A 57,487-nucleotide genomic window follows, 5' to 3' on the forward strand; every position below is an offset into this window, starting at 1 on the left:
GAGCGCGCCGACCCGCTGGCCAAGACCGCGCATCCGGATTGCAAGCCGTTTGGCGACCAGGTTGGCGCGCTTGGCCTGACCGCGGCGATCGACCAGCCCGTACCGGGCGCTCGACATGAGCGTCGCATACCCGAGGTTGTCCTCGACCGAAGCACCGAGCACCAGGCCAACCGCCTTGCGATCCTCGGGAACGAGGCCCACGCCAGCGGCGATCGCCGCCCCGATACGCCCCTTTGGTAGTGGTTTGCCTTGGACGGTGACCGTTCCGGTGTCGTAGGGATCGGCGCCTGCGATCGCTCGCACCACCTCGGTGCGACCCGCGCCGACGAGGCCGGCGATGCCCAGGACCTCTCCGGCGCGCACCTCGAAGGAGACATCCGTGAAAGTGCCCTTCCGGGTCAGGCCCTGGACGCTGAGCAGGGGCTCCTGGGGTGGGGTGGCGCGACGGGGGAACTGCTCGTCGATGCTCCGTCCCACCATCAGGCGGACGAGCTCCGGCTCAGGGGTCGTGGCGGGAACCTCGGCGACGAACTTGCCGTCACGGATGACGGTCACGCTGTCACCGATCGAGGCAATCTCGTCAAGGTGATGCGAGATGAACACCATCCCGACACCCTCCGAACGGAGCTGGCTGATCAGGCCGAAAAGGTGCTCGATCTCGTGCTTGGTGAGCGAGGCCGTCGGCTCGTCGAGGATGAGCAAGCGGGCCTTGAGACTGAGCGCTTTGGCGATCTCGACGAGCTGTTGTCGCGCGATGCCGAGCGCGCCGGCCGGCATGTGCGGATCGACGTGCAGCCCGACCGTCGTCAGCGCCTCGGTCGCGAGGCGGTACATCTCGCGCTTGTCGACGAGGCCGAATCGCTGGGGCAGCCGGCCCATCAGGATGTTCTCCGCGACGCTCAGGCTTGAGACGAGCTGCAGCTCCTGGTGGATCGTGGCGATGCCGAGTGCCTCCGACGCCTTTGTGTCCGGGATCCGGGTGGGGTGGCCGTCGACAATGATCTGACCGCTGCTCGGCTCATGAACGCCTGCCGCCATGTTGATGAGCGTGGACTTGCCGGCTCCGTTCTCGCCCAGGAGGACCTGGATCCTGCCCCTGTGGACGTTGACGGTGACGTCGTCCACGACGGTGATCGGACCGAAGCGTTTAGTCACGTGATCCAAGGTGAGAATCGGCTGGTCACTCATCCGTGGTCCTGCCTTTTCGGTGTGAGACGCACGTGCGCCCCGGGACCGTTCGATGGCTTCGATAGGCAGCTAACGCGCGGTGTCGCCTTGCGTTCATGGCTTCACCTCGGCAGACCTTCTCTTGGCAACGATGCTGGTCGGAAGCCTCCACTCGAGTGCGTCATCGTGTGACGCGCTCTCCTTCTGTGTTCACTCAAATCTGAGACGTGCGGATCTGAGTCGCTAGGGACGAAGGTCACGGGGAACGCGGATGACCATGGTGCCCTCTGACCACTCGTCAGCGCGCAAGCCCGACCGAGGCTCGGCGTAGCCCAAAGTGGGCGCTAAGAAGCGGCACTCACCTTGCTCCGAACGAGCGGAACGCGGCAGACGAGTGCGATTGCGACCAGCGAGGCTGACGGACTCGTCATCATGGTTCGGTGACTTCGTCCAGCGACGCATCGACCATCGCCCAAGCTGTCACCGCCTTCTTCCCCGATCACGAGGTCGCCGGTCTCCGACTTCCCCCGCGCTGGTTCGGCCGGCCATTCGACAACTGGCACCAGATGTCGCAAGCGGCGACCGACGGGGACCGAGTCATGATTCGTCTGGACAGCACCCAGATTCTGACCCTGGACGCTCAGGACGCGTCGCTTGACGGGCGCATGCTCCGAATTGTCGGGCGCGGAGGGTCATGGAGCTGGACCGAGTACGGCGGGGATGTCCGACACGAAGAGGTGTTGGGTTCCGGATGTGTCGAGTTCTCCGCACCGTTCCACCACTGAATCAAAGTGCGCTCATCCGCGGACCGCACTGGGTCGTGGTGTCAACGGAGCTGACTTCCGCGAATCCGGCGTCGACCAAATGATCGTCGAGGCGTTGCCTGTCGAATCCGTGATGTCCCTCGAGGTCGACCTTCTCGGCGTGGAAGGCGCCGTCGGGATCCTCGTTCAAGGTCCGCGATGGCCAGCCGACCCACCGTTGACCAGGAGCCCCGCCACGGACCTCAGCCAAGGCCTGGACCGCCGGGAAGGCGGCAATGTCGCCAGCCTCCCGGGGGTCCAGGTGTCTCATCAGGGCCGGCCTGATCAGTGGCGGGCCGCCTGGGCGGCGTATGCCGTGTACTTGGCGTAGGCGAAGGCCTCGCCGTGCATGGCGGCGAGGAGATTGACCTGCGTCCGTGTTCCGGGGCAGGCCGGGGTGCTGGCGGTGATCACCACTGGGTCAACCGTTGGCGGCTTCGGAACCTTCACCTTCGGGTTGGTGAGGGACCGCAGAGCAACCGTGAAAGCGGCCGCGTGCGTGCCCTCGTCCCCGGCGATCTCGGTGAACAGTGTCTTCGCGGCGGTGCAGTGATCCTTGGCCGCCTGCTTGGCGAACCCCGGGTACATCGTCGTGTGCTCGTAGGTCTCGCCAGCAATGGCGTCCTTCAGGTTGGCCGCGTTGGTGCCGACCAGCCCGGCGAGCACCGCTTCCCCGGCGAAGTGCTCTTGCAGCTCGACCTGGGCGCTACCGCTGAACAGCTTGGCGACCGCGGTGTGGTGGGTGCGGGCCGCCTGGGCGGCGTATGCCGAGACCTACACCGGAGACGTCCTACCGGCGCTCCTCAAGATGGGCCACGAAGCGGAGTATGTCTCCCGCGAGCTTGAGTGGCTGTCAGAGACCTTGGCCAACTGCCGCGGCAGCGCGTGAAGGGCTGCCGGAAATCGAAGGAGACAGGCGGCATACCCCTGTGCGTCGTGCACGTAGGTATGGCGGGTGGCTGGCGACCGCTTGACCAACTGCTTGACAACGGGTGCGCGTTCTGGCGGACGTGGACGGATATTGGGGGACTGGTTCGTGCTCAGTAGGACGTCCAAGCACGTCCACGGATGGGTCAGGGAATGCTTGACACGGAAGAGGTCACTGGTTCAAACCCAGTATCGCCCACCATCCCTGAACAGCCCCTGACCAGCGGAAACGCAGGTCGGGGGCTGTTCTCATGGCCCGCCGATGTAGGCGAACTTTGACTTCTTCCGTGCTTTGAGTGACTAACTGAGTGACTGCGTCGGTCGCGCCCACTCGGCACGACCGTGCGCGGGAGCTCTTCGGGGTCCGTCGGCGTGCGCGGTGGTGTGAGCCGGGGCGGCGGTAGCCGAGCTCACTCACTGCTGACTTCTTCCGTGACTGCGCGCATTTGAGACGTGGCTGGGTGGGACGAGAGGCGAGCGGCCAGGTAGGGCGCGGTGGCGCTGGCCTCGGCCCGGGCAACCTGTTCCGGAGTACCCGTGGCCACCACCCGACCGCCTTCGTCCCCGCCGCGCGGACCCAGGTCAATGACCCAGTCGGCGCTGATGATCGTGTCGAGATCGTGCTCGACCAGCACCACCGTGTTGCCGGCGTCCACCAAGCGGTGCAGCTGGCGCAACAGCAGAGCTATGTCGGCGGGGTGCAGTCCTGCCGTCGGCTCGTCGAGCAGGTAGAGAGCGTGCCCTCGACGCGCCCGCTGAAGCTCGGTCGCCAGCTTGATCCGTTGGGCCTCCCCACCGCTGAGCTCGGTGGCAGGCTGCCCCAGGCGCAGGTAGCCCAGCCCGACCTCACTCAGCGTGGTCAGGCTGCGCGCGGCCGCCGGCACGTCGGCCAGGAAGTCGGATGCCTCCTCGACCGACAGGGCCAGCACCTCGGCGACGTTCTTGCCGCGGTACTCGATCTCCAGCGTCTCTGGGTTGTAGCGCTCGCCGTGGCAGGCCGGGCACGGTGCATAGGTGCCGGGGAGGAAGAGCAGCTCGACCGTGACGAAGCCCTCCCCCTGGCACGTCTCGCACCGTCCCTCGGCGACGTTGAACGAGAAGCGACCCGCGCCGTACCCACGTTCACGCGCTGCCGGCGTCGCGGCATACACCTTGCGCACGGCGTCGAACAGGCCCGTGTAAGTGGCCAGGTTGGAGCGTGGGGTGCGGCCGATCGGGCGCTGGTCCACGCGCACGAGTCGGTCGAAGGACTCCAGCCCGGTGACGTCGTCGACGTCGATCTCGAGCTCGGTGTCCTCGGCGTCATCGGGGGCCTGCCCGAGGTGACGGCGCGCCAGCTCGGCCAACACCTGGGTGACCAGGGTGGACTTGCCCGAGCCCGAAACCCCAGTCACAGCAGTCATGACGCGCAGCGGCACATCCACGAGAGGTCCTCGAGGTTGTGCCGGCTGACCCCGCGCAGGTGCAGCCACCCGTGGGGCGCGCGCTGGGGGCGAAGTGGTGCCTCCACCCGGCCGAAGAGGTGTGCACCTGTCACGGAGTCCGTCACCTGCTCGAGGCCCTCGACCGGTCCGGAGTACAGCACGCGGCCACCGTCCTCCCCGGCGCCCGGGCCGATGTCGACGACCCAGTCGGCTCGACGCACGATGTCGAGGTCGTGCTCGACGACGAACAGCGAGTTGCCCGAACCTTTGAGCGTCTCCAGGACGTCGAGCAGCGGCGCCGCGTCGGCCGGGTGCAGCCCTGCTGACGGTTCGTCGAGGACGTACACCACCCCGAACAGCCCCGATCGCAGCTGCGTGGCGATGCGCAGGCGCTGCGCCTCGCCCGGCGACAGCGTCGTGGAGCTGCGCCCCAACGAGAGGTAACCCAGCCCGAGGTCGAGCAGGACCCGGATCCGCGCCACCAGATCGCCGCACAGGCGCACCGCCACCTCGGTCGCCTCGCCCGAGTCGGCCATCGACGTCGCAGCGGCCGCCTCCGAAAGCTCGGCCACCGGCCTCAAGAGGGCAACCAGCTCGGTGAACGACAGCGCGTTCACCTCGGCGATGCTGAGGCCGCGGAACGTCACCTCGAGGGAGTCGGGGCGCAGTCCCGTCCCCGCGCAGTCCGGGCACGGGAGGCTGCGGACAAAGCGCATCGCCTTGTCCCGCATCATCTGGCTCTTTGAGGTGGCCAGGACGTGGTGGACGTGCGCCCGGGCGCTCCAGAACAGGCCGTAATAGCCGTGGTCGACGCGGTCACGCTCGGGCTTGATGAACACCTTCGGCTGCTCGTCGGTGAACAGCAGCCACTGCCGGTCCTTCGCCTTGAGGGATCGCCAGGGTGTGTCGACGTCGATGCCGAGGCCGGTCACGATGCTGCGCAGGTTGGCGCCCTGCCACGCGCCCGGCCACGCGGCGATTGCGCCTTCGCGGATGCTCAGGGAGGTGTCAGGCACCATCAGCTCCTCGCTGACGTCGTGCTCCTCACCGAGGCCGTGGCACCGCGGACAGGCGCCTGCCACGGTGTTCGGCGAGAACGCCTCCGCCGCCAGGCGAGGCGCCCCGGCGGGGTAGGTGCCAGCGCGTGAGTAGAGCATCCGGAGGAGGTTCGACAACGTCGTGAGGGTGCCCACGCTGGAGCGTGAGCTCGGGGCGCCGCGGCGCTGCTGCAACGCCACCGCAGGCGGCAGCCCGGTGATCTCCTGCACGTGAGGAGCGCCCATCTGCTGCACCAACCGGCGGGCGTATGGCGCGACCGACTCGAAGTAGCGACGCTGAGCTTCCGCGTAGAGCGTGCCGAACGCCAGCGATGACTTGCCGGACCCCGAGACCCCGGTGAAGGCCACCATCGCGTCACGGGGCAGGTCGACATCGACGTTCTTGAGGTTGTGCTCGCTGGCTCCGCGGACATGGACGAAGTGGTCGGTGGGGTCGTGGGGCACGCCCCCTGTCTAGCCGCTACGTGGCCGCTGCGCACAACCAGTCCGCCGCCGGTTGTCCCAAGGCGGTCGCCCCGCGATCACGTCCGTCACGCCGGCTGCAGGTCGGCAACTTCTGCGGTCGCCCACCGCAATCGCGAGAGGTCGCAGGCTCATCGGCAGCCGGATCAGTGATCGAGGGCACGTCCCACTGGCGGCGAAGTGGACGCCCTCGACGTGTCATCGTGCCGCGATAGATCGGTGGGCAGTGCGGGTGCCGTGCGCCAGCTCGGGCGGCCAGACCGGCCATTGGGGTGAGTGACTAAGTGAGTGACAACCAACGCGTATCTCGGTGTACGTCGGGGGACGCTGGGGGAGTGGTTCGTGCTCAGAAGGACGCTTGGAAGAGGTTCAGCACCCCGGACTCGGGGAGGTCGTAGAGCGCCGTGCGCGGGTCACTCGAGGTGCGTGGCCCGCTCATTGCAGGATCAGCTCCTCGATGCGTGCACTGTCGCGAGGGGGTGTCGCACCAGCTCCCGGTTGGGAACCCCGTACTCGTGGACCAGTGCTGCGATGGAGGCTCCGATGGCCAGCAGCTCCGCGAAGGCCGCGGTCAGCACCGCACCACCGGTCCACCGCTCATGCACCCCGAACAGGCCGACGGTTGCGGAGATGACGAAAGCCGCAAGGGTCGACGCGCCGAAACCGGTCGCGAGGAGAAGCGGGACCCAGTGGGACCACAACAGCAACAGTGCCGTGATCACCACGGCAGCCACCGCATTCACCATGAACGCGGGCCCGATGACGCTGATGGCGCGAAAACCGTCGAACCACAGCCAGAGGTGCACAGCGCCCGAGACGAGTACGCCCGCTGCAGCCAATAGTCGCATTCTCATGACCTTCTCCGTCCTTGTGGTGGCCGCCGGACTCTCCAGGGTCTCCCGGTGAGAGGACGGTCCAACCGGTCACAAGGTTCACCACGGCGAAGGGCAGGTCACCGGCAAGCGGTGACCCGGATTCGGCGATGGCACCCGTGGTGCCCGGGCTAGGGTGAGGGCCGTGTCCCGTGCTGCGCGCGCGTTCTGGATGGTGGGGCCCTCGTCGGGGGAGATGCGCTCCGTGGAGCTGCCTCCGACCGGACCGGGCGAGGTGCTCGTCCGGACGCTGCACACTGCTGTGAGCAGGGGCACCGAGACGCTCGTCTTCCAAGGGCGCGTGCCCACCAGCCAGTATGCCGTCATGCGGGCGCCGTTCCAGGACGGCGACTTCCCATGGCCGGTGAAGTACGGGTACCTGAACGTGGGAACCGTCGAGGAGGGTCCGCGGCACCTGCTGGGGCGAACGGTCTTCTCCCTCTACCCCCACCAGAGCGCGTTCGTCGTGCCCGTCGAGGCGGTCGCCGTGGTACCGGATGACGTCCCTGCGGAGCGCGCGGTGCTCGCCGGCACCGTGGAGACGGCCGTCAACGCGATGTGGGAGGCCGCCCCCCTCGTCGGTGACAGGGTCGCCGTCGTGGGTGCCGGCATGGTCGGCTGCTGCGTCGCCCGCCTGATGGGGCGAATCCCCGGGGCGCAGGTCACGCTGGTCGACGTCGACCCCGGCCGGGCCACGGTGGCCTCCGCCCTGGGCGTGGGGTTCGCCGATGCGGCAGAGGTCGGTGACCTCGTCGGCTCGTGCGACCTCGTCGTGCACACGAGTGCCACGTCCGCGGGGCTCCAGCTCTCCCTCGACCTGCTGGCCACGGAGGGCAGCGTCATCGAGCTCAGCTGGTACGGCACCAACGAGGTCCGGCTGGCCCTCGGCGGCACCTTCCACTCCGGGCGCCTGGCCATCCGCGCCAGCCAGGTGGGCGAGGTGGCCCCGGCTCGGCGCTCGAGGCGGTCGCACGCCGATCGGCTGCGCATCGCCTTGGACCTGCTGCGGGACCCAGCGTTCGACGCGCTCCTGACCGGCCGGTCCGACTTCGAGGAGCTGCCGGCCGTCATGGAGCAGCTGGCCGATGGTCGCCTGCCGGCGATCTGCCACACCATCGCCTACAGCGAGGGGGAGCGATGTTCAGTGTGACCGTGCGAGACCACATGATGGTGGCTCACAGCCTCCGTGGAGAGGTGTTCGGTCCGGCCCAACGGCTTCACGGCGCGACATTCATCGTGGACGCGACCTTCCGCAGCGCGTCGCTCGACGCGGATGGCGTCGTGGTCGACATCGGACGGGCGACAGAGCAGCTGCGCGCCGTCATTGGCGAGCTCACCTACCGCAACCTCGACGACGACCCGGTCTTCGCCGGCGTCAACACGACCACAGAGGCGCTCGCCAAGGTGGTCGCCGACGCCCTCGCGACGCGCGCCAGTGAGGGGGAGCTGGGCCCGGCCGCCGAGCACCTGGCCGGGATCGCGGTCACGTTGCGAGAGTCCCATGTGGCATGGGCGAGCTACGAACGCGACCTGTGACAACGGCGCACGTGGTCGTCCCGGACGCGGTCGACGACCCGACGCGGCCGAGCGGTGGCAACACCTACGATCGGCGGATCTGGACCGGTCTCACCGAGCTCGGGTGGTCGGTGAGACTGCACACCGTCCCAGGTCCCCGGCCAGGCCCGGACACGCAGGCGCCCGCGGCGCTGGCTGAGTCCCTGGAGGGGGTGACCGACGGTTCCATCGTCCTCCTCGACGGACTGGTTGCCTCATGGGCCCCGGAGGTCGTCGTGCGGGCGGCGACCCGGTTGCGGGTGACGGTTCTCGTGCACACACCGCTTGCTGCTCTCCTGGACGAGGACGTCGCCGAGGCCGCTCATCGATCCGAGCTGGCGGTGCTGTCGGCTGCGGCCGCCGTGCTGACGACGAGTGCGTGGACCCGGCGGTGGCTCCTCGACCGCTACGAGCTGGACGCCGGTCGCGTGCACATGGCCCGAGCGGGGACGGACACCGCCGACCTGGCGTCCGGCACCACCACCGGTGGGCAGCTGCTCTGCGTCGCCGCCGTCGTCCCGGGCAAGGGACACGACCAGCTGGTGCAGGCCCTCGCGCAGCTGACCGACCTGCCCTGGCGGTGCACGTTCGTCGGCGCGCTGCACCTCGACCCCCCTTTCGTGCGGCGCGTCATGCGCGAGGCGGAGGAGGCCGGCATCGCGGACCGGCTCCGCCTCACCGGACCTCTGGGGGAGGACGACCTCGACGCGTTGTATGCCGCGGCCGACGCGGTCCTTCTCGCCTCTCGGTTCGAGACGTACGGGCTCGTGGTGACCGAGGCGCTGGCTCGGGGACTGCCCGTCGTGGCGGCGCGCGTGGGCGGTGTGGCGGAAGCCCTTGGCCGGGGGCCGGACGGCACTCGGCCCGGCCTGCTGGTGCCGGCAGGCGATCCCGAGGCATTCGCGGGGGCTGTGCGAAGCTGGCTGTGCGATGCCGAGCTGCGAGCTGCGCTGCGGCGTTCCGCGCACGAGCGACGGCTCCTGCTGGCCCCGTGGTCGGTGACGGCTCGCCGGGTGGCTGACGTCCTCGAGCAGACGGGCGCAGAAGCATGAACCATCGAGCCGCCTGTTCCGTCTTGTCCGGTGCAAACCCCGACACGACAGACAGGGGCCGTCAGTGCACCGGCTGCGCCGCACCGCCACCGCCCCGCGCCGGGGGGCTCACTGGCGCGGCTGGCCTCGAAACCTTGTCGCCGCCGGCGTGCTGGGTGCGCTCGTGTGGCGGCTCGGTACGGGACCGTTCGTCGCGGGTCTGGGACAGATCGATGCCCGGTCCCTGGCAACCTCCCTCGGGGTGGCGCTGGTGACCACCCTGAGCTGTGCATGGCGGTGGACCCTGGTGGCCCGAGGACTGGGCATCACCCTGCCGCTGCGTACCGCCGTCCTTGCCTACTACCGCTCGCAGCTCCTCAACCTCACCACGCCGGGCGGAGTGCTCGGCGACGTGGACCGGGCGGTGCGTCACGGCCGGACGGTCCAGGACCGGCGCCGGTCGGTGCGGTCGGTGGTCTGGGAACGGTTCGCAGGCCAGACAGTGCTGGTGGCCGGAGCCGGCTGTGCCCTGGCCCTGCTGCCCTCACCCGTTCGCCACGGGGTGCGGGAGCTCGAAGCCGTCGTTGCCGGGGCAGCGATGGTCCTCGCGCTCGTGCTGTGGCGGCTGCACCGCAGCCCGCTCGCAGGGCAGGCGCTGGGCCGGGCAGCCGGCTGGTTGCGCACGGTGGGTCCAGCGCGTGCCGAGCTGCGGTCGGTGCTGCTCGCCCGGCATACCGGCTGGCGCATCCTTCTGGCCTCCGTGGTGGCCGCGTGCGGTCACGTCGTGACCTTCCTGGTGGCGGCGCGCACAGCCGGATCGGGAGCGCCACTGTCGACGGTTCTTCCGCTGGCACTGGTGGTCCTGCTTGCCATGGGGCTGCCCAACATTGCAGGGTGGGGACCGCGTGAAGGCATGGCGGCGTGGACGTTCGGTGCCGGGGGCCTGGGGGCCCAGGTCGGCGTCACCACCGCTGTCGTCTACGGCGTCATGGTGTTGGTCGGCGCTCTGCCGGGAGCCCTGCTCCTGGCGGCGGCCGGTCTCGAGCGGTTCAGGGAGGTGGGGCATGGGTGAACGGCCCTACACACTGCTCAGCTGCTGCATGTCCTTGGACGGCTACCTCGACAGCGCCTCCCACGGACGACTGCAACTGTCCAACGCAGCCGACTTCGACCGTGTCGACGGTGAACGAGCCGCCTCCGACGCGATCTTCGTGGGTGCCGCCACCATTCGCTACGACAACCCGCGGCTGCTCGTCCGCTCCACCACGCGACGCGCCGACCGGGTCTCGAAAGGACGCCCGCCCTCACCGGTGAAGGTGACCGTCACACGGGCCGGTGACCTCGACCCGCGAGCCCAGTTCTTCGTCAACGGTGACGGCGAGAAGCTGGTCTACTGCGCCCACGAGGCGCTTGCCCGTACCCGCACCCGGCTCAACGGCGTGGCCACCGTCGTGGACGCCGGCGCACCCGTCGAGCTGCAGCGGGTCAGCGAGGACCTCCACGCCCGGGGCGTGCGTCGGCTGATGGTCGAGGGCGGAGGTGCCGTGCACACCCAGATGCTGACGGCAGGCCTCGCCGACGAGCTGCAGCTCGTGGTGGCGCCCTTCTTCGTCGGGGAGGCGGCTGCCCCGCGGTTCGTCGGCGACGGCGTGTTCCCCTGGTCTGTCGCGCGGCGCGCCACCTTGGCCGAGGTGCGGCAGATCGACGACGTCGCGCTGCTGCGGTATGCCCTGTCACCCCGGTTCGGCGAGCGTTGAGGGGCACGGTGATGCCACGACCGCCCGCAGCCACCATCCGCACCGAGGTGATGGTGCCGCTGCGCTTTCCCGACGGGTTCAGCACCACCGCGCGGGTCTTCACCTTCGAGGGTCTGGCCGACGGTCGCGAGCACGTTGCGCTCGGTCTGGGGGAGCGGGCCAAACCCCTTGCCGACAGAGCCGACACAGCCGACTCCCTGACGCCGGCACTGACGCGTCTGCACAGCGAGTGCCTCACCGGCGACGTCTTCGGCAGCAGCCGCTGCGACTGCGGCCCGCAGCTCCGCGAGGCGGTCACCAGGCTGGCGGCCAGCGGCGGGTTCCTGCTCTACCTGCGCCAGGAGGGTCGCGGCATCGGGCTGTACGCGAAGCTCGACGCCTACGTGCTGCAGGACGACGGCCTCGACACCTACGAAGCCAACGTCGCACTCGGCTACGACGAGGACCAGCGTGACTACACCGTTGCCGCGCAGATGCTCTTCACGCTGGGCCAGTCCACGGTGGCGCTGCTGAGCAACAACCCCGACAAGGCCCGGCAGCTGCGGCGACTGGGGGTGACCGTCAGCGAGATGGTCCCCACGGGCCTGCACCTGTCGGAGGAGAACGCCCACTACCTCGCGACCAAGGTCCGCCGTGGCGCGCACCAGCTCGAGGTGTCAGACCTCATCGGGGGAGAACCAGAAGGTCCTGGTGGTGCACGGTGACCCGGAGCCGCCCGGCAGCCGCGTCGGCCAAACGCCGTTCCGCGTAGGCGGACGCCTGCGCCGCGAGACCCGGAGACCGCTCACACGCAGCGCCGAGCCATCCCGTGAACCACTGCGTCTGCAGCTGGTGTTCATCAGGACCAAGCCGCCATGGGCTTAGCCGGAGCAGGACCTCCAGGCCGGCGCGGTGGAACCAGTCGACGGCGGCGTCCACGGCATCCGGTCCGAGAAGCCTCTGGCCGCCGATGAGGCGGCGGCGCTGATGTCCGTTGAACGCCTCCCTGACCACCTCATCGAAGGGGTCGCACGGCAGGAGGTCCACGTGCCCGGTGACGCTCAGGGTGATCAGCACCGGACATCGGGCAGCCGCGCAGCTCACCACGAGCCGGCTGAGCTCCTCATCGGTCAGCATGTCGAGCAGGGCAGAGGCCGTGATGAGCCCCGCGCGGCGGAGCTCTTCCGGCGCAAGGCGGGTGATGTCGCGCTGGCGTCTCTCCGCCGTGACGGCGCTGCCGTCCGCGGCCGGCCCGAGGGCGCTGGTTGCGGCGACCCTGAGCAGCTCGGCATCGCGGTCGACCATCACCCAGTGCTGTGGGCCAGCCAGCTGCGGGGCCAGCCAGCGTGCCATCGACCCGGTGCCGCACCCGAGGTCGTGCACGACCAGGCCGCGCCCGGGGAGGTGGCTTCGGACCTGCTCGACCAGCTCTGGCGCGCGCGCCGCGGCGTCCGCACGCTCTCGCAACGCGAGCCAGTCCGGGCTGGCCCTTCCGTGTCCGGTGCCCACGCGTCCCCCTCCGGCCACGGACGTCGGGTGAACCGATCGCCGTCCCGTCCCGTCTCCATGGAGTAGGCACCACACTGGCACAGGCCATGCGAAGGGGGGACACCGTGCTGACTGCTCGACGTTTCACGGTGCTGGGGGCGGTTGCCGCAATGGTGCTCGTGACGACGCTGGCGGTGGCGATAGGAATGAGCACCACCGGCTGCCTCGTAGGACTCCTGTGTGGCGTTGTCCTCAACGCGACGCTCGCCGTCGGCCTGAAGAGCGGAGCCGGGTCACACGTGCCAGGGGCCGCCGACCTCATCACGCTCTCTCGAGCAGTGATCGCCTGCGCGCTCGCCGGGCTTGCCACCGAGGCCGTGCTGCACCGGCCGCAGACTGCATGGTTCGTCCCCGTCACCGTGGTGGCCCTTCTGCTCGATGCCGTTGACGGTTGGGTCGCCCGGCGTACCGGAACCTCCTCCGCGTTCGGGGGCCGCTTCGACGGAGAAGTGGACGCGTTCCTCATCCTCGTTCTCAGCGTGCAGGTCACCACCGGCTTCGGGGCGTGGGTCCTGACCGCCGGCCTCATGCGCTACGTGTTCGGGGTCGCCGGATGGGTGGCGCCCTGGATGCGCGCACGGCTGCCGTACCGATACTGGCGCAAGGTCGTCACCGCAGCGCAGGGAGTCGTGTTGACCGCGGCGGCTGCGGACGTGCTGCCGCGCGGGGTCAGCATTGCTGGTCTCGTCCTGGGACTGGCACTGCTGTCGGAGTCCTTCGGGCGGGACGTCGCCTGGTTGCTGCACGAGCGAGCGACCAACCGTCGTTCGAGGGACGCTGCTGTGATGACCGCCGTGATGTCCACCGTGGTGCATCCTGAGCCGCACACCGAGGCGGTGTAGCGGTGCGTGCGGCCTCTGCGGGACCCGTCTCTGCGGAACCCGTCCCCCCGACGGGAGCTCCTGCCCCGGGGACGGTGACCCGTCGCCGTGTGCTGACCATGACCGCCAACGGACTCGCGGTCGTGGTCCTCTGGTCGGCGCTGCTGCTGCGCAACCGGCCCGACGAGCTCACGCCGATGAGCTTGGCGCGCATCCCGATCGAGGGCATCGGGTTGGTTCTGCTCGTCCTGTTCCTGTCGGGGCGCCTGACCCGTGCGCCGTCGGTGGTGGCAGTGGTCGTGGGCGTCCCGCTTGGCGTGCTGACGGTCCTCAAGGTCCTCGAGATCGGCTTCTTCGGGGTGCTCGACCGCCCGTTCAACGTGGTGACCGACCGCGGCCAGCTCCGGTCCGCCGTCAGCTTCCTCGTCGTCTCCTACGGTGCGGTGGTCGGCTCCGCCGTCACGGTCGGAGCCGTTCTCATGGCCGTCGCCCTCCTCGTCGGCCTCCCCCTGGCGGTGGGGCAGGTGGCCCGACTGGTGCAGCGTCGCCCCGCGCCTTCCGTGGTCGTCGTCACCATCCTCGCGATGACGTGGTCGGCTGCGGCCGTGGCGGGAGCCCACGCAGCGCCACGGGAACCGGTCGCCGCGTGGGACACCGTGCAGTTCGCCACCAGGGAGATGAAAGACTCCACACGGGCGCTGGCGGCGCGGCGGAGGTTCGACGCGGCTGTGCGCGCGGACGCCTACCGGGCCCCTGGCTCGGCCGATCTCGCGGGGCTCCGGGGCAAGGACGTGCTGCTCGTCTTCGTCGAGAGCTACGGGCGCGTGGCGGTAACCGGGTCCGCGTCCCAGAAGGTCCAGACCGTGCTGGACGCCGACACCCGGCAGCTGAAGGCTGTGGGGTTCGGGGCCAGGAGCGCCTACCTCACGTCACCGACGTTCGGCGGGGTCAGCTGGCTGGCGCACGCGACCCTGCAGTCCGGGGTGTGGGTCGACAACCAGTCGAGCTACGACCGGCTGCTGTCCGGCCACCGCACCAGCCTCGCCAGCGCGTTCGGCCGCGCGGGCTGGCGGACAGCGGCAGTGCTGCCGTCCGACCGGGCACCGTGGCCCGAAGGGCAGGCCTACTACGGCTTCGACAGGGTGTACGACAGCTCCGACCTCGGCTACGCCGGCCCCTCCTTCGGCTTCTCCTCCATGCCTGACCAGTACGCTCTGCAGGCGTTCCAGCGGATCGAGGCCATGGACACCAGCGCGGCGCCCCTCATGGCGGAGATCGACCTCGCGTCGAGCCACGGGCCGTGGGCGCCCCAGCCGACGATGGTCGGCTGGGACCGGCTCGGGGACGGATCGGTCTTCGACGCCATCCACGCCCGTGCGCAGACGGCCGCGGCCTTGTGGAGCCATCGCGACCGCGTCCCCGCCGCCTACATGACATCCATCGAGTACTCCCTCACCGCGCTGCTGGGGTTCATCGAGAAGTACGGCAACGACAAGCTCGTCGTCATCATGCTCGGTGACCACCAGCCGGCGACCATCGTCAGCGGCTTCGGTGGCAACCGGGACGTACCTGTCAGCGTGCTCGCCCGCGACCCCCAGGTCCTCGCACGCATCTCGGGCTGGGGCTGGCAGGACGGCCTGCGCCCGCACGCCGGCGCTCCGGTCTGGCGGATGGACGCCTTCCGCGACCGGTTCCTGGCCGCCTACAGCGGTCCCAGCGTCCAGGTGGCGGGGGAGGGGAAGTGAGCTCCGGGCTGGCTGCTCGACGGCAGCGCGCACTGCAGCGCGCCCGGCGCGCGGCATACGGATCCGGCGAGTACGTCGGACAGGAGGGCTTCATGCGGGCCAGTGAGATCCTTGATCTTGCCTCGCGGGCCGGGGTCTCGCCCGCTGTCGCGGTCCTGGACCTGTGCTGTGGAGTCGCCGGCCCCGGCCGTCTCATCGCGCGCACTTCGGGCTGCGACTACCTCGGTGTCGACGCCGACCCCCGCGCGATCGAGGTGGCGCGCCAGCGGGCCGGTGGGAACTGCCGCTTCGAGGTTTCTCGAGTCCCGCCCCTGCCGTCGGGCCAGTTCGATGTGGTTCTTCTCCTGGAGACGATGCTGGCGTTCCCCGACAAGGTGGCCCTGATGCGGGCGGTCTCCTCAGCACTTCCGCCTGGAGGCCGCTTCGCCTTCACCATCGAGGCAGGGCACCCCCTCACCACGGCTGAGCGAGCACTCATGCCCGCCGCCGACACCGTCTGGCCCACGCCCTTGGCGGATCTGTGTAGCTGCCTGCAGCAAGCGGGAATGCGAGTCCTGTGGCAGCAGGACTGCACCGAAGCACACCACATCGTGGTCGAGGCGCTGGTGCTCCATCTCGGTGCCGTGGAGAGAGAGTTCGGCGCCGGTGACCCGACCCTGCGCGAACTGCTCACAGCACACCGGATCTGGAGCCACTGGCTTCGCGAACGTCGCGTACGGAAGCTCGCCTTCGTCACGGAGAGGAGGGCCTGACCGCCCGCCGTTGCCGGAGGGCCGATGTTCGACCCATCCGAGTCCCGACTGGGGTCAGCCGCTCGCGTGGACGGTCTTCGCGTGGACGGTCACAGGACCTTGTTGCCGTACATCTCCCCGAGCGGGTCGGCGATCAGCTCCAGCCGTGCCCCGTTGGGGTCGCGGAAGTAGATCGACGTCCCACTTTCCTGCAGGTACTCGACGCCGGCATCGTCGAGCCGACCCCTGAGCCGCTCCCAGGTCCTCGGTTCGACAGAGATGGCGATGTGGTGGAGGCCGCCGAGAACTTCCGCGTAGGGGCCGAGGCCCAGCCCTGGAAAGTCGAAGAACGCCAACAGGTTGCCGTTGCCGATGTCGAAGAAGAAGTGGTTCGAACCCTTGTAGTCGCGGTTCTCGAAGATCTCGGTCAGCGGGAACTCCAGCACCCCCTGGTAGAACCTGATCGTCTCCTCGACGTCGCGGGCGAGCACGGCGAAGTGGTGCAGACCGCGGGCGCTCGAGGCCGGGCGACGGTCCGCCGGCTGGAGGTACAGGTCACGGAGCCGCGCGCGTTCGGCGTCGATCGCGGGGAGGTCGATCTCGGTCATGCGTGCCTCAGATCCTGAAGAAGATGTTCAAGAAGCGGTCCGCGACCGCGCGGTCGCCCCTGATCGTGCCGGCGTTGCTTCGCCCGAACGCCGTGAGCACGAAGCTTCCCGGGTCGAACTCGAGGACCGTCAGCCCGTCGGTCTCCCCGACGGAGTAGGAGAACCCTTCCTCGGTCAACGAGACGTGCGTGTCCCCGGCATTCGGCCCCGACGTGATGCGGATGCCGATGTCACACACGTCGTTCGGGGTGACCGGGTTGGTGGTGTACTGCCACAGGACGAACATGAACGGCGTGAGCAGGTCGGCAGCCTCACCCGACAGCCCGTGTGCCCGGCCCGTGCCCTGCCGGATGTCCCAGGAGTGCACGCCGTAGTCCATCAGCTGGAACGCCGGGTAGAAGAACGAGGGGAGCGGGCCCATGTAGAAGTGCGTGACCAGGAAGTTGGTCCAGTCCTCGTCGGTGAGCCCGTCGAAGGTCTCCATCATCTTGTCGAAGTCGGTGCGGGCCCGCGCCACGAGCTCCGCGCGTGGCGCAGTGCGAAACGCCTGCGCCATCTCGTCGCAGCGCGCCGCCATGCCGGGCAGGCCGTATGCCGGCTCGACCTCCTTGTGCCCCCGTGCCGCGTCGAACGCGACGAAGTACGCCTCCGTGGTGTCCACCAGGTGACCGACGACGTCCCGGACCTGCCAGTGCCCTGCCCCGGTCGGCGCCTCCCAGGCCTCGTCGCTGTCGACCAGGTCGAAGAACTGCTCTGCTTCCTGTCGCACGACCCGAAGGATCGTGGCTTTGCCTTCCGGGGTCATGGCGTTCCACGTGCCCATGCCCGCACCTCCCGACGAAGTGGAGAACCGCGGCGCCGGACCTGGATCCGGTGGAGGCTGCGACCGGGGCAAGGCCGGGACCTGGCGCCGGTGAGCGTGTAGTTGCGCGTTCAACGTCAGGCTAGATCCGGAGGGGGTCACCGTTCCAGTGCCCACAACGGGTCATTTCGGCCACGGGGACACGGCTCAGCCGCTTCAGCTGCCGCACCGGCTTCCCGAGGGGGACGACCGCGGCGACCGCGAACGGCTCGGGGATGCCGAGCAGCCGCTTCAGGGCCGGCTCCTCGGCGACGGCCATGGTGGTGATGGTGCCCCCGAACCCCTCGTTCCGAGCCGCCAGCAGGATGTTCCACACGAAGGGGTAGACCGACGCACCCGCGACGACGCCGACCCGATCGAGGTCCTTGTCCAGGGCAGCCACCCTGCGCAGGTCGACACAGACGACCAGCACGACGGCAGCTCGGCGCAGCGGCTCGGTGACCGACGCCGGAACAGCCGTCTGGGCCACCTGCTGGTCGGTGACACCGCTGGGTGTGTAGGCACTCCACGGGGTCTCCCCGGCCGCTCGTTGCGCGTGGTACCTCCGTGCGCCCGGTTCGGTGACCTCGACCAGCCGTTCCCGCATGGCCGAGTCGCGGACGACGATGACCTGGACGCCTTGGCGGTTGCCTCCACTGGGGGCGAACCGGGCGTTGTCCAGGATCCTGTGGAGCACCTCGTCTGGCAGCGGATCGTCGGTGAACTCCCGCACAGCCGCCGTAGTTCGCATGACCTCGTACAGGTCCATGCGAGGCACCATAGCCCGGAGCGCTGGTAGGCCCTCAGCGGCGGGGCGAACCAGCACAGGTTGCGCCGGGACCGGGCACCACCATGGACTACGGGGCAACCCAGGTCCGCAAGAACCCAACTCGACTAGTCCTTCGGGCCACCGACCCCTAGGTGCCTCGTCGGTGACAACAACCAACGCGGGTCTGGGCGTACGCCAAGGGCGCGACACCCACCAGACCATCGGACAGGGCGACACTGCACCGACCCGAGGCCTTCGTGGGGCAGTTGTCGGGAGGGTCGGTTTCGGTCATGCTGCGCTGATGCCGGAAGACGAGGATTTCAAGCCCGGAGGTCGTCCGTCGGCTGGGACTGCTCAGCATCGTCGGCTACCGCTTGTTCTCCACCGGCGACAACCTCGGTGCGTTGAACCTCTATGGCAGGAGCAGGTCGGCATTCACCGCCGATGACGTCCACGACGGCATGGCTCTCGCTGCCCACGTCGGCGTGGCCATGGCGGGCGCCCAGGAAGTTGAGAACCTGGAGAAGGCTCTCGGGGGCAGAACGGTGATCGGTCAAGCCACCGGCATCCTGATGGAGCGGTTCGACCTGGCACCGGATCGCGCGTTCGGAGTCCTCGCGGTCAGCGGTTGCCGGGGTTGATGCCGTACTGCGCGAGCTTGCGGTAGAGCGTCGCCCTGCTCAGGCCGAGCTCCACGGCCGCCTGCTTCATCGTCATTCTGGGGAGGCCGAGGACGCGGGTGATCTCGTCCCGCTCCAACGACTCGATACGGGTGAGCCGCCGACCGCTGCTCACCAGCCATGACGGAAGGTGGCGCACGTCGACCAGCTCGGTGCGCGTCGCGGCGTCGTGCACGACTGTGAAGAGCTCGGCGACGTTGCCCGGCCAGCCGTAGGAGGTGAGGGCACGTTCGGCAGCCGGGGTGAAGCCGACCTCTCGGAGCCGTGTCTGGTAGGCGGCCAGTCGGGCGAGCGGCAGGACGTCCTCCATCCGTTCCCGCAGCGGCGCGACCGGCAGGACCCTGTCGACCAGCCCGACGAGTGGGGCCGGGATCTCGTCGAGACGGCTGGCCGTCACCGCCCAGGTCAGGGCGGCCCCACGTCCATCCGCGGGAATCGAGCGCACCGTCGCGGCGACCCGGTCGTGCAGCTCCTGCGCCGCCCACGAGGGGAGTGCGTCGACGTTCTCGACGATGACGGCGGTGTGCGCCTTGGTGAGCTCGGGGGTCCACAGCGCGAGCCAGGCGCCGACGTCCTCGGGAGCCGGGACCGCCGCCGAGAGGATGCGGAACCCGGGGCGGGCACGGCGGATGGTCTGCCCGAGAAGGGTGGCTCGTCCGGATCCCGGTTCCCCGGTCGCGGCGACGACGCGGTCTTCTATGAAGGCCGCCGTGGCCCTGGCCGAGGCGTCGGACCACGACGCTGACGATGTCTGGAGGGTGCCAGCGCTCGGTTCGAGGCGTGCGGTCTTGACGCGGAAGACACCTCCGCGTGCCTGGGGTCGAGGGTGCTGACCGGCTGACCGGGCGAGCATGAGGGCCGCGGTGTTGGAGGCAGCCGACTGTGCGAGCGCGAGGAGGAGGTCGGCCGAGCGCTGCGCCCAAGTCGTGATGTTGACGCTGCCCTCGAGCCTCCCGGTCAGGGGGTCGAGCACCGGCACAGCGGCGCACGTGTAAGTGCAAAGGCTGTGGGAGTAGTGCTCCTCCGCCCGCACCAGCGAGGGCGTGCGGTCGGCGAGGGCCATGCCGAGACCGTTCGTGCCGACCTCGCGCTCGGAGAAGGCGAACCCGGGTGCGAGGTGGACGCGGTCGAGCGCGCGAAGCAGCGAGGTGTCCCCGGAGAACCGGTTCAGCACGAGGCCGTCGGCGTCGGTGAGCATGACCGCGACAGGCTCGCTCGCCAGCGTCTGGTGCAGCGTGGTGAGCACCTCGTGCCCGCACTCGAAGAACAGGGAGTCGCTGATGAGGGACCCCGCCCAGACGGGGTCCACGGCCTCCAGGGGGACGCCGTAGTCCTCGGACCGCTGCCACGAGGCGAGCACGCGGCGGGACACCGGACCCTCGGGTCCGGGGTACTCCGCCCCGGCGCGGAGAGGAAGCCTGGCCTCGTCAGAGGCGGTCATCGACCCTCGTCCATCCCCAAGACGGTAAGCGGCGCCCGTCCTCCGGGGGAAGACCTGATGTCTCAAAGTGAGACATCGGTCCCCTGTGGTCCGGCGCCGGCGCTTCCTAGGTTCCTTCTCACTCGACAACGACGTCGACCCCTAGGAGAGACCATGTACACCAAGGACGGCGAGAAGTACTTCATCGTCGATGCGCACATCGCGCTCTGGGACGCCCGGGAGGCGAACCTCCGCAACGTCCACGGGAAGCAGTTCATCGACTGCTTCTACGACTACCACCGCAACCTCTCGCCGGAGAGCGAGGTGTGGTCGTACGACGAGTACCTCTACTACGGCACCGAGCGCCTCATGAAGGACCTCTTCGAGGACGGCTACGTCGACCACGCCATCTTCCAGCCGGCACTCCTCGGCGAGTTCTACAACAACGGCTTCGGGCAGACGGAGGAAGCCTTCGCGCTCGCGCAGACGCATCCCGACAAGCTCACCTACAACCACTGCTTCGACCCCCGCAACGGTGAGCAGGGCCTCGACGACCTCCGGCGCGACCACGAGAAGATGAAGTTCAAGGGCGTCAAGCTCTACACGGCCGAGTGGCACGGCGAGTCCCGCGGGTGGAAGCTGACCGACCCATGGACGTACCGGTACCTCGAGGAGTGCGAGCGCCTCGGCATCACGAACATCCACATCCACAAGGGCCCCACGATCCGTCCGCTCGACCGCGACGCCTTCGACGTCGCCGACATCGACCACGTCGCGACGGACTTCCAGGGGCTCAACTTCGTCGTCGAGCACGTGGGCCTGCCGCGCCTGGAGGACTACTGCTGGATCGCCACCCAGGAGCCCAACGTCTACGGCGGGCTCGCGGTCGCGATGCCGTTCATGCACACCAGGCCGCGGTACTTCGCACAGATCATGGGTGAGCTCCTCTACTGGGTCGGCGAGGACCGCCTCTTCTTCTCCAGCGACTACGCGATCTGGACCCCCAAGTGGCTCGTCGAGGCCTTCGTCGACTTCCAGATCCCCGAGGACATGACGGAGTACGCCCCGCTCACGGTGGAGGCGAAGAAGAAGATCCTCGGCCTCAACGCGGCGAAGATGTACGGCATCGAGGTGCCGGCCGAGCTGCGCCTGCCGGAGGAGGACGCCGCGCCGGCGACGGGTCCGCGGGATCCGGCGGCCGCGGACGTCGCCGACTCCCCGCTGGCGACGGTGTGACGCCGTGGCCGCGGTCCTTCCCGAGCGACGACTCACTGTGACGGAGGACGACGTCCGGCACGCGCTGGATGCCGTCCTGGACCCAGAGCTCGACGAGCCGATCACCCACCTGGGCTTCGTCCACTCCATCGCGATCGAGGGCGCGGACAGCCCAGCTGCGCCAACCACCGTCACGGTGCACCTGCGCCTGCCCACCTCGTTCTGCTCGCCCAACTTCGCCTACCTCATGTGCGCCGACAGCAAGGACGCCCTGGGCGAGGTGCCCGGCGTGGGCCGGGTGGTCGTCGAGCTCGACGACCACCACGACTCCGCACTCATCAACGCCGGTCTGGCCGCCGACGCCGGCTACCTCGGCACCTTCGGGCACGAGGCCGAGCGCGACCTCGACGAGCTCCGGATGACGTTCCGGCGCAAGGCCCACACCGCGGCGATGGAACGGTGCCTGACCGCGCTGTTCCGGGGGAACCCCGACCTCCCCGAGGAGGCCCTCGGAAAGGTGAGGCTCGCGGACCTGCCCACCGGACGGCATACCGAGGCGCTGCTGCGCCGCCGTGCCGTCCTGGGCCTGCCGACCACCCCGGACGCGCCGGTCCTCGTCGACCACGAGGGCCGCGGCTACGAGCCCGTCGAGGTGCCGATGGCGCTGCGTCGAGCCCGGGCGACCCGGATCTCCATCGACGGCAACGCCCACTTCTGCCGCGGCCTGCTGCGGACCCGGTACGAAGGCGCCGGCGCCGCCCAGGCGCCCCGGCTCGACGGGGCCGAACCCGCCGACCACCACCACCTCCTCCCACTCTCCGCCCTCCCCTTCCCCGCCAAGGAGCACCAGTCATGAGCACGATGCGCGCCGTCCAGGTCGTGGGCTACCACGACAACCTCAAGATGGCAGAGGTGCCGACCCCCCAGGTCTCCGAACCCTGGGACGTCGTGGTGAAGATCGGCGGAGCCGGGGTGTGCCGGACCGACCTGCACATCCTCGAGGGGCAGTGGGCCGAGAAGTCGCAGGTCCGGCTGCCCTACACGATCGGGCACGAGAACGCCGGCTGGGTGCACGCCGTCGGCTCGGCCGTTACCAACGTCAAGGTGGGGGACAAGGTGATCCTCCACCCGCTCATCACCTGCGGGCTGTGCCGGGCGTGCCGTTCCGGTGACGACGTCCACTGCGCCAACAGCGCGTTCCCGGGCATCGACACCAACGGCGGGTATGCCGAGTACATCCTGACGTCCGCCCGTTCCGTCGTGCGGATCGACGACTCACTCGAACCCGCGGACGTCGCGGCGCTCGCCGACGCCGGCCTCACGGCATACCACGCGGCCGCGAAGGCGGCCCGCAGGCTCACCCCTCGGGACACGTGCGTGGTCATCGGTGCCGGGGGCCTGGGACACATCGGGATCCAGGTGCTCAAGGCGCTCACCCCGGCGCGGCTCGTCGTCGTCGACCGGAACCCTGCCGCGCTCGAGCTCGCAACCGCCATCGGCGCCCACATCGGCGTGCTGGGTGACGAGCACCAGGTCGACGCGGTGCTCGACCTCACCGAGGGGCTCGGCGCCGAGGTCGTCGTGGACTTCGTCGGTGAGAACGGATCGACGAGCAAGGGCATCGCCATGACGCGCGCCGCCGGGGACTACCACGTCGTCGGGTACGGCGAGAACGTCGACGTCCCCACCATCGACCTCATCTCCAGCGAGAAGAACGTCATCGGGAACCTCGTCGGGTCCTACAACGACCTGCAGGACCTCATGGCGCTCGCCGCGACGGGTGCCGTCACCCTGCACACGCAGAAGTACGCCCTTGACGACTTCCAGCAGGCCATCACCGACCTCGACACCGGCAACGTCCGGGGTCGCGCCATCCTCGTGCCCTGAGCGGCACTTCTCGAGCGCCCTCTCGGACAAAGGAGTCCACCATGAAGAACTACCTCGGCGTCGGCCTCTCCATCGGCACCCTTGCCGCTCTCTGGACCCAGGTCTCGGTGTGGACCGGTCTCATCACCTGGGTCGGGTTCGTCGCCTGGGCGACCTACTTCGCCGCCGGGACGGGAGCCACCGGGCTGAGCAGGGGACTGCTCGCCAACCTGTCCGGTGTCGTCTACGGCTGGCTCGCCGTCGGCTTCCTCGGCCTCGCGACGTTCCCCGGGGCCCTCGCCGTCGGCGTCGGCGTCATCGCACTGTTCATGTGCCTGCAGGCGGGTTTCGGCCCGTTGTCCTTCATCCCCGGTGCCTTCGTGGGAGCGGCGTCCTTCTTCGGAACCGAATCCGCGTTCTGGCCCACCGTGACCGCCCTGGTCATCGGGGCCGGTCTCGGCTGGCTCTCCGGCGCACTCGGGGCGAGGATCCAGTCGGGGCTGGTCAAGCAGCAGCCGACAGCCGAGGCGAGCCCGGCCTGACGCCATCGATCCGGTGCGTGGGTGGCCTCCAGACGTGGCGGCCACCCACGGACACTGCCACCGCCATGGTGCGCGCAGGACAACCCGCCCACGTCACCCCCCGCTCACGTCACCCCCACCACCTGACCAGTCCGTCACCCAGGAGGCACCCGTGATCCTCATCGTCGTCAAGTTCCCCATTCGCCCCGACCGGCAGGACGAGTGGGAGCAGCTGTCCGGCTACTACTCCAAGGCGGTCAACGCCGAGCCCGGCTGCGTCTTCTTCGAGTTCTCCCGCAGCGTCGAGGACGCGCAGACCTATGTCTGCATCGAGGGGTTCGCCGATGAGGCCGCCGGCGGGGAGCACATGCGGCAGGAGCACGTCGCGCGCTTCATGGCGGAGATGCCGGACATCGTGTCCGCCCAACCACAGATCATCTACGTCGACGCCGAGGACGTGGCCGGCTTCGGTCCGATGGGGGAGATCACCCCGCGCCAGTCCTGACCCGAGACCGGGTGAGAGCCACGCGCGTGGCCGACGCGGCGCCCCCTCGACGTGCAGAGTCGCCCTGGTTGGTGCAGGTCCGAACCCGTGTCGCCCACGCAAGGGCAGGCACCTCTAGGTCGCCAGGGAGCCGGCGAAGATCTGCCAGGCGAGAGCCGACTTCGCGACCAGGCTCAACACCAGGTACGCCTTCTCACCGAAGGCGTAGCTGCGCCAGCGCCCGACCTGGCGGTACTGGAGCCACTGGTTGAGCGCGAAGCTGTTGAAGAACAGGAACAGCGACACGAAGATGCCGACCACGAAGCCGGGGACCTCCTCGGCGGCCACCAGGTTGTAGGCGATCGCCACCCACGGCGCGGCGCCCGCGATGCACCCGAACCAGAACGGCTTCATCGTCAGCGTCGAGCGCCCCGGAGGGTTCGCGGACTCCTGCAGCCAGCCGAAGAGGATCATGGCCACGTTGGCGCCGACGATGCCGATCAGGGCGGAGATCCCGTCGATCCCGGTGTACAAGGCGATCAGCACCACCATGGTCGTTGCGCTGAAGGAGTACTCCACCCAGCGCAGTCGGTTGATCCCTGCACGCAGGTCGTCCTCATAGGTGTGGCGAAGGGCCGTGGCGCACAACAGGTGGTCGAGGGCCGCGAGCGCGAGGAACACCGCCACCGCTGCGCCCACGGGGAGGTCGAACAGCGGTTCGGGGGAGCCGGGCTTGGAGCCGGGCGGTCCGGTGGGAAGGGAACGAGTCACCGTCACCGCGAAGTCCGTCGCGAGCACGAGGATGGCGATGGCCTGTCCGAGGTGCAGCACGGTGAGGCCGGTGTTCCAGCGGCGCAGGGACCCCAGGCTGCGCTCGCCGACACCCTCCGCGGTCATGGTGGTGCTGCTCATGGCTCCATCATGGGTCGCGACGGGCGAGAGGGTGGGTGATGTGCGCACTTTCGCTCGGCTCGCCTCTCTCTTCAGGGTCGGGTCTGAGGCAAAGGGACAGGGATCCACCGGAGGTCGGTGGTCCGCTGACCATGCCTATCGGGCGCAGCCTTGACGTTCTCGGTGAGCAGCTCCGGTTGGGCAGGGCGGGGCGGTGCAGGGCGTGAGGTCGGGCTTCACCGACCGCTCAGCCCGCGGTCACCGACGGACCCGTGCTCAGCGTGTGTCGCGGCTGTCGACCAGGACCGGCATGACGACCAGTGCCGGCTCCGCCGAGAAGCGACGGAACAGAGCCGGAGCGGCAGGCGGTTCCGAGGCTGCACGCATGGCATCGAGCGCCGCCTGGTCTCGCCACAGCGAATGAATGGCCCAGTGTCCCTCGCCGTCGCCGAGCAGCTGCGTCTCGAGCAGTCCGTCCGGGAGGCCGCCGGCGAGCAAGGTTCGAAAGGCGCCGACCAGCTCCTGGGCCTGACCCTGGTCGACGTCCGCTGTCACGATGGTCCGGATGCTCATGACCTTCAGGGTCCCTGAGGACCCACTGGTCCACCAGACCCACCCGCGTCTTGGGTCGCCGATGGGCGGATGGGCGGCCATGGGCAGACAGGCTCAGTGATGCGTCGCTGCACGAGCCTCAGTCAACTTCTGCTGTCGGGCCAGCTGGTCGTCGAGCCGCTGGTAGCCGAACCACCAGTGGGCGGCCAGACCGATCACCATGCCAGCAACTGCGGGTCGCCACAACGAAGTGCTGCTCAGCTCGGTGCCACAACGACGCGACGGAAACGGCCCCGGGTGACTAAGAATCATCTGTCGAGGGGCCCCTCGGGTCGATGGGGGTGATGACACCCAGGGCCGCCTCGATGGCGGCCGCCGCGTCGAGGCAGAGGTCTTCACGGTACGCCGGCCCGATCACCTGGACGGCCTGGGGGAGGCCATCCATCACCCCGACCGGTACCGCCACTGCGGGAAGTCCCAGAGCATTGACGGCCATGGTCATGCGCATGCTGCGGATCGTCTTGGCCACCTGACCCTCGTCCAGATCCGTGCCGGCAACCGACGGCATCTCGGTCGCGACGGGGGCCACGATCAGGGGATGTGTCTGCTGGAAGTGGCCCCAGTCGCGCAGGACGGCGCGCCTGGTCATGAACGCCAGCTCTGCAGCGGTGTCGTCCGGTTCGCCGGCGACCTCGAAGAAGTCTGCCAGGAAGCGGCGGGTGGGCGCTGGTGCGACTGGTTGCAGCACCCGCTCATAGCCTTTGCGTGAGCCCGGAGTGCTGAGCATGACCATCAGCGCGTCAGCGGCGGAGTCGATCCCGGGCGGTTCGACCTCGTCGACGACATAGCCCGCTTCAGCCAGGGCGTCGGCTGCCTTGCGCACGCCCGCTTGCACCTGCATGGCGGTTCCCGAGCCGCCGGGGTTGGTGACCAGGGCGACATGGGTTGGCTTGGCGAGCCGGGGCCCATCCAATGGCACCGGTACGGCCCACGGGTCGCGCCAGGTGGGCCCCGCGATGATCGAGAGCGCAGCCTGGAGGTCGACGACGTGCCGGGCCATCGGGCCGGTCACGCTGGTCAGCTGCACGCCTATGGTGGTCGTCTCGTCGGCTTCGATCGAGCTGGCCGTGGGGACGCGTCCGAGGGTCGGTTTCAGGGCGGCGACCCCGCAGCACTGTGCCGGGTGGCGGAGCGAGCCGAGGCCGTCGGTGCCAAGTCCCAACGGGCTCATGCCGCTTGCGATCGCGGCAGCCTCCCCAGCGCTGGAGGCACCGGGCGTCCGTGACCGGTCCCACGGGTTGAGGGTGGCGCCCCAGAGCTCGCTCTCACAGTGCCATCGGATCGCGCCGGTGGGCATGTTGGTGCGACCGAGCGGGATGGCTCCCGCTGCCTTGAGTCGCTCGACGGTGGGAGCGTCGCGGGCCGGGTAGGCATGCGCCAGCGCCTTGGAACCCTGCGTGGTGGGGGTGCCGGCGACGTCGATGATCTCCTTGACCGTGAACGGCACTCCGGCAAGGCGCCCGAGCTCTGCGCCGGCGGCCACCGCCTCGTCCACGACGATGGCGGCTGCGAGTGCCTCGTCGGCCAGGACGGTGACGACGGCGTTCACGTGCGGGTTGACGTCCTCGATTCGGCGCAGGTGTGCCTCGATGACCTCCCGGCTGGTGACCTGCCCGGTGCTGACGAGCTGAGCAAGCTCTGTGGCGCCCAGCTGCCAGAGCTCACCACTGGCGCCGGTCATCGGGTCACCGTCGTGCGACCACGCGCGTGCCGCTTCTGTGCGGACAGCAACAGTCCGTCGAAGTGAACCGCTGCGACGCTGCCCGACGGGTCGCGACTGAAGACGACTCGGGCAGGGCCGATGCCGTAGGAGGTGAGGTCGACGTGGAACACGTCGGGGTCCTGGTCAGGGTGAAGCTCGAGACTTCGCCAGGGGGGTGGCAGGGGGCTGAGGGTTCTCAACACCAGGCGCCCCCGGCTCAACCGCACCTGGACCCCGCCGCCCATCAACGACCACGCCATCACGTCGGTGCGCTGCGCGCACGGGTGGTACCAGCCGCAGAGCTCTGCCCAGCGGGCTGGGCGTTGCGGTGCGTCGGTGGGGAGCCCGACGTCGCCGGCGTCGATGAGCGTCGCCAGGACATGCTGCATCTGGCCCAGGAGCCAGCTCCCGGCGGCGTGTGAGCCGTTGGTGATGGCCAGGACACCCACGTCGTCTTCCGGGGCAATGATGATCTGGGAGTTGAAGCCCGGGACGACGCCTTGGTGCTCCACGACAGGGTGGCCGTCGAGCTGACCGCGCCAGAACGCGAGTCCCATGCCGGGGATGCGCGGGTCCGGCTGGTAGTGCGGCGCGAACATCAGCGAGAGCGTCTCCGGCTGCAGGACCACGCCCTGATCGCCCGCACCCCCGGTGACGAGGGCGGTGACGTAGCGAGCCAGGTCCCGGGGTGTCGAGTAGAGGGCACCGGCTGCCGCGGTGATGCCCTGCCGGTCGGTGAGCGGCTTAGGTCCCGACCTGGTGAGGGTGTACCCGGTGGCCAGGCGCGGCTGCAACCGCTCGGCGCGCAGCAGGTCGGAGTCGCTCATGGCGAGCGGTTCGAAGACGTGCTCGGTGAGGTACTGGTGCAGCGGCATTCCGGTGACGTCTTCGACCACCTGCCCGATGGTGGCGAAGCCGTGGTCGGTGTAAGCCCACACGCTGCCGGGTTCGGCTGCGAGCCGCAGCTCGCCTCGGTAGAACTCGCTGAGGGTCGGCGGCTGATGCCCCAGCGGGACGGTCTCGCCGAACCAGCGGCTGCGAACCATTCGTGTTGGGTGCAGCCATTCCGGCACCCCGGCGGTGTGGGTCAACAGGTCGCGAAGGGTGGCGGGACGCCAGGACTGGTCCGCGGGTACCAGTTGGTAGGCACGCAGGTAGTCGTTGACCGGACGGTCCAGGTCGACCAGTCCTTGCTCCCACAGCTGCATGAGCGCGACCGCGGTGAAGGTCTTCGTGATCGACCCGACCCGGAAGACGGTATCCGGCGTGACCGGCGCCTGCTTCGCGATGTTGGCGGACCCGTGCACGGAGAACAGAGGGGACGTGCCGCGGCGGACGACCCCGACCACAAGGCCCACCGCCGGCCAACGGTTCAGCACCTTCGCGACGGCCTCGTCCAGGGAGGACTGGTCGAACCCACCCATCGTGACCTCCTGCCGACCAGCGGCATCGCCGGGTCCTGAAGTGACGTCGGTGCGCCGTTGACCTGGTTCCCACGGTTCGCCGCTGAGGAAGGGCGTGCACGAGGCGACTGGCCCCACCGGCACGGGACCAATGCCCCTGTCCCGGTGGTGCGTTTGCGGGCGGACAGTGGAGGAGTAGGTGGTCGACGTGGACAGACTGACAGCAGACGATCAGATCGTGCTCCTGGCCGACGACAGATGGCCCCAGGACGTCGGCCTGCTCGCCCTGTTGGACGGCGCCTCGCTGGTAGGTGACGACGGGCAGGTTGTGTTGGACGCGGTGCGCGCATGGATCGAGACCCGCCTGGACGCGGTCCCGCGACTGCGGCAAGTGCTGTGGGTTCCGACGCGTGTCGTGGGCAGACCCGTGTGGGTCGATGACGCCCAGTTCGACCTTCGCCACCACGTCCGCACTGCAACCGTCGCGCCGCCCGGCGACGAGGCCCAGCTCCTGGCGACTGTGGAACGGTTGCGGCGGTGCACTCTCGACAGGTCGAGGCCCTTGTGGGAGCTATGGCTTCTGGCCGGGCTGCCCGAGGACCGTGTCGGCTTGTTCGCCAGGGTCCACCATGTCGCGTGTGACGGTCTGGCCGGGATCACGACCTTCGGCAGCCTCTTGTCCACGGTCGCGCCGACGACTGGGCGGCCATGGGAACCGTCACCCCCGCCGACCCGCCGAGAGCTGATGACCGACAACCTACGGCGGACGGCGGACTTGCTTCGTCGCACCGCCACCCCGGCCATGCACCCCGCACGGACGGCTCGACGGGCTCGCGCCGCCTGGCCACCGATACACGATCTGTTCACTGGCGAACCAGGACCGCAGACCAGCCTGAACCGGCTCGTCGGGACCGGCCGCACCTTCGCGCTGGCCCGCGCCGAGCTCGACCTCGTCTACGGCACGGCCAGGGCGCACCACGCGACCATCAACGACGTGCTGCTGACCGCGGTCGCTGGTGGTGTTCGCGAGCTGTTGCGCCAGCGAGGAGAACCGGCTCACGATCTGATCCTGCCCATCTACGTGCCCGTGTCGCTGCGCGAGGACCGGCACGCCGAGCAGACGGGGAACCGGCTCAGCCAGATCGTCCTTCCGCTTCATCTCGACGCGGCCGCCCCGGGCACCAAGCTGGAGCAGATCGCCGCGGACACCCGCCGTCGCAAGGCGATGCCGCACCCGCCGCTGGGGTCAGTCTTCCGCGGCCGGTTGCTCGGCCACGCGATGCTGAGGCTAGTGGCCGGGAAGCGGGTCAACCTGACCAGCGCCGACCTGGTCGGGCCTCCGACTCCGCTGAGCCTTGGTGACGCACCGCTGCTCGAGATGTTTCCCCTGCTGAACCTCATCGGCAACGTGACGCTCGGCGTCTCCGCGATCTCCTACCGAGGGCAGCTGAACATGATGGCGGTGGGGGATGCCGACACCTACCCCGACCTGGATGTCTTTGCCCTCGGGTTCCGTCGAGAGCTGCACGCACTCACCCAGCCCGTGACGGCTGCCTCCTCGGGGGAGGCCGCGCGATGACGCCCAACGACCCCATCGGCGCCGCCACCTCCGCCCCGCTGCGCGCCGCCGAACTGGGCCGCGTCGTCTCCGACTGCCTGCGACGGTGGCCCTCGGCCGGGGTGGCAGTCGCCATCGTCGGGGACGGGAGCCCAGCCACGTACCTCTGCCAAGGCGTCTCCGACGTGCGCTCGGGAAGACCGGTGACCGAGCACTCGGTCTTCCGGATCGGGTCGCTGACAAAGACGGTCACGGCGGTCGCCGTGATGCAGTTGCACGAGCAGGGACTGATCGACCTCGACGCACCCGCGAACGACTACCTTCGCGGCTTCCAGCTCGTGCCCGCGCAGGAACACTTCGGGCCGGCCACGGTTCGGCACCTGTTGACGCACACTGCCGGCGTCGGGTACTGGCGGAGGCGATCGGACCTGCTGCTCCGCCCCGGCGCCGGCTCAGGCGTCACGGCTCGCTCCTTCGTGCCGCTCGCCGAGTACTACCAGGACGGCATACCGGTCGACGTCGAACCCGGAACCCGGTGGTCCTACAGCAACCACGGCTTCGCAGCCTTGGGGCAGATCGTCGAGGACGTCTCTGGTGAGCCGTTCGACCACTACCGTCGTGACCACGTGTTCAACCCACTCGGGATGCGCCACACCAGCCTCCTGCTGTCCGAGCAGCTGCGGCAGGAGCTTGCCACCGGGTACACACTCGCCCGTGGCGGACTGTCCGCTGTCGCGCATCGTGACGTGCCCACCCCCGGCGGCGGCGGGCTCTACTCGACGCCGGCCGACATGGCGCAGTACCTCACCGCGTTGCTGCACGGCGGCGCCAACGACCACGGGAGGGTTCTCGTCGCGGACACCGTCGCGACGATGTTCCGGCCGCACTTCCGGCCCGACCCTCGCATACCCGGTATGGCGCTCGCGTTCGAGCCGCACGCGGAGTCGGATCGGGTGCTCATCGGCAAGGGGGGCACCATCGCAGGCTTCCTCTCGGCCCTGGAACTGGCCGTCGAGGAACGCACCGGCGTCGTCGTCCTCACCAACACCGGTGGGCTGGACAACGTGGGCATCGCGGAGCCGCTCGCGGCCGCACTGACCCGCCGCCTCATCGGCCTGCCAGATGACCCGGTTCGACGCGATCTCGCGCCACATCCCGAGGTGTGGAGGGAGCTGCGTGGCCGGTACATACCCGACGCCGGACCCGTGACCAACCTGTTCATGCGACTCGGCATGGGCGCCGGACTGCAGGTTGCGGTACACCAACGACAGTTGCTGGTGAGGCCCCTCAACCCCCTCCCGGGTCGGCACGTTCCAATGCCGCTGGAGCCGGACGACCCTGCGGACCCACGGGTCTTCCGCGTCGAGTTCCCCGACTACGGCAAGACCTCGCAGGTGGTCTTCACCGGGGAGACACAGCCGCGCCTGCTGCTCGACGTCATCTCCTTCGCGAAGCGTCACCACGGCACACCTCAGGTCCTTCGGGAACTCAGGAGAGCAGCCTCCTCATCCGTTCGCCGGTGACACCGACCCGGCTTCCGCTCGCTGGGAGGAGCGGCATGCAGTCGGAGAAGCTGAAGACCGCCATCGAGCACGAGGTGGACACCCGTTCCGTCGGCCTCGGAGTCTGGCTGCACCGACGGACAGGCGGCAGGATCGCGCGTTTGTGGCGCCGGCGGACCATCGTGCTGACGACGATCGGGCGTCGCACCGGACGGCCCCGCACCGTGTTGGTCCAGGCGTTCCAGGACGGTCCCGACGTGTGTGTCGTGGCAGCCAACAGCGGGCTGTCGAAACCACCCGGCTGGTACTTCAACCTTCGCGCCGACCCACATGTCGTCGGTGAGCTCGATGGCCGACGGCTGCAGCTGCGCGCCGAACAGCTCAGCGACGCCGAAGCCGAACGGCTCTGGTCCGAACGCGTTCTCACCATTGCGCCCAACTACGGCAAGTACGAGCAACGGTCGGGCAGGATCCCGCCGGTCTTCCGGTTGGTCCCGCAGCAGTCGCCCTCAGGGCCGGCCGACGGCGGCAAGAGGGGGACGGACCGCAGGACGCTGCGACGTGCGCGTGGCCCGCTTCCGACCAGCCAGATCGCCGACGGGGTGTGGGCCATCGGGCCGTGGGGCTACACACGCACCGTCGTCTACCTCGTCCACTCCGGGACCGGCTGGACCCTGGTCGATGCCGGCTGGCCCGGAGACGGCCCGAGCGTCGAGGCGGCCGTCGCGACCATCCTCGGGATGCAGAAGCCGCACAGCATCGTGCTGACTCACGTCCACCCCGACCACGAAGGGGATTCCCGCAGGCTGGCTGAGCGATGGCGCTGCCCGGTCTGGGTCTCTCGGGCCGAGCTGCCCATCGCCCTGCGCGACTTCGAGCAGATGCGCGCGACCCCCATGCCGCTGGACCGGTGGCTGGTCCTCCCAGCCATGCAGCTCATAGGCAGGAAGCGTCGCCGGCTGATCTTCGCCGCTGCCACGTTGGCGCCAGTGGTCCGCGCCTTCGACCCTGCAACGGGAGTCCCGGACCTGCCCGAGTGGGTTGCCTGGTCCACGCCCGGGCACACCGTCGGCCACGTCTCCTTCTTCCGGCCACGTGACCGTGTGCTGCTCAGCGGTGACGCCATGGTGACGGCGCGGATCGACACGCTCCGACACCTGATCAGCCGGCGGCCCGGCCTGTCCGCCCCGCCCTGGTACACCACCGTGGATGCCGACGCCGCGTGCCGGTCGATTCTCCAGCTCGCCCACCTCGCCCCCCAGGTCCTGGGCAGCGGTCACGGATCGCCGATGACCGGCAGCAGCACCACTCAAGCCGTGGCTGACTTCGCCGAGCGGACGCGGCGGCAGAGGCGCGGCACCGGGACGTGGCGCAGGAGGCGCTGGACCTGAGGGAGGCGCTGGACCTGAGCCCGGGTGCGGCCTGAGCCAACGGGCGTCGGGGGCCCGAGCCGGAACTTCGCCTGCATCGCGCCTCCGTTCTCGAACAGCCGGGATCCGATGCTCGCTCTCTCACCTTCCGCGGGAGGAAGGGACCTAGGTCTCAGCTGACGGTGGTCCACGACGAGCGACCCACCGCGGGAAAGAGGCAGTGCGCCGACTCGCGGGCTTCGTAGGGCAGTTGTCGGGAGGGTCGGTTTCGGTCATGCTGCGCTGATGCCGGATAACGAGGATTTCAACCGCGAGCTCGCGGCCGCGGCGCGGGAGATGCAGGACGAGGACGGCAGCAGGCAAGCGATGGAGCGGGCGGTAGCGATCGCGACAAAGATCCTGCCCGGTTGCGATGCCGCCGGCGTGTGCGTGGTCTACCCGGGCCAGCGCGTGGACACCCATGCCACGAGCGACGATGTGCTTCGCCAGGTCGACTCACTGCAACACGAGCTCCAGGAGGGTCCGTGCCTCGACGCGTTGCGGCTGCAGGACACCGTTCAGAGCAGCGATTTGTCCACCGATGAGCGCTGGCCCCGATGGGGCCCTGAGGTCGTCCGTCGGCTGGGACTCTTCAGCATCGTCAGCTACCGCTTGTTCTCCACCGGCGACAATCTCGGCGCGTTGAACCTCTATGGCAAGGGAAAGGCGGCATTCACCACCGATGACGTCCACGACGGCATGGCTCTCGCGGCCCACGTCGGCGTGGCCCTGGCGGGCGCCCAGGAAGTTGAGAACCTGGAGAAGGCCCTTGCAGGCAGAACGGTGATCGGTCAAGCCACCGGCATGCTCATGGAGCGGTTTGACCTGTCGCCGGATCGCGCGTTCGGTGTCCTCAGCAGGCTGTCGCAGCACAGGAACCTTAAACTTCGTCAACTGGCCGAGCAGATCGTGCACACCCGGGAAGTACCGAAGGGGTAGCCCGCTCCGCACCGTGCCAGGGACGGTGCGCCACGGCCTGAGCCCCCTGAGTTCTTCCAGTTCTGACGCGTCGTGGAGGACCCGCAGACCTGTGGAGGACCCGCAGACCTACGGCAGCGTCGAGGGCTTCGCCGACGAGGCCGGTGGCGCCGGCGCGCGTACGGTACGGGAATGGACAGCCCGGCGACGAGCAGTGGCCGGGACCGGCCGTACGTCGTCCTGCACGTGGCCATCACCCTTGATGGCTCGACTGCCGGATTCGTGCCTGACGTGAGTCGCTTCTACGAGTTGGCCGCGGTGTGGCACGAGGACGTCACCCTGGCGGGGGCGGACACGATCCTGGCCCAGGAGTCCGCGCTGGTCGCCGCGGAGCTGCCGGGGCCCGCACCTGACGGACCAAGGCTGGTGGTCATCGACGGGCGTGGGAGGGTCAGCGCGTGGGAGGCGCTGCGCGACGCCGGCTACTGGTCTGAGGTGGTCGCGGTACACGCCGACACCACGCCACCCCGTCGCCACGGGCTTTTCGAGATCGTCACGGGCGCCGACCGGGTGGACCTCGGTGCGGCGTTGCAGGCGTTGCACCAGCGCTACGGGGCGCGCGTCGTGCGCGTGGACAGCGGTGGCGCACTCAACGGCGCTCTGCTCGCCAGAGGACTGGTCGACGAGGTCAGCCTCCTGGTCCACCCGTCCCTCGCGGCGGCCGCCGACAGGCGCCCCTGGCATGGCGGCGGACCCGCCAGGGGGAGCCGCCTGACACTGGTGGCAGCGGAGACCCTCCCGGGCGGACTGGTCTGGTTGCGCCACCGCACATCGCCTGAGGCGCCTTCGACGTGAGGTGGCATCCCATCCGGCAACGCGACTATGGAGCGGCGAGGAGCGATGCCGGGGAGTTGGCGAATCGCGTGCCGGTTTTCCACGTGGTCGGCAGCGACGTGAGCGACGTGTGGGCGCTGGTCTGAGCTGGCCCGCCGGTGCCGCCCGGCAGGTCGCGGAACGTGAGCGTCCCTGCCTTGCGGGGCGCCAGCACCGCAAGCCAGTAGTCGGTTCCGGCGGTCACAGGGGCGGCGGGGACGGTGATGGTGTTCCACGCCCCGCCTTGCGGTGTGGCGATGGTTCCTGTGGTGAGCAGGGTGCCCGGGTCACCGGAGCTGGTGTTCGTGTACAGGCCCACGGTCACGCTCGTCGCCGCACTCGTGCTGTCCAGGTAGACGCTCACCTTCCCAGCAGCCCCGGTGCCGACGGCTGTGTATCGGAACGCTTCGGCCATTCCGGCTGGATTCGAGTCCGCAGCTGGCTGCACCTGCTGACTTCCTACGAGGATCGGGCTGAAGACCCACGCAGCCCCCATGGCGTTGTTGTCGCGGCTCCCGCCGACGAGCAGGGTCTTGCCGTCGGCCGACAGCGACACGCTCCCGAGCTGGCCCTGGCCGGACTCGTCGCTGGCCGTGAGCTTTCCGCCGTGCTGTAGCCAACCGGCGCCGGACCGGCCGAACGTCCAGGCGGCCCCCACGAAGCTGTCGTCGAACGGGGCTCCGATCGCAGCCGTCGTGCCGTCTGCGGACAGGGCGACACTCGCGCCGAAGTAGCGGTAGCCGGTGGGCCCGGCGGGAGTGAGCTTGGGGCCCTGCTGGACCCAGTTGGCACCGGACCGCGCGAAGCCCCACACGGCACCGGCACCGGTGTCGTCGAACGGGCCGCCGATCAGCGCAGTGCCGCCGTCCGCCGAAAGCGCCACACTCGAACCGAACTCGCTGCGGTTCAGGGTTTCATCGGTGGGCGTGAACTTGGGGCCGAGCTGGGTCCATTTGCCACCCGAACGGGTGAAGACCCATGCCGCCCCCATGAAGCCGTTGTCCCTGGTGCCGCCGAGGAGTGCGACGTCGCCGTCCGCCGACAGCGCAACGCTCGCCAGTCCAGCACCACCCGCCTCCTCGGTACGCGTCTCGTCGCTGGCGGTGAGCTTCGGTCCTTGCTGAGTCCAGGTCCCACCCGAGCGGGTGAAGATCCACGCGGCGCCGGAGTAGTTGTTGTCGAACAGGGCCACGACCGCCGCCGTGCCCCCATCCGCCGACAACGCGACGTTGGCACCGAAGGCACCAGCGCCGGCTTCGTCGTTCGCGGTGACCTTTGCGGCCTGCTTCCAGGTCCCGCCCGAGCGCGTGAACACCCACGCGGCTCCTGAACCGCTGTCACCGTAGCCTCCGACGAGGGCGGTGTTGCCGTCCGCAGAGAGAGACACCGAGGTGCCGAATCGGGCTTGACCGACCACATTGCTCGGCGTGAGCTTGGACCCCTGCTGAGCCCAGACTCCTCCTGCGCGGGTGAACACCCAGGCAGCCCCTCCGCCAGAGCTGTCGCCTGAACCGCCGACCAGCGCGGTGTTGCCGTCCGCGGACACCGACACACTTCCACCGAACTCGCCCGGTCCACTCTCGTCGCCGGCGGTGAGCTTGGGGCCCTGCTGGACGAACAGCCCGCTCCGGGCGGTTGACGCGGCGAGAGGTGCAGACTCGAAGGCATCAGCAGAGGCTGCAGCCGAAAGGCCAGCGACACAGACGCACATCGCACCGGCGATGCCGTGCGTGAGCCTGCTTCGCAAGGGCTTGGCACACTTCGTGCGCACCGAGGAGATCGAACGAGCGCGCATCAGGGTCCCCCTCCAAGCGCAAGTGTTCAGGTGCGTTCGAGGCTAGGGGCAACGTTCGACCACGGTCCTCGGCCGCAAGGCGTACTCAGGGCACCGACTCGTCGCACGTCCGCAACCGGATCTGTCGCTGGCCGTTGACCATCCCCTCGGACCCTCGGACCCTCGGACCCTCGGACCCTCGGACCCTCGGACCCTCGGACCCTCGGACCCTCGGACCCTCGGACCCTCGGACCCTCGGACCCTCGGACCCGCGGCCGGCTGCCCAGACCGCGTCACGCTGCCCAAGGAGGCGTCTCGGGTCGTGCCAACCTGCGGGTCTTGGTGCGCGTCTAGGGGGCATGAACCTGGCGATCCCTCGTGTGATGGGAGCGGCTGCATCAGCCGTCCTCCTCGCTGGCTGCGGGACGGGCGCGGCCCCGAGGTCCCACTCTGCTGCAACGGCACCTCCCACCAGTTCGACGTCGCGGATGATCACCTCAGGAAGTCCGTCGTCGGCGCGACCCTCCACCTCGGGCCATTCCCTCACGCCTTGTGGGGTGCCCTTCCTCCGCGCGTCGACCGCGACCGTGGAGGGCGCCGCGGGCTCGCGGTACCTCACCATCCGCCTGACCAACGGGAGCAGCTCTTCCTGCCACATGGTCGGATACCCGGGGGTGTCCATCGTCGCCCGGGACCGCCGCAGCCAGGTCGGAGCTGCCGCGAACCGCGACACGTCCGCCCGGCCCGTCGGCGTCACGCTTCCGCCGCACGGCAGCACCACCTTCGTTCTGAGAGTCACACAGGCGCTCAACTATCCCGCCACGACCTGCCAGCCGGTGGACGCCTACGGCTACCGGATCTACCCGCCCGGCAGCAGGACCGCCCTGTTGCTTGCCGACCCGGACCTCACGGGTTGTGCCAAGCCTGCGGTGCGGCTCATGGTGGTGCGGCCCGTCGGGATCCCGGCCCTCTGAGCCGGGTGGAACGGGACCAGGGTCGTCGGCCACTGCCCATGGCGAGTCGTGCCAGCGGAAGGCGGATGGGCGGTCTCGCGTAAGGCGTCCGAGTCCACGGCGCGACCGGCGTAGTCTCGTTGGTGTCGCTTCTCAGGCCCGCCGGGGTCTGTGACTGAGTTGAGGTCGTCCACCATGGATATCGTCAGTGCCACACCCGCTCCCGCGACACCGTCGACGCTGGCCGAGCTGGCAGGGGAGATCCGCGCGGCACGCGAGGACGTCGACGCCAGGCGCCTGGCACCCGTGGACTGGCCCAGCCTCCTTGCGGCCCGCCAGGCGTTGCTGGGCGCCATGGAGGTGTATGCCCGTGAGCTGACCGCTCGAGGGCTGCCGGTCCCTCGCCAGCTGCGCGACGACCTTCGCCTGCAGCGCGGCATAGGGCACCCCCAGGCCACTGGTTGGCATCATCACGACCGACCCCGGTGACCAACGCGCGGGGAGCCTCTGCCCGCGAGGGCCTCTTCGCGTACCTGGCCTGCAGCGGCGTCACCACCCCTACGTGGTGTCAGGGGAAGGGCTCCACACCCCCGCGTGAGTCGGGCGAGGCACGGCCCGGCGGCCGGCGGCGGAGCGGCGGGGGGAATGGTCCGCCCGGGACCGGGGTTGACGTTGGTCGTGACTGACGCGCCCGACCCCCGCCGCTGGAAGGCCCTTGGCGTCTGCCTCGTCGCCGGCTTCATGACCCTGCTCGACGTCAGCATCGTCAACGTGGCGCTGCCGTCGATCCGGGAGGGGATCGGGGCCTCGACCAGCGAGCTGCAGTGGGTGGTCTCGGGGTACGCGCTGGCCTTCGGGCTGGTGCTCGTCCCGGCCGGTCGACTCGGTGACGCCCGCGGGCGCCGGACGATGTTCATCGTCGGCGTGGCGCTGTTCACGCTGAGCAGCTTGGCCGCGGGCCTGGCTCCGACCGCGTTCCTCCTCGTCGTCGCACGGCTGGTGCAGGGCCTGGGCGGCGGGATCCTGAACCCGCAGGTGTCCGGGCTCATCCAGGAGCTCTTCCGTGGTCGCGAGAGGGGCAGGGCCTTCGGGATGCTGGGCGCGGTGATCGGCATCTCGACCGCCGTGGGACCGGTGCTCGGCGGGCTGATCATCCGCCTGCTCGGCGTCGAGACGGGCTGGCGCTGGATCTTCTTCGTCAACATCCCCATCGGCATCGCCGCCATCGCGTTGTCGCTGCGCCTGCTGCCCGGTGGCCCGCGAGAGGAGACGCCGACGCGCCGCGACCTCGACCTCGTCGGTGTGGGCCTCCTCGGCGCAGGTGTGCTCGCCGTGCTCCTGCCCCTCGTGGAGCAGCAGGAGTGGAGAGGTGACGCCAAGTGGGCGCTGCTCGCGGGCGGCGTGATGCTCCTGGCGGTGTTCGTGCTGTGGGAACGCCGGTATGCCGCGCGCGGGCACGCGGCGCTGGTGGACCTCTCGCTCTTCGCCCTACCGAGCTACAGCGCGGGCTCGGCGCTGGCCATGGCCTATTTCTCCGGCTTCACCGGGATCTTCTTCGTGCTGACCCTGTACTTCCAGGGCGGGCTTGGCTATTCGCCCCTGCTCGCGGGTCTCGCCGTCACGCCCTTCGCCGCGGGCTCGGCGGTCGCCGCGGCCCTCGGTGGCCGCGTCGTGACCACCGCCGGCAGGCCGCTGGTCGTCGGCGGCCTCGTCGCGGTCGTCCTCGGGCTGGTCCTCACAGACGTTGCGCTCGCCCTCCACGGGGACAGCCGCAGCGCTGGTTGGTGGACAGCCCTGCCGCTCCTGGTGGGCGGGCTCGGCAGCGGACTGGTCATCTCGCCGAACCAGACGTTGACCCTCACCGAGGTGCCGGTCGCCCGGGCAGGGACCGCCGGTGGCGTCCTGCAGACAGGGCAACGCATGGGCACGGCGGTCGGCATCGCCGTGGTCGGCTCCACCTACTTCGGGGCGCTGAGCAGCAGCCGGGGCGACTACGGCCAGGCGGCCAGCCAGGGCCTGCGCGCCGCCGTGGCGCTGACCACCGTGGCCCTGCTCATCGGGGTCGCAGACGTCGTGCGGAGCCGCCGCTCCTCCCGCGGGTCGTCCGCCCGCGCCGCCGCCGGCCACCAACCGGCTCACGAGGGTCATGCCGACGCCACCTCGCAGGGCGACGGCGAAGGTGCCTCGACACCGTCGCGGGTCGGTGGAGAGACCTGATCGGAAGCACCCCCAGCAAGGGCAACATCAGGAGCTGCTGCGGCCGTCCGGCCCGACGCGCTGATGGTCGCCGAACCCGTGGGAGGCCCAGCTGCCGTCGGCATGCACCAGCACCACGGCCAACGCTGCGGCCGCGGCCACCATGGTCACGAACCAGAGGCCACGCGCCCACCGGCCCGGCACGGCCTGGCCGGCGGCCGAGCCACGCATCACGGTCGTCCGCAGGGCAGGGATGATCCGCCCGAGCAGGTGCAGACCCACGGCTCCGGCCCACACCGCGAAGAACCCCTGGTGGACCGTCACCCAGTCCACCCGGAAGCCGAGCAGCATGGCCACGCTCTGGCGGGCCACCGCTTCTCCCAGCAGCACCAGCGCGACCCCCGTCGCGAGCAGCCCGAGAGTCGAGACCACGACGAGCGGCCCGAGCAGACGCATGAACAGCGGCGGAGCTCCGGCCTCCCGGTACGGCCTGCGACCGAGGTAGTAGCTGGCCATCCTCCACGTGGTGCTCGCTGTCTTCATCGTCGCCGGAGGGATCAGCAGCGCCCCGAGCGCGACGTGCCACGAGATCAGGCCGCGCACGTCGAAGAGCGTCAGCAGCTCGCCGATCGAGAGTGCCAACAGCACCAGCGCGGTCCAGGCGGTCAGCAGGGCGTTGCCAGCCGGGCCGCCGCTGCTGGGGAGGACGGGGTTCTCCCGCACCTCTCGTCCGCTGGCCTCGGCCAGCGTGTCCGCGACGGCCCGCCTCAGAGCGCTCTCGGGCTTGGCCGTCAAGGATCGCACGGACCGAGCATGGCACGCGGGGCGGTCTGTCACATGTTGGCGGCGTCGAGCGTGGTGCCCGGAGGCCGGTCCTGTAGCCCTCGCTGGTGTAGGTGGCGCCGCTCACCAGGTCGATGTTCGCCGACTGCGCCTTCAGCGCCTCCTGGCGCTCGGAGAACTGAGACAGCCGGGACGTTGGCCTCTTCTTCGTGCCTCCCAGCGCGCTTGTCATGAGATAGGGGCGACGAACCAGTTGGGCGTCGCCACCGCGTCCCCGACAAGTTCGCGTCCTCGACTTGGTGCAGGCCCGCATTCGTGACGGGCGCCCTTCGCAGCGACCGTTCACGAGGCTGATGCACCTCTGAACCGTGCGAGATGGTCTTGGGAGAGCCATGACGACCGCCCGTGTGGGACAAGCTCCCTGGCGCCGAATCGGCTCGCTCGACGCGAAGTGCCCTGGAGGTCACGATGTTACGAGCCGTTCACCATCGGGTTGTCGCGTTCGTTGCTGGGATGGCAGTCGTCCTTCTGTCGTTCGTGGGCCTGCCGGCGGCCCATGCGGCCAATGTCGAGATCGCCGTTGACGGCGGTCAGACGCTCCAGACGATCTCGGCGCTGGGCGCCGACATCAACCCCCACTCCTGGGACAACGGCAAGCTCAAACCAGTCCTCGACCTGCTCATCGACCAAGCGGGCATGAAGACCTTCCGCGTCGGGATGGACATGATCGACTGGGAGTCCACCAACGACAATGCCGACCCCAACACCTTCAACTGGGACTACTACAACCCCATCTACTCCGGCCAGACCAGCTTCGACACCAAGTACGCCGGCTCCAACTTCGCCGACACCTGGAACGTCATCGACTACCTCCACCAGCGGGGAGTCCCCGACAGCGCCATCGAGCTCAGCTTCATGGGCCCCGGGCCGTCGTGGATGGGCGGCAGCTCACTGGCATCCGGCCAGGAGGACGAGTTCGTCGAGGAGGTCCTGTCGGCCGCCTACTACGGCTACAGCCATGGTCACGCGTTCGGCCTGTTCAGCCCCAACAACGAGCCGGACATCAGCGCCAACGAAGGCGTCACCATGAGCGACACCCGGTACGCCGACATCCTGAACCGCCTGGCCGGCAGGATGGACACACTGGGCATGGGTGGCGTGAAGCTGCTCGGTCCGGAGACGTGCTGCACCGTCGGCTACGCCAGCCCCATGAAGAACTTCCCCGCGCTCCTGGCCAAGCTCGCCCACTTCGACTTCCACAACTACAACGGCGATGACAACGGCGCAGCTGGTGCGGTGGCCGGAACGGGCAAGGACTTCTGGATCAGCGAGTACGCCAACTGGAACCAGACCTTCGCGTACCTGGACCAGGGCGCTTCCGGGCTTCAGATGTGGGAGGCCTACGACAGCGTCTACAACCACGCCGTCGTCAACGGCAAGGGAAGCGACCCGGGTAACGACTCCCTGCCGTACGGCAACACACCGCTCATCGCCTACAACAAGACCACCGGGGTCTACACCCCGCGCAACGAGTTCTACTACTTCGGGCAGCTCTTCCGGTGGGTCCCCATCGGCGCGCAGCGGATCCACGCCAGCTCCGGCAACAGCAACGTCAAGATCAAGGCCTTCCGGGACGCGCCCACCACCCGTCTCACCCTGGTGGGGGAGAACACCTCCGGGAGCGCCCAGACGCTGACCATCGCGCTGAGCAACCTCGCCACCCCGCCCGCCTTCCAGTACTACCAGAGCAACTCCAGCAGCCACATGGCCCAGGGAGCCGATGTGCCGGTGAGCGGCGGCTCCGCCACCGTCACGGTGCCGGCCAACACCACCTTCACGCTCACCGGCCTGGGCGTGCCCGACGAGGCGGCGCCCACCGCACCCCGTGACCTCAGCGCGACCGGCGCCATGGGTACGGCCAACCTCGCCTGGAGCGCATCCACCGACAACGTCGGCGTGACCCGGTACAACGTCTACCGGTCCACGACCTCGGGCTTCACTCCCGGTGACGCCACCAGGGTCGGGCAGTCGAGCACCACCTCGTTCACCGACGCGGGACTGTCCGCAGGCACGTACTACTACGTGGTGACCGCCCAGGATGCGGTCGGCAACACGAGTCCACCCTCGAACGAGGCGTCCGCCACCGTGACTGCCGACACGACCGCACCCGCGGTCTCGGTCACGGCGCCCGGCAACGGCACCACCGTCTCAGGCACCGTCAACGTCACTGCCTCCGCTTCCGACAACGTCGGCGTGGCCGGCGTGCAGCTGAAGCTGGACGGCACGAACCTCGGCTCCGAGGTCACCACCACGCCCTACACGACCACGTGGGACACCACCAAGGCCTCGAACGGCAGCCACCTCCTCACCGCCGTGGCGCGGGATGCTGCCGGGAACACCACCACGTCGAGCGCCGTCGCCGTCACGGTGTCGAACGCCGTCACGGGAACGCAGCTGCTCGGCCTCAACACCATCCAGGGTTCGGCGGACAGCGACGCTGCCGGCGAAGCCGAGGCCTTCAGGTCCACCGCCACCGCAAGCGGCCAGGCCGGCAGCCTGACCCTCTACGTCGACTCCGGCTCGGGCGCGACCACCCTCAAGGTGGGTGTCTACTCCGATACCAGTGGCAGGCCGGGCACACTGCTGGCCTCGGGCTCCCTGAGCGCCCCTCGCTCGGCCGCCTGGAACACGGTCGTCCTGAGCCCCAACCCGACGCTCAGCTCTGGCACCCCGTACTGGGTCGCTCTGCTCGGCACCGGCGGCCAGATCAACTACCGGGACACCTCCACGGGCTCCTGCTCGCAGTCCAACGCCACCACCGGCCTGTCGAACCTGCCATCCACCTGGTCGCCCGGCACGACGTGGCCGACGTGCAACCTGTCGGCCTACGTCTCGGCGACGGCGCCCGACACCACGGTGCCCACTGCCAGCATCACGAGCCCGGCCGACAACGCCACCGTCTCCGGACAGCTCACCGTCGACGTCTCCGCCAGCGACGACGTGGGCATCAGCAAGGTCGAGCTCTATGTCGACGGCACCCTCACCAGCACCCGGACGGCGAGCCCGTACACCTTCACGGTGGACACCACGAGGCTCACCAACGCGGCACACCAGCTGACGGCCAAGGCCTACGACGCGGCCGGCAACGTCGGCACCTCGGCCGCCGTCTCGGTCACGGTGCTCAACGGCACCCCCACCGACACGACTCCGCCGACGGCGCCCACCGGCCTGAGCCAGACCGGCGCGACCGCCACCACGGCCACCCTCAGCTGGATGCCCTCCACCGACGACGTGGGCGTGGCTGGGTACGGCTACTACGACGCTGGTTCCACCCCGCTCGGCACCACCACCAGCACCTCGCACACCTACACCGGTCTCACCTGCGGCACCACCTACCCCGTCGGTGTGGATGCCTACGACGCGGCCGGCAACCGGTCGGCGAAGGCCACGACCACCCTCAACTCCGCAGCCTGCGACACCCAGGCGCCGAGCGTCAGTCTCACCAGCCCGGCCGCTGGCGCCACCGTGTCGGGCACCATCTCCGTCGCCGCGTCCGCCACCGACAACGTCGGCGTGGCGGGGGTGCAGTTCCGTCTCGACGGCGCCACCCTCGGCGTCGAGGACACCACTGCGCCGTACACGGTGGCCTGGGACACCACCACCGCCACGGCTGGCAGCCACACCCTCACCGCCGTGGCCCGCGACGCCGCCGGCAACACCACCACGTCGAGCCCGGTCACCGTCACCGTCACCGGCTCGCAGCCGGTCACGCTCGACAAGCAGGTGACCACCCACCAGTCCACCAGGAGCACGCGCATCACCTCCCCGGCCCTCACGACGGCCGGCCCCAACGAGCTGCTCGTGGCCTTCATCTCCTCCGACGGCCCATCGCAGACCGGCGGTGAGACCTTCTCGTCGGTGACCGGCGGCGGCCTCAGCTGGACCCTGCGCAAGCGGGTCAACGCCAGCTTCGGCACCTCGGAGATCTGGACCGCGCCGGCCGCCACGGTGGCCAGGCGGATCACCGTGAGGGCCAACCGGTCGTCCGGCTCCTATGCCGGCTCCATCACCGTCGCGGCGTTCCGGAACGCGAGCCTCACGACCCCTGGTGCCACCGGGGGAGCCTCGGCTTCCTCCGGCGCGCCGACCGCCAGCCTCACCGCCACCAGGACCGGGGCGGTGGTCTGGGGTGTCGGGAACGACTGGGACAGGGCGGCCGCCCGTACCGTCGGCGCCGGCCAGACCCTCGTCGACCAGTTCCTCGCGACCGGCCCCGCCTGCACCTTCTGGGTCCAGAGGCTGAACTCGCCGGGCACCGCCGGCCAGACCATGACCGTCTCGGACACCGCCCCCACCACCGACCAGTGGAACCTCGCCACGATCGAGATCATCCCCGCCGGCTGAGCGAACCGGTGCTCAGCAGGGCTGTCGCGTCTCGCCGCCCCTCACAGATGGGCGGCGTCGAGCGCGGCCTGGAGGCTGGTCTTGTAGCCCTCGCTGGTGTAGGTGGCGCCGCTCACCAGGTCGATGTTCGCGGACTGCGCCTTCAGCGCTTCCTGGCGCAGGATCGGTGCTGCGCTGGCGCTGATCTCGACGGAGGTGGACGAGCTGTCGGTCAGGTGGATCGCCGTCACCTTGGTGATCTTCTTGCCCAGCAACGAGACCTTCACCTGCACGTTGCCGTACGGAGTCTGGACCACGGCACCGGTGGCGGTGCGCCGGGCCGGTGGCGCGGACGTCGTCGTGCCCGGCTTCTTCGACCCCTTCCGGGCGTGGCGGGTGGGCGGGCCGGCGGCGGGAGGCGCGGAGCTCACGGCACCGCCCGCCGAGCCGGAGGCTCCGGACACGACGTGGACGCCGCCCGCTGCCTGCGGGCCGGAGTGCTGCCCGGCCTGCCAGCTCGAGACGAGGACGACGCCTGCCGCTGCGGCGGTGCCGAGGGCGGTGACGGTTCTCACCAGCTGAACCTTTCGTCGTGGATGTTGAGGCGGGGCACACCCGCCTCGCGCAGGCTGGTGTGGACGAGGTCCATCCAGGCGGCAGGGCCGCACAGGTAGACGTCGCACTGTCGCGGGTCGTGCAGCAGGCGGCGCAGCCGGTCGGCGTCGTCATGCCCGGGCTGGTCGCCGGGGAACCACGACCCGGCCACGGGAGGCCCGGTCAGCAGGTGGAGGGCATGTCCCTCGTCCTCGGTCAGCCGCTCGAGCTCGGCACGGAGGGCGAGCTGGTCCTCGGCGTCGGCGCGGTAGGCGACGGTGATGTCCCCGGGCCTGGTGGCGGGGTCGGCCGCGAGCTCCTCCGCCAGCGCGCGGATGGGGGTGATGCCGATCCCGGCCGCGATGAGGAGCACCCGGCGCCGGGTGCGGCGGGCCGTGGTGAACGCGCCGTACGGCCCCTCGATGAGCACCCTCGTGCCGGGTCGCAGCTTCGCGAGTGCCCGCGAGTGGTCACCGAGGTCCCGCACGGTGAGGCGCAGGTGGTTCTCGCTGGGCATGCTCGACAGCGACCAGGGGTGGGCGAACGCGCGCAGCCCCGGCGCGTTGAACCGCCAGTTGAAGAACTGGCCGGCCCGCGCGTCGAGCTGCTCGAGGTCGCGACCGCGCACCCAGACAGACCAGACACCGGCGGTCTCCTCGACCACGGCCTCGACGCGCAGCCGGTGCCGCAGCGACCGGTAGACGGGCACGAGGACCCGCCACCACACGATGCTGCCGGCGACCAGCACGTACAGCCCGAGCCAGTAGACGCGGACGACGGGGGAGCGGCTCAGGTCGGAGCCGATCGACAGCTGGTGGGGGATCGACAGGGCGACCGCCGCGTATGCCGTGAGGTGCACCAGGTGCCACCGCTCGTATCCCATGGCGCGCACGGCCATCCGGACCGACGTGACCGCGATGACGACCAGCAGCGCCGTCGCCGCGAACGCGGTCAGCATGTCGGGGACGGTGCGGAGCATGACGAAGGGCTCCACCACCGGTGCCAGCCACGCGCTGCGGTGGTCGCGCGCGGCATACCCGAGAACCAGGGTCTCGAGGTGCACCAGGACGAGGGGCACGGTGATGCGGCCGAGCACCCGGTGCGCCTTCAGGGCGCGGTCGGTTCCGTAGACGCGGTCGATCCACGGCACCCGTGCCGCCAGCAGCAGCTGGAGGAGCAGCAGGTCGACGGCGACCAGCCCGGTGGCTCGGCCGATCGCGATGAGACCGGTCGGCCAGCTGCCGGAGACCAGGTCCTTGCTGCCGCCGTCGCGGAAGAACAGCGCCAGGACGAGGACCAGGCTCGCGGCGGCCAGCAGCTCGAGGAGGTCGCCGACCCGTTGCCGCCAGGACAGGTGGCGACGCCCGGCCCGGCGGGGGTCGTGGTGGCGTGCAGGGAGCTGGCGCAGGCGAGCATCGATGGACCGCCTCGAGGACTGCCTCTGCACTGTGGTCATGACGCCATGGTGGCGGGCACATCTCAGAGACTTCTGAGACCGCCGTGCGACGATCGGTGGCGTGAGGGAACGCCCGAGGCTGCTGCTGGTGGAGGACGACGCCAACCTGTCCGGCATGCTCATGGAGCTGTTCGACGAGGAGGGCTACGAGGCCACGCTCGCCCGGGACGGCCAGGAAGGGCTGCACCAGGGTCTCGTCGGCGAGTTCGACCTCATGGTCGTCGACCGGGGTCTGCCGGCCGTCGAGGGTGTCGACCTCGTGGGCCGCCTCCGCTCACGGGGGATCGGCGTCCCCATCCTCGTGCTCACGGCGCGGAACGCGGTGAGCGACCGCGTCGAGGGGCTCGACGCCGGCGCCCAGGACTACCTCGGGAAACCGTTCGACATCGAGGAGCTCCTCGCCCGTCTGCGGGCCCTGGTCCGCCCCGCCTCGGCGCTGGCGGAGGAGCTGCCGATCGGCGCTCGCCGCCGCCTGGTCCTCGCCCAGAACGTTGTCGTCGGCGACGCCCGGACCCCCGACGTGACGCTGTCGCCGCGCGAGGCCGAGCTGCTGGCCACGATGGCGCGCCACCCGCGACGGGTCTTCACCCGGGACGAGCTGCTCGCTCGGGTCTTCGACGGGGCAGGGACGTCGGGGGCAGTGGACACCTACGTCCACTACCTGCGCCGCAAGCTGGGCACCGGTGTCGTGGAGACCGTCCACGGCGTCGGCTACCGGCTGGGGTCGGCGTGAGGTCCGGTCGCGACTCGGCGCTCCTGCGCCGAGCCGCCTGGTCGGTCGCCGCACAGACGGCCGTCGCGGTGGCCCTGGTCGTCGTGGTCGTCGCGTCGGGCGTCGTGCTGCTCTTCGACCGCCAGCAGGCCAACGAGACCAGGGACCTGGTCCGGCGCGCTGCCACCACGGCCGACGACGTCAACGACCCCCCGGAAGAGGTGTGGCTGATCCGCCTCCAGGGCGGCTCGCGAAAGGCCAGCGAGGGAGCTCCCCAGACGGTCGTCGCCTCGCCGCAGCTGGACAGCGCCGCGCCGGGATCCCTGGCCATCGACGCTGCGGACGGCCAGCTGACGGCGTGGGTGGCCGACCGTGACGGTGCTCGCTACGTCGCCGTCTACGACCAGTCCCGGCACCGCGCCGAGGAGCACCGGCTCGAGGTGTCCACCATGGTGGCCGGACTGGTCGGCGTCCTGCTCGCCGGCGCCATCGGGCTGCTCGTCGGGCGGCGAGCGGTCCGGCCACTGGGCGAGGCCATGGAGCTGCAGCGGCGGTTCGTGGCGGACGCCAGCCACGAGCTGCGCACGCCGCTCGCCGTGCTCCACACCCGCGCCCAGATGGTGCGACGGCACCTGCCCCAGGAGGCCTCGCCCCGGTTGCGGGGCGAGGTCGACCAGCTGGTCGGTGACACCGGGTCGCTGGGCGAGGTGGTCTCGGACCTGCTGCTCGCGGCCCAGCTCGAGCATGCCGACGTGCCCTCGAGCGACGTGGACCTGGAGCACGTGGCACGGGAGGTCGTGGCCAGCATGCGCCCGTATGCCGAGGACTCAGGTGTGCGTCTCGAGGTCGACAGAGCGGCGGACGTGCCCGGCGACCTGGTCGTCAGCGGGGCGCCGACGGCGCTCCGCCGCGCGCTGACCGCCTTGGTGGACAACGCGATCGCGCACTCCGAGCGGGGCAAGGTGGTCCGCGTCGTGCTGCACGCCGAGCCGGTGACCGGGTCGGAGGAGGCGGACCCGGAGGGCCCGGTCAGGGTGACCGTCCACGACGAGGGCGAGGGCTTGGACCCCGCGGACGCCAGCATGCTGCGGCAGCGGTTCGCCCGGGGCGCGTCGAGCTCGACGGGTGGGGGTCGTCGCTTCGGGCTCGGCCTGGCCCTCGTCGACGAGGTGGTGCGGACCCATCACGGCCGGCTCGAGATCACGGGCGTCCGCGGGGAAGGCTCGTCCTTCACCATGGTCATCCCCCGTCGGGGCACGAGGGAGCGCCGGTAGCCGGCGCTGCGGACGACGGGGGACTTTGGTCCCAGTCGACCGGCCACCTTGGTCCCTGCCCTGCGCTCCTCTTTTCTGGGACGCTCGCACGGATGCCACTGCGGCGTCGCCCTGCCGTGCGCAGACCAGTGAGAGGACCACCATGAGCAGCAACCCCAGGGCCGCAGCGCCGGGGACGACCGGCGACGCCGACACCCCGGCGGCCACCGAACGGAGGGCGCCGTTGATGCTGGCGCTGGCCACCATCGGCTTCGCCGTGAACTTCTGGGCCTGGGCCCTCCTCAGCCCGCTCGGCCCACGTTTCAAGGAGCTGCTCGACCTCTCCGGCTCGCAGCAGGCGCTGCTGGTGGCCGTGCCCGTCATCGTCGGCTCGGTCGGTCGCATCCCGGTCGGCGCCCTGACCGACCGGTTCGGCGGCCGCGTGATGTTCCCGCTGGTGTCCGTGGCGACGATCGCGCCGGTGCTCTTCCTCGGCCTGTTCGGGCAGGACTCGTACACGGCGCTGCTCGTGGGCGGCTTCTTCCTCGGCATCGCCGGGACCTCGTTCGCCATCGGTGTCCCCTTCGTCAACGCCTGGTACCCGCCGCACCGTCGGGGCTTCGCCATCGGCGTCTTCGGCGCAGGCATGGGTGGCACCGCGATCAGCGCGCTGACCACCGTCAAGCTCGTCAAGGGAGTGGGGGAGCAGGCCCCGTTCCTGATCACGGCCGTCGCGCTCGCGGCATACGCCGTCGTGGCCTGGCTCTTCCTGCGCGACGCCCCCGGTCGCACCGTCCCCACCACGCCGGTGCTCACGCGGATGGCGGCCGCGGCCCGGCTGCCCATCGCCTGGCAGGCTGCCGTGTTGTATGCCGTCGCGTTCGGCGGCTACGTGGCCTTCTCGGTCTACCTGCCCGCCTACCTGAAGACGGCCTACGGGCTCGAGCAGGCCGATGCCGCGAACCGCATGGCGGGCTTCGTCGTGCTGGCCGTGCTGATGCGCCCCGTCGGTGGCTGGCTCTCCGACCGCGTCGGCCCCGTTCCCGTCCTCACTGCGGTCTTCGGGGTGGTCGCCGTGGGTGCGTCGGTGCAGGCCCTCACTCCCGGCCTCGCGCCGCTGGGGACCCTGGCTTTCCTGACCATGGCGGCCGCGCTGGGCGCCGGCAGCGGTGCCACCTTCGCGCTCGTCGCGCGCAACGCCCCGCCGAGCCAGGTCGGCTCGGTCACCGGTCTCGTCGGCGCCGCGGGTGGCCTTGGCGGCTTCGTGCCCCCGCTGGTCATGGGTGCCGTCTACGGCCGCACCGGTTCCTACGGGCTGGGCCTGGCCCTGCTGGCCGCGGTGGCCGTCGGCAGCCTCGTGCTCACGGCCACCGTCGTCCGGTCCACTGGACGACGACGGAGCGCCACCGCACACGCCTGAGGTGTAGGCGGGGCTGGCCCATGGAGGCGGCGCTGCACGAGTAGGCACGGGTGGGGCGGCGGCGCGACGGGTACCCGGGTATTGGGTCAGTGGCCCTTCGTGTGTAAGGCTCTCGTCGACACCGGAGCGCTCCGTGAGATCGGGAGAATCGTGGGAACCGTGAGCATGAGTCTTCCTGCCCCGTCGGCGACCCAGCCATGAGTGCGGAGGCGCCCGTCCGCGCACCCGGGGACGCCGCCGGCAGCGACGCCACCACGTCGGCGGACGCCGCGGGCCTCGTGCACGCCGCCGGCCTCGTGCAGGCTGAGATCGTCCAGGTGGCGGTCCAGCAGGCGGAGATCGAACAGGCCAAGGCGATGGTGGCGCTGATCTTCGCGATCACCCCGTCGGAGGCCGTGGGGCTGCTGACGCTGGCCGTCGACCAGCGCGGCTGGACCCTCGCCAAGGTGGCCCACACCGTGCTGGACCTCTCCCGCCAGCCGCGCGGCGGCGACCTCGACATGGTGCGTCACCGCTTCACGCTGTTCCTCTTCTCGCACATGACGATCGACGCACTGATCGCCCGGGCGGCCGCCCATGGCCTGGCAGAGGGCCCCTGCACCGAACAACCATGAGCCGGATCTTCACCAGCAGCGTCGCGTCGGTGTACCCGCTCTACCTGGCGAAGGTCGAGCGGAAGGGCCGCACGAAGGCCGAGCTGGACCAGGTGATCGAGTGGCTGACCGGGTTCGACGACACGGCCCTGGATGCACACCTTGCCGCGGGCACGACCTTCGAGGACTTCTTCGCCGACGCCCGCCTCAACCCGCCCGCCTCAACCCGCACGCCTCCCTGATCACCGGTGTGGTGTGCGGAGTCAGGGTCGAGGACGTCGACGACCCGCTGATGCAGAAGATCCGCTACCTCGACAAGCTCGTCGACGAGCTCGCGAAGGGCAGGTCGATGGACAAGGTGCTCAGGGCCTGAGCCCCGGCGGTCCTGCTGACGGGAGCCTCCGCCTCGCTCCGGACGTGGCCGCCCCCGCGAACCCGTGGTTGTCTGGGACCTGGAACCACCGCCCGAGTCAGGAGGAGCTGCCCGGTGCACACCGAAGAGGACTTCGACGAGTACAGGGACCGCCACGCCGCCACGGTGGCCCTCCAGGCCAGCCTGCTGGAGAACCCGACGGTGGAGGCCTTCCTCCAGGCGGTGGCTGACCGCGCCGCCGAGCACGTCGGCTCGCACACGGCGTGCAGCGTCACGATCCTCGCCAACGGCGCGTACCAGTGTGCAGCCAGCAGCGAGGACGACGTGCTCAAGGCCGACCTGGTGGAGTACCAGACGCTCTCCGGGCCCTGCGTGGAGGCCGCGAGCAGCGGTGTCGAGTCCGTGGTGCCGGACATGCGCTCGGACACGCGGTGGCCGGAATGGGCGTCGGCCTCCCTTCGGCTGGGGTTCCTGTCGGCGGCGGGAGTGCCGGCCGACACGGGCGACGGTGTGAAGATGGCCCTCGACCTGTACAGCACCGACCTCGAGGCCTTCGGGGCGGCGGAGATGCGCCGGGCCCGGGCCTACGCCGAAGAGGCGGCGCGCACCCTGCGGCTGTGCCGGGCGCTCGCCGAGCAGGCGACGCTCGCCGAGCAGCTCCAGGCGGCCCTGACGTCACGGCCCGTCATCGACCAGGCACTCGGCGTGATCATGGCGCAGAGCCGCGTCTCCGCCGATGAGGCCTTCCAGGTCCTGACCGCCGCGTCGCAGCACCGGAACGTCAAGCTGCGCGAGCTCGCCGGGCAGCTGATCGAGAGCCTGACCGGGCACGCACCGGGCGAGCCACCCGCCTTCCGCACCAGCTAGGTCAGAGGCTGCCGTTCAGCGGCCTCCGAGGTGGTCCACCTGTAGGCCTCGGGTCGCCACCCGGCGAGCACCTTGTCGCGCAGTGTCGCGCCGAGGCGGCGGTAGAACCGCCCGGCCGCATCGTTGTCCGGCTCGAGGCCCCACGTCACGGTGAGCTGGTCGGGCGCGGCATACCCGGCGGCCAGTGCGGCCATCAGCCGGCGGCCGACCCCACCGTCGCGCGCGTGCTCGCGGACGTAGAGGTCGTCGAGCGCCAGGACGTCCTTGTCGCTCCACAGGTGGAGGCGCCGGATCGCGGAGACGTAGCCCACCGCTGCTCCTTCGCGTCTGGCGACGAGGACGATGACGTCCGGCCGGTCGAGCACCTGCGCCCAGCGCTCGGTGGTGACGCTGAGGTGCTGGAGCTGGTCCTCGTGGGCGGCGATCTCGCGCACCATCTCCATGACGGTCTCGGCGTCGTCCGGTCCGACGCGGTGGATCGTCACGTCGGTCCGCGGTCCCGTGGTCGTGCTCATGGCTGTTCTCCTCTTCGTGGGTCTGGCTGGTCTCTTGCTGGCGGTCGTGCTGGTGGCCGTGCCGCGTTCTGAGCAGGGCCGCAGTGGGTGGGTCAGGAGGCGTCGACGGTGAACGGCACGGTGACCACCTCGCCGCTGCCGAGCCGGAACTGGCCCCACACCCGGTAGAGGCCCGGCGTGTGGAAGTCGGCGTGGACGTCGAGGTCGGGCCCGAAGCGCTGGCCGGGCAGGGCGAACACGGGGTTGCCGTCCTCGTCGCGGACGTCGGCGTGCTCGTGCGCGAAGGTCTGGCCGTCGGCCCGCATGACCACCACGTGTCCGGCTGCGGCCAGGTAGGGCCGCAGGTTCGTCACCGGCCGTCCTGTGCGGGCGTCGCGGAACCGGAAGCGGAGGTCGCTCGTGCCTCCGGCGTGCACGTCGCCCTCGAGCGTGACCTCCACGCCGTTCACGACCCGGGTGCGGGGGCTCTCGGTGAGCCGCACTGGCGCAGGGGCGTCGCCGGCCACCCGGACCACCGTCCGATCGTGCAGGTCGCCCATGGCGCCGCGGAGCCGGAACTCGGTGTTGACGACGTAGTCGCCGGCGGTCGGGAACGTCATGGTCGTCGACAGCTCGCCGGGGCGGCCGGTGGGTTCGGGGTGCACGTGGGCGAACGTGCCGAGGTCGGACCGGGTGGCGATGAGGTGCATCCAGACCTCGTGGCTGCGCGAGAGGTCGGTGAGCGGCTGTCCGGTCGCGGCGTCAGCAAGGCGCACGGTGACCGTGACCGGCATACCGGGCTCCGCCGTGGCCGGGACCGAGACGGTGGCCGTGACGCCCTCCTCGGCCACGTCCTTGGCCGCGATGTCGGCCGTCATCATGGTGCTCATGGACGGCCGCATCGGCATGCCGGTGCGCTGGGTCCACGCGAGGACACCATTCATCCCACGCTCGGCGGTGTCGGTGTGGCTGGCCCACGTGAACGTGGCGCCGATGGCCAGGGCCACCACGGCGACGGCTGCGAGGTAGAGGTAGCTCCCGGCCCGCTGGCGCAGCGGCGGGTGCAGGATCTCCTCGGCGCCCGACGGGCGGGCGAAGGTCCGCAGCCGCAGCGCGTTGCTCACGACGCTGACTGAGCTCATCGCCATCGCCGCGGAGGCGAGGACGGGGTCGAGGAGTATGCCGCGGGCGAACCAGAGCGCGCCGGCCGCCACCGGGATGAGCAGGACGTTGTAGGCGAAGGCCCAGCCCAGGCCCTGCTTGATGGTGGTGACGGTGCGGCGGGAGAGGGCGATCGCGGAGACGATGCCGCGCAGGTCGCCGCCGACCAGGGTGATGTCGGAGGCGGCGATGGCGACGTCGGTGCCGCTGCCGACCGCGATGCCGAGGTCGGCCTGCGCGAGGGCGGGAGCGTCGTTGATGCCGTCGCCGCACATCGCGACGACGTGGCCGTCGGCCTGGAGCGCCTGGACCTGCTGGGCCTTCTGCGACGGCAGGACATCGGCGATCACGCGGTCGATGCCGACCTGCCCGGCCACCGCGGTCGCCGTGGCACGGGTGTCGCCGGTGAGCATCCACACCTCGAGGCCGAGGGCGTGGAGCTGGGCGACCGCCTCGGCGGACTCGGGCCGGACCGTGTCGGCGACCGCCAGGAGTCCGGCGAGCGCGTCGTCGACGGCCACGAAGACGGCTGTCTGCCCGTCGGCAGCCGCGGCGTCGGCGGTCGTCTCCAACAGGGCGGTGTCGACAGCCGCGCTCGCCATCAGGGCGCGGTTGCCGACCCGGACCCTTTGCGAGCCGACGGTTGCGTCGATGCCGTGGCCGGGCACCGCCTCGAAGTGGGACGCCTTCGGGAGGTCCAGCCCGCGATCGCGGGCGGCGGCGAGGATGGCCTCGCCGACCGGGTGCTCGCTGCCCGCCTCGGCGGCGGCTACGAGGGCGAGCAGCTCGTCGGCGTCCCACCCGGGGACGGGGGAGAGCAGCGCCAGCGAGGGCCGGCCGGTCGTGATGGTGCCGGTCTTGTCGAGCACCACGGCGGTGAGCCGCTGCGCCTGCTCCAGCGCCTCGCCGTCACCGATGAGGATGCCCTGCTCGGCGGCCTTGCCGGTGCCGACCATGACGGCGGTCGGGGTGGCGAGGCCGAGCGCGCAGGGGCAGGCGATGATCAGCACCGCGATGGTGGTGGTGATCGCCATCGTCATCTTCGTGTCGTCGGGCCCGAACAGCGCCCAGGCGGTGAAGGTCAGCGCCGCCGCGGCGAGGACGGCCGGCACGAACACCGCGGAGACCTTGTCGGCCAGGCGCTGCATCGTCGCCTTGGAGCCCTGGGCGTCCTCGACCAGCCGGACGATCTGCGCCAGCGTCGTGTCGGCGCCGACGGCGGTGACCTCGACGAGCAGCGAGCCGGTGCCGTTCATGGTGGCGCCGATGACGAGGTCGCCCGACTGCTTGGAGACGGGCATGGGCTCGCCGGTGAGCATGGACTCGTCGACGGCGGAACGGCCCTCGATGACGACGCCGTCGAGCGGCACCTTCTCGCCGGGGCGGACGCGGACCGTGTCGCCGACGGCCACCTCCGCCAGGGGGATGTCGCGCTCCTGCCCGTCGACCACGAGCCGGGCGGTGGCGGGTGCGAGGCCGACCAACGCGGTGATCGCAGCGGCGGTCTGCTTCTTGGCGCGTGCCTCCAGCCAGCGGCCGAGCAGGACGAGCGCGATGATCACGAGTGAGGTCTCGAAGTAGACGTGCAGCGGGAGGCCCCAGCGCTCGGCCGCCGCCGGCCACAGCGTCACGAAGGCGCTGTAGGTGTAGGCGATCCCGGTGCCGAGTGCGACCAGGGTGTTCATGTTGGTGGCGCCGTGCCGGGCCGCGGCCCAGGCCGCGGAGTAGAAGGGGCGGCCGGCCCAGAACTGCACGGCGGTGGCGACGACGAGGATCGCCGGCATCAACCAGTCCATCGCGTCGACCGGGAGGGGGAGGTACATGACGGCCATCAGGGCGAGCCCGGTGGTGAGCGCGACCACCCACTTGCGCTTGAGCTCGGCCAGGTGCGCGTCACGGGCGAGTGCCCCCGCGGCGGCGGGGTCCTCTGGAGCCGCAGCGGCGCTGCCGGCCGCGGGCTCCCCGGTCTCTGGGTGGCGGGTCCCGGGGTGCCTGACCGTGCCGGTGTAGCCGGCACGTTCGACCGCGGCGATCAGCTCGGTCGGGTCGACGACCGCGGCGTCGTAGCTCACGCTCGCCACCTCGGTGGCGAGGTTGACCCGGGCCGATGTCACGCCGTCGAGACGGTTCAGGGCCTTCTCGACCCGGCCGACGCACGACGCACAGGTCATGCCGCCGATGTCGAGGGTGCAGGAGACCTCCGAGGTCGGGGTCGAGGTGGTGGTCATGGGTGCTCCTGGCTGGACGTGGCGGGGGTGGGATGTCGGTTCCACGGTGCCGCTCGCGGGCCGGGGCTCGCGCCGGCGGAATCGCCGGGTTGCGCCACCACCGGTGGTGGCGCAACCCGGCAGTCACTCACTGGGTCGTGACGGCGGTCAGCACGTCGAGCCGAGCCGCGCGACGGGCAGGGAGCAGCCCTGCCGCCAGCCCGGCGACGACCGCGACGACCACGACGGCGGCCAGCTGGCCGACGGGGACGTTGAGGACCACCTCCGTGCCGGAGGACAGGCCGGCCAGGGTGGCAGCCGCGAGACCCAGGCCCAGGACGACGCCGACGACCACGGCGACCGCGGCCACGAGCACCGCCTCTGCGCGCACCATCCAGCGCAGCTGACGGCGGGTCATGCCGACTGCCCGCAGGAGCCCGATCTCCCGGGTCCGCTCGACGATGGACAGGGCCAGGGTGTTGGTGATGCCCAGCAGCGCGATGAGCACCGCGAAGCCCAGCAGCACGGTGACCAGGCCCAGGACCTGCTCGACGGCGGCGGCACGCGCCGCGGCGGCCTCGGCCTGGTCGCGGATCTCCGCGTTCGGGAAGTCGGCGACCGCGGCGCTGAGCGCGGACCGTGCTCGGGCCTCATCGACACCCCGGGCGAGGGCGACGTAGACCGTGGCGTCGACGTCCTCGGTGTAGTGCGCGGCGTAGGTGGCCCTCGAGAGCACGTAGCTCGTGGACAGGGCCTGAGCCGTCGTCTCGGACATCACCCCGACGACGGGCAGGTGCTGCTCGCCGTCGCGCGGGAAGGTCATCGCCAGCGTGTCCCCGACCCGCAGCCCCCGCTCGCGAGCGACCTTCTCGGCGACCACGACGCCGCCGCGGTCGAGGGCCGAGAGCCTGCCGCCCGTCATCGTCACCGTGGCGACCCGGGGCAGCGTGGCGGGGTCGACCGCGGTCAGCGCGCTGGTCGTGCCCTTGTCGAGCCAGTGACCGAACCGGACGGCCGACACCGCCTCGACCTCCGGCAGCGCGGCCACCCGGCGCGCCACCTCGGGGGAGAGGCCCCCGAGCATCTCGTCACGGCTGCTCTGCACGAGCAGGTCCGC

General features: G+C 70.3%; 50 protein-coding genes and 2 pseudogenes (2 of these 52 running past the window's edge). 32 read left to right on the plus strand and 20 right to left on the minus strand.

The window, feature by feature from the left end:
* Window positions 1-1,188: the 5' portion of a sugar ABC transporter ATP-binding protein gene (locus BMW78_RS04595; RefSeq protein ID WP_091756893.1), read on the minus strand. 315 nt of this gene lie to the left of the window's left edge; 1,188 of the gene's 1,503 nt are visible here — the first part of the coding sequence; its start codon is at window positions 1,186-1,188; its stop codon lies off the left edge, out of view.
* A 419-nt stretch (window positions 1,189-1,607) separates the two neighbouring features.
* Here BMW78_RS04595 and BMW78_RS04600 point away from each other — a divergent pair, with 419 nt between their 5' ends.
* Window positions 1,608-1,952: a hypothetical protein gene (locus BMW78_RS04600; RefSeq protein WP_091756895.1), complete on the plus strand. Its 345-nt coding sequence runs from the start codon at window positions 1,608-1,610 to the stop codon at window positions 1,950-1,952.
* A 303-nt stretch (window positions 1,953-2,255) separates the two neighbouring features.
* Here BMW78_RS04600 and BMW78_RS04610 read toward each other — a convergent pair whose 3' ends face one another.
* Window positions 2,256-2,690, minus strand: a complete 435-nt coding sequence (locus BMW78_RS04610; protein ID WP_091756899.1) for a ferritin family protein — start codon at window positions 2,688-2,690, stop codon at window positions 2,256-2,258.
* Window position 2,691: 1 nt separating this feature from the next.
* Between BMW78_RS04610 and BMW78_RS20680 the strand changes: the two genes are divergently transcribed.
* A complete protein-coding gene (locus BMW78_RS20680) occupies window positions 2,692-2,859 on the plus strand; it encodes a hypothetical protein (protein ID WP_177180270.1) in 168 nt (55 codons plus the stop codon).
* Window positions 2,860-3,307: 448 nt separating this feature from the next.
* On the opposite strand, the pseudogene uvrA reads toward BMW78_RS20680, so the two are convergent.
* Both uvrA and BMW78_RS04620 read right to left on the minus strand, forming a co-directional pair.
* Window positions 3,308-5,823 (minus strand): annotated as a pseudogene (gene uvrA, locus BMW78_RS04615) (excinuclease ABC subunit UvrA).
* A 464-nt stretch (window positions 5,824-6,287) separates the two neighbouring features.
* Window positions 6,288-6,689, minus strand: a complete 402-nt coding sequence (locus BMW78_RS04620) for a hypothetical protein (RefSeq protein ID WP_091756900.1) — start codon at window positions 6,687-6,689, stop codon at window positions 6,288-6,290.
* Window positions 6,690-6,858: 169 nt separating this feature from the next.
* On the opposite strand from BMW78_RS04620, the gene BMW78_RS04625 reads away from it, so the two are divergent.
* The 6 genes from BMW78_RS04625 (at window position 6,859) to BMW78_RS04650 (ending at window position 11,759) form a co-directional block, all read left to right on the plus strand.
* The gene (locus BMW78_RS04625) at window positions 6,859-7,863 is read left to right on the plus strand and encodes a zinc-dependent alcohol dehydrogenase (RefSeq protein WP_091756902.1); all 1,005 of its coding nucleotides are present in this window, start codon (window positions 6,859-6,861) and stop codon (window positions 7,861-7,863) included.
* Window positions 7,851-8,249, plus strand: a complete 399-nt coding sequence (locus BMW78_RS04630) for a 6-pyruvoyl trahydropterin synthase family protein (RefSeq protein WP_091756904.1) — start codon at window positions 7,851-7,853, stop codon at window positions 8,247-8,249. Before BMW78_RS04625 ends, BMW78_RS04630 begins: the two co-directional genes overlap by 13 nt.
* 191 nt (window positions 8,250-8,440) lie before the next feature.
* The gene (locus BMW78_RS04635; protein WP_245735662.1) at window positions 8,441-9,319 is read left to right on the plus strand and encodes a glycosyltransferase family 4 protein; all 879 of its coding nucleotides are present in this window, start codon (window positions 8,441-8,443) and stop codon (window positions 9,317-9,319) included.
* Window positions 9,320-9,383: 64 nt separating this feature from the next.
* The gene (locus BMW78_RS04640; protein ID WP_342707702.1) at window positions 9,384-10,370 is read left to right on the plus strand and encodes a lysylphosphatidylglycerol synthase transmembrane domain-containing protein; all 987 of its coding nucleotides are present in this window, start codon (window positions 9,384-9,386) and stop codon (window positions 10,368-10,370) included.
* Window positions 10,363-11,055, plus strand: coding sequence for a RibD family protein (locus tag BMW78_RS04645; protein WP_091756910.1), 693 nt, complete (start codon window positions 10,363-10,365; stop codon window positions 11,053-11,055). The genes BMW78_RS04640 and BMW78_RS04645 overlap by 8 nt, the downstream gene beginning before the upstream one ends.
* Window positions 11,056-11,066: 11 nt before the next feature.
* The gene (locus tag BMW78_RS04650; protein ID WP_091756912.1) at window positions 11,067-11,759 is read left to right on the plus strand and encodes a GTP cyclohydrolase II; all 693 of its coding nucleotides are present in this window, start codon (window positions 11,067-11,069) and stop codon (window positions 11,757-11,759) included.
* Here the strand turns inward: BMW78_RS04650 and BMW78_RS04655 are convergent.
* Window positions 11,719-12,624, minus strand: coding sequence for a class I SAM-dependent methyltransferase (locus tag BMW78_RS04655; RefSeq protein WP_342707703.1), 906 nt, complete (start codon window positions 12,622-12,624; stop codon window positions 11,719-11,721). The genes BMW78_RS04650 and BMW78_RS04655 overlap by 41 nt on opposite strands.
* 23 nt (window positions 12,625-12,647) lie before the next feature.
* Between BMW78_RS04655 and BMW78_RS04660 the strand changes: the two genes are divergently transcribed.
* The 3 genes from BMW78_RS04660 to BMW78_RS04670 all read left to right on the plus strand — a co-directional run bounded on the left by BMW78_RS04660 (window position 12,648) and on the right by BMW78_RS04670 (window position 15,900).
* Window positions 12,648-13,424: a CDP-alcohol phosphatidyltransferase family protein gene (locus BMW78_RS04660; protein ID WP_218144224.1), complete on the plus strand. Its 777-nt coding sequence runs from the start codon at window positions 12,648-12,650 to the stop codon at window positions 13,422-13,424.
* A 98-nt stretch (window positions 13,425-13,522) separates the two neighbouring features.
* The gene (locus tag BMW78_RS04665) at window positions 13,523-15,148 is read left to right on the plus strand and encodes an alkaline phosphatase family protein (RefSeq protein WP_143056147.1); all 1,626 of its coding nucleotides are present in this window, start codon (window positions 13,523-13,525) and stop codon (window positions 15,146-15,148) included.
* Window positions 15,145-15,900 (plus strand): class I SAM-dependent methyltransferase, encoded by a 756-nt coding sequence (locus BMW78_RS04670; RefSeq protein WP_218144225.1) that lies wholly within the window; start codon window positions 15,145-15,147, stop codon window positions 15,898-15,900. Before BMW78_RS04665 ends, BMW78_RS04670 begins: the two co-directional genes overlap by 4 nt.
* An 89-nt stretch (window positions 15,901-15,989) precedes the next feature.
* On the opposite strand, the gene BMW78_RS04675 is transcribed toward BMW78_RS04670, so the two are convergent.
* The 3 genes from BMW78_RS04675 to BMW78_RS04685 all read right to left on the minus strand — a co-directional run bounded on the left by BMW78_RS04675 (window position 15,990) and on the right by BMW78_RS04685 (window position 18,097).
* Window positions 15,990-16,487, minus strand: a complete 498-nt coding sequence (locus tag BMW78_RS04675) for a VOC family protein (protein WP_091756919.1) — start codon at window positions 16,485-16,487, stop codon at window positions 15,990-15,992.
* 7 nt (window positions 16,488-16,494) lie between these two features.
* A complete protein-coding gene (locus BMW78_RS04680; RefSeq protein WP_218144226.1) occupies window positions 16,495-17,256 on the minus strand; it encodes a maleylpyruvate isomerase family mycothiol-dependent enzyme in 762 nt (253 codons plus the stop codon).
* 175 nt (window positions 17,257-17,431) lie between these two features.
* The gene (locus tag BMW78_RS04685; protein WP_091756921.1) at window positions 17,432-18,097 is read right to left on the minus strand and encodes a nitroreductase family protein; all 666 of its coding nucleotides are present in this window, start codon (window positions 18,095-18,097) and stop codon (window positions 17,432-17,434) included.
* A gap of 374 nt (window positions 18,098-18,471) precedes the next feature.
* On the opposite strand from BMW78_RS04685, the gene BMW78_RS04690 reads away from it, so the two are divergent.
* Window positions 18,472-18,738, plus strand: a complete 267-nt coding sequence (locus tag BMW78_RS04690; RefSeq protein ID WP_091756923.1) for an ANTAR domain-containing protein — start codon at window positions 18,472-18,474, stop codon at window positions 18,736-18,738.
* On the opposite strand, the gene BMW78_RS04695 is transcribed toward BMW78_RS04690, so the two are convergent.
* Window positions 18,719-20,218, minus strand: a complete 1,500-nt coding sequence (locus BMW78_RS04695) for an AAA-type ATPase lid domain-containing protein (protein WP_091756925.1) — start codon at window positions 20,216-20,218, stop codon at window positions 18,719-18,721. The two genes, BMW78_RS04690 and BMW78_RS04695, sit on opposite strands and share 20 nt — an antisense overlap.
* 153 nt (window positions 20,219-20,371) lie before the next feature.
* On the opposite strand from BMW78_RS04695, the gene BMW78_RS04700 reads away from it, so the two are divergent.
* The 5 genes from BMW78_RS04700 (at window position 20,372) to BMW78_RS04720 (ending at window position 24,304) form a co-directional block, all read left to right on the plus strand.
* Window positions 20,372-21,433 carry an amidohydrolase family protein gene (locus BMW78_RS04700; RefSeq protein WP_091756927.1) on the plus strand — a complete coding sequence of 354 codons (1,062 nt, stop codon included), beginning with the start codon at window positions 20,372-20,374 and terminating at the stop codon, window positions 21,431-21,433.
* A gap of 37 nt (window positions 21,434-21,470) precedes the next feature.
* Window positions 21,471-22,268, plus strand: coding sequence for an iron-sulfur cluster assembly protein (locus BMW78_RS04705; protein ID WP_245735664.1), 798 nt, complete (start codon window positions 21,471-21,473; stop codon window positions 22,266-22,268).
* Window positions 22,265-23,299: an NAD(P)-dependent alcohol dehydrogenase gene (locus tag BMW78_RS04710; RefSeq protein ID WP_218144227.1), complete on the plus strand. Its 1,035-nt coding sequence runs from the start codon at window positions 22,265-22,267 to the stop codon at window positions 23,297-23,299. The genes BMW78_RS04705 and BMW78_RS04710 overlap by 4 nt, the downstream gene beginning before the upstream one ends.
* A gap of 41 nt (window positions 23,300-23,340) precedes the next feature.
* On the plus strand, window positions 23,341-23,820 hold the full coding sequence (locus tag BMW78_RS04715; protein WP_091756930.1) for a DUF1097 domain-containing protein: 480 nt from the start codon (window positions 23,341-23,343) through the stop codon (window positions 23,818-23,820).
* A gap of 151 nt (window positions 23,821-23,971) precedes the next feature.
* Entirely contained in the window at window positions 23,972-24,304 is a 333-nt protein-coding gene (locus BMW78_RS04720) for a putative quinol monooxygenase (protein WP_091756932.1), read from the plus strand.
* Between the two features lie 114 nt (window positions 24,305-24,418).
* Here the strand turns inward: BMW78_RS04720 and heR are convergent, their stop codons facing one another.
* The 4 genes from heR to BMW78_RS04740 all read right to left on the minus strand — a co-directional run bounded on the left by heR (window position 24,419) and on the right by BMW78_RS04740 (window position 28,912).
* Window positions 24,419-25,195, minus strand: a complete 777-nt coding sequence (gene heR / locus BMW78_RS04725; RefSeq protein WP_091756934.1) for a heliorhodopsin HeR — start codon at window positions 25,193-25,195, stop codon at window positions 24,419-24,421.
* Window positions 25,196-25,450: 255 nt separating this feature from the next.
* The gene (locus tag BMW78_RS04730; RefSeq protein WP_091756936.1) at window positions 25,451-25,747 is read right to left on the minus strand and encodes an antibiotic biosynthesis monooxygenase; all 297 of its coding nucleotides are present in this window, start codon (window positions 25,745-25,747) and stop codon (window positions 25,451-25,453) included.
* 280 nt (window positions 25,748-26,027) lie between these two features.
* Complete coding sequence (locus BMW78_RS04735; protein WP_091756937.1) at window positions 26,028-27,467, minus strand: amidase; 1,440 nt, start codon at window positions 27,465-27,467, stop codon at window positions 26,028-26,030.
* Complete coding sequence (locus BMW78_RS04740) at window positions 27,464-28,912, minus strand: serine hydrolase domain-containing protein (RefSeq protein ID WP_091756939.1); 1,449 nt, start codon at window positions 28,910-28,912, stop codon at window positions 27,464-27,466. The genes BMW78_RS04735 and BMW78_RS04740 overlap by 4 nt, the downstream gene beginning before the upstream one ends.
* 178 nt (window positions 28,913-29,090) lie before the next feature.
* Here BMW78_RS04740 and BMW78_RS04745 point away from each other — a divergent pair, with 178 nt between their 5' ends.
* From BMW78_RS04745 to BMW78_RS04765, 5 genes are all read left to right on the plus strand, one after another.
* Window positions 29,091-30,470, plus strand: coding sequence for a wax ester/triacylglycerol synthase domain-containing protein (locus BMW78_RS04745; protein ID WP_091756941.1), 1,380 nt, complete (start codon window positions 29,091-29,093; stop codon window positions 30,468-30,470).
* Window positions 30,467-31,972: a serine hydrolase domain-containing protein gene (locus BMW78_RS04750; protein ID WP_091756943.1), complete on the plus strand. Its 1,506-nt coding sequence runs from the start codon at window positions 30,467-30,469 to the stop codon at window positions 31,970-31,972. The genes BMW78_RS04745 and BMW78_RS04750 overlap by 4 nt, the downstream gene beginning before the upstream one ends.
* A gap of 35 nt (window positions 31,973-32,007) precedes the next feature.
* Window positions 32,008-33,342, plus strand: coding sequence for a nitroreductase/quinone reductase family protein (locus BMW78_RS04755; RefSeq protein ID WP_091756945.1), 1,335 nt, complete (start codon window positions 32,008-32,010; stop codon window positions 33,340-33,342).
* A 264-nt stretch (window positions 33,343-33,606) separates the two neighbouring features.
* The gene (locus BMW78_RS04760) at window positions 33,607-34,299 is read left to right on the plus strand and encodes a GAF and ANTAR domain-containing protein (RefSeq protein WP_091756947.1); all 693 of its coding nucleotides are present in this window, start codon (window positions 33,607-33,609) and stop codon (window positions 34,297-34,299) included.
* Between the two features lie 171 nt (window positions 34,300-34,470).
* A complete protein-coding gene (locus BMW78_RS04765; protein ID WP_091756949.1) occupies window positions 34,471-35,133 on the plus strand; it encodes a RibD family protein in 663 nt (220 codons plus the stop codon).
* A gap of 25 nt (window positions 35,134-35,158) precedes the next feature.
* Here BMW78_RS04765 and BMW78_RS04770 read toward each other — a convergent pair whose 3' ends face one another.
* Window positions 35,159-36,946: an FG-GAP repeat protein gene (locus BMW78_RS04770; RefSeq protein WP_091756951.1), complete on the minus strand. Its 1,788-nt coding sequence runs from the start codon at window positions 36,944-36,946 to the stop codon at window positions 35,159-35,161.
* A gap of 536 nt (window positions 36,947-37,482) precedes the next feature.
* Between BMW78_RS04770 and BMW78_RS04775 the strand changes: the two genes are divergently transcribed.
* The 3 genes from BMW78_RS04775 (at window position 37,483) to BMW78_RS04785 (ending at window position 40,095) form a co-directional block, all read left to right on the plus strand.
* The gene (locus BMW78_RS04775; RefSeq protein WP_177180272.1) at window positions 37,483-37,899 is read left to right on the plus strand and encodes a DUF4232 domain-containing protein; all 417 of its coding nucleotides are present in this window, start codon (window positions 37,483-37,485) and stop codon (window positions 37,897-37,899) included.
* A gap of 174 nt (window positions 37,900-38,073) precedes the next feature.
* Window positions 38,074-38,367: a hypothetical protein gene (locus BMW78_RS04780; protein ID WP_091756955.1), complete on the plus strand. Its 294-nt coding sequence runs from the start codon at window positions 38,074-38,076 to the stop codon at window positions 38,365-38,367.
* A gap of 189 nt (window positions 38,368-38,556) precedes the next feature.
* A complete protein-coding gene (locus BMW78_RS04785) occupies window positions 38,557-40,095 on the plus strand; it encodes an MFS transporter (RefSeq protein WP_245735665.1) in 1,539 nt (512 codons plus the stop codon).
* A gap of 27 nt (window positions 40,096-40,122) precedes the next feature.
* On the opposite strand, the gene BMW78_RS04790 is transcribed toward BMW78_RS04785, so the two are convergent.
* Complete coding sequence (locus tag BMW78_RS04790) at window positions 40,123-40,878, minus strand: hypothetical protein (RefSeq protein WP_091756957.1); 756 nt, start codon at window positions 40,876-40,878, stop codon at window positions 40,123-40,125.
* Between the two features lie 492 nt (window positions 40,879-41,370).
* Between BMW78_RS04790 and BMW78_RS04795 the strand changes: the two genes are divergently transcribed.
* Entirely contained in the window at window positions 41,371-45,261 is a 3,891-nt protein-coding gene (locus tag BMW78_RS04795) for an Ig-like domain-containing protein (RefSeq protein ID WP_091756959.1), read from the plus strand.
* A 41-nt stretch (window positions 45,262-45,302) separates the two neighbouring features.
* On the opposite strand, the gene BMW78_RS04800 is transcribed toward BMW78_RS04795, so the two are convergent.
* Together BMW78_RS04800 and BMW78_RS04805 are read right to left on the minus strand one after the other, a co-directional pair.
* Window positions 45,303-45,815, minus strand: a complete 513-nt coding sequence (locus BMW78_RS04800; protein ID WP_091756961.1) for an FMN-binding protein — start codon at window positions 45,813-45,815, stop codon at window positions 45,303-45,305.
* Window positions 45,812-47,290 (minus strand): ferredoxin reductase family protein, encoded by a 1,479-nt coding sequence (locus BMW78_RS04805; RefSeq protein WP_091756963.1) that lies wholly within the window; start codon window positions 47,288-47,290, stop codon window positions 45,812-45,814. Before BMW78_RS04805 ends, BMW78_RS04800 begins: the two co-directional genes overlap by 4 nt.
* 61 nt (window positions 47,291-47,351) lie before the next feature.
* On the opposite strand from BMW78_RS04805, the gene BMW78_RS04810 reads away from it, so the two are divergent.
* From BMW78_RS04810 to BMW78_RS04835, 6 genes and pseudogenes are all read left to right on the plus strand, one after another.
* Window positions 47,352-48,023: a response regulator transcription factor gene (locus tag BMW78_RS04810; protein ID WP_218144229.1), complete on the plus strand. Its 672-nt coding sequence runs from the start codon at window positions 47,352-47,354 to the stop codon at window positions 48,021-48,023.
* Window positions 48,020-49,276, plus strand: coding sequence for a sensor histidine kinase (locus tag BMW78_RS04815; RefSeq protein WP_091756965.1), 1,257 nt, complete (start codon window positions 48,020-48,022; stop codon window positions 49,274-49,276). Before BMW78_RS04810 ends, BMW78_RS04815 begins: the two co-directional genes overlap by 4 nt.
* A 142-nt stretch (window positions 49,277-49,418) precedes the next feature.
* Window positions 49,419-50,675 carry a nitrate/nitrite transporter gene (locus BMW78_RS04820; RefSeq protein WP_091756967.1) on the plus strand — a complete coding sequence of 419 codons (1,257 nt, stop codon included), beginning with the start codon at window positions 49,419-49,421 and terminating at the stop codon, window positions 50,673-50,675.
* 197 nt (window positions 50,676-50,872) lie between these two features.
* Entirely contained in the window at window positions 50,873-51,289 is a 417-nt protein-coding gene (locus BMW78_RS04825; protein WP_091756969.1) for a hypothetical protein, read from the plus strand.
* Window positions 51,286-51,641, plus strand: a pseudogene (locus tag BMW78_RS04830) (DUF2200 domain-containing protein). The gene BMW78_RS04825 and the pseudogene BMW78_RS04830 overlap by 4 nt, the downstream one beginning before the upstream one ends.
* A gap of 114 nt (window positions 51,642-51,755) precedes the next feature.
* The gene (locus tag BMW78_RS04835) at window positions 51,756-52,508 is read left to right on the plus strand and encodes a GAF and ANTAR domain-containing protein (protein ID WP_091756971.1); all 753 of its coding nucleotides are present in this window, start codon (window positions 51,756-51,758) and stop codon (window positions 52,506-52,508) included.
* Here the strand turns inward: BMW78_RS04835 and BMW78_RS04840 are convergent.
* The 3 genes from BMW78_RS04840 to BMW78_RS04850 form a co-directional block, all read right to left on the minus strand.
* Window positions 52,505-53,023: a GNAT family N-acetyltransferase gene (locus tag BMW78_RS04840; protein ID WP_091756973.1), complete on the minus strand. Its 519-nt coding sequence runs from the start codon at window positions 53,021-53,023 to the stop codon at window positions 52,505-52,507. The genes BMW78_RS04835 and BMW78_RS04840 overlap by 4 nt on opposite strands.
* Before the next feature lie 92 nt (window positions 53,024-53,115).
* Complete coding sequence (locus BMW78_RS04845) at window positions 53,116-56,391, minus strand: heavy metal translocating P-type ATPase (RefSeq protein WP_091756975.1); 3,276 nt, start codon at window positions 56,389-56,391, stop codon at window positions 53,116-53,118.
* A 127-nt stretch (window positions 56,392-56,518) separates the two neighbouring features.
* A protein-coding gene (locus BMW78_RS04850) for an ABC transporter permease (RefSeq protein ID WP_143056148.1) crosses the window boundary here: on the minus strand, window positions 56,519-57,487 show its 3' portion. It continues 1,557 nt past the right edge of the window; only the last 969 of its 2,526 coding nucleotides appear in the window; its start codon lies off the right edge, out of view; its stop codon occupies window positions 56,519-56,521.

It is taken from the genome of Pedococcus cremeus, assembly GCF_900111375.1.
GTDB classification, from domain to species: domain Bacteria; phylum Actinomycetota; class Actinomycetes; order Actinomycetales; family Dermatophilaceae; genus Pedococcus_A; species Pedococcus_A cremeus.

Bases quoted from the DNA above. Each gene is read 5' to 3' on its own strand.
- BMW78_RS04620 (WP_091756900.1), bottom strand. From the start codon at position 6,689: ATGCGACTATTGGCTGCAGCGGGCGTACTCGTCTCGGGCGCTGTGCAC.
- BMW78_RS04630 (WP_091756904.1), top strand. From the start codon at position 7,851: ATGTTCAGTGTGACCGTGCGAGACCACATGATGGTGGCTCACAGCCTC.
- BMW78_RS04645 (WP_091756910.1), top strand. From the start codon at position 10,363: ATGGGTGAACGGCCCTACACACTGCTCAGCTGCTGCATGTCCTTGGAC.
- BMW78_RS04650 (WP_091756912.1), top strand. From the start codon at position 11,067: ATGCCACGACCGCCCGCAGCCACCATCCGCACCGAGGTGATGGTGCCG.
- BMW78_RS04665 (WP_143056147.1), top strand. From the start codon at position 13,523: ATGACCGCCAACGGACTCGCGGTCGTGGTCCTCTGGTCGGCGCTGCTG.
- BMW78_RS04675 (WP_091756919.1), bottom strand. From the start codon at position 16,487: ATGACCGAGATCGACCTCCCCGCGATCGACGCCGAACGCGCGCGGCTC.
- BMW78_RS04685 (WP_091756921.1), bottom strand. From the start codon at position 18,097: ATGGACCTGTACGAGGTCATGCGAACTACGGCGGCTGTGCGGGAGTTC.
- BMW78_RS04695 (WP_091756925.1), bottom strand. From the start codon at position 20,218: ATGACCGCCTCTGACGAGGCCAGGCTTCCTCTCCGCGCCGGGGCGGAG.
- BMW78_RS04700 (WP_091756927.1), top strand. From the start codon at position 20,372: ATGTACACCAAGGACGGCGAGAAGTACTTCATCGTCGATGCGCACATC.
- BMW78_RS04710 (WP_218144227.1), top strand. From the start codon at position 22,265: ATGAGCACGATGCGCGCCGTCCAGGTCGTGGGCTACCACGACAACCTC.
- BMW78_RS04715 (WP_091756930.1), top strand. From the start codon at position 23,341: ATGAAGAACTACCTCGGCGTCGGCCTCTCCATCGGCACCCTTGCCGCT.
- heR (WP_091756934.1), bottom strand. From the start codon at position 25,195: ATGAGCAGCACCACCATGACCGCGGAGGGTGTCGGCGAGCGCAGCCTG.
- BMW78_RS04730 (WP_091756936.1), bottom strand. From the start codon at position 25,747: ATGAGCATCCGGACCATCGTGACAGCGGACGTCGACCAGGGTCAGGCC.
- BMW78_RS04735 (WP_091756937.1), bottom strand. From the start codon at position 27,467: ATGACCGGCGCCAGTGGTGAGCTCTGGCAGCTGGGCGCCACAGAGCTT.
- BMW78_RS04740 (WP_091756939.1), bottom strand. From the start codon at position 28,912: ATGGGTGGGTTCGACCAGTCCTCCCTGGACGAGGCCGTCGCGAAGGTG.
- BMW78_RS04750 (WP_091756943.1), top strand. From the start codon at position 30,467: ATGACGCCCAACGACCCCATCGGCGCCGCCACCTCCGCCCCGCTGCGC.
- BMW78_RS04755 (WP_091756945.1), top strand. From the start codon at position 32,008: ATGCAGTCGGAGAAGCTGAAGACCGCCATCGAGCACGAGGTGGACACC.
- BMW78_RS04760 (WP_091756947.1), top strand. From the start codon at position 33,607: ATGCCGGATAACGAGGATTTCAACCGCGAGCTCGCGGCCGCGGCGCGG.
- BMW78_RS04765 (WP_091756949.1), top strand. From the start codon at position 34,471: ATGGACAGCCCGGCGACGAGCAGTGGCCGGGACCGGCCGTACGTCGTC.
- BMW78_RS04770 (WP_091756951.1), bottom strand. From the start codon at position 36,946: ATGCGCGCTCGTTCGATCTCCTCGGTGCGCACGAAGTGTGCCAAGCCC.
- BMW78_RS04780 (WP_091756955.1), top strand. From the start codon at position 38,074: ATGGATATCGTCAGTGCCACACCCGCTCCCGCGACACCGTCGACGCTG.
- BMW78_RS04795 (WP_091756959.1), top strand. From the start codon at position 41,371: ATGGCAGTCGTCCTTCTGTCGTTCGTGGGCCTGCCGGCGGCCCATGCG.
- BMW78_RS04805 (WP_091756963.1), bottom strand. From the start codon at position 47,290: ATGACCACAGTGCAGAGGCAGTCCTCGAGGCGGTCCATCGATGCTCGC.
- BMW78_RS04820 (WP_091756967.1), top strand. From the start codon at position 49,419: ATGAGCAGCAACCCCAGGGCCGCAGCGCCGGGGACGACCGGCGACGCC.
- BMW78_RS04825 (WP_091756969.1), top strand. From the start codon at position 50,873: ATGAGTGCGGAGGCGCCCGTCCGCGCACCCGGGGACGCCGCCGGCAGC.
- BMW78_RS04840 (WP_091756973.1), bottom strand. From the start codon at position 53,023: ATGAGCACGACCACGGGACCGCGGACCGACGTGACGATCCACCGCGTC.
- BMW78_RS04845 (WP_091756975.1), bottom strand. From the start codon at position 56,391: ATGACCACCACCTCGACCCCGACCTCGGAGGTCTCCTGCACCCTCGAC.